The 57,671-nt window shown below is 71.9% G+C and carries 39 protein-coding genes and 1 pseudogene (2 of these 40 running past the window's edge); 31 read left to right on the forward strand and 9 right to left on the reverse strand.

Features of this window, described 5'->3' with window-relative positions; translation table 11 throughout:
- Together QWJ13_RS13395 and QWJ13_RS13400 are read left to right on the forward strand one after the other, a co-directional pair.
- Positions 1-1,841 carry the 3' end of a polyketide synthase gene (locus tag QWJ13_RS13395; protein WP_316524162.1) on the forward strand. Its footprint begins 3,361 nt before the window's first position, so the window shows 1,841 of its 5,202 coding nt (coding positions 3,362-5,202); its start codon lies off the left edge, out of view; its stop codon occupies positions 1,839-1,841.
- Positions 1,838-4,468, forward strand: coding sequence for an AAA family ATPase (locus QWJ13_RS13400; protein ID WP_316524164.1), 2,631 nt, complete (start codon positions 1,838-1,840; stop codon positions 4,466-4,468). Before QWJ13_RS13395 ends, QWJ13_RS13400 begins: the two co-directional genes overlap by 4 nt.
- Before the next feature lie 15 nt (positions 4,469-4,483).
- Here QWJ13_RS13400 and QWJ13_RS13405 read toward each other — a convergent pair whose 3' ends face one another.
- The 4 genes from QWJ13_RS13405 to QWJ13_RS13420 all read right to left on the reverse strand — a co-directional run bounded on the left by QWJ13_RS13405 (position 4,484) and on the right by QWJ13_RS13420 (position 7,055).
- Positions 4,484-4,957 carry a MarR family winged helix-turn-helix transcriptional regulator gene (locus QWJ13_RS13405; protein ID WP_316524166.1) on the reverse strand — a complete coding sequence of 158 codons (474 nt, stop codon included), beginning with the start codon at positions 4,955-4,957 and terminating at the stop codon, positions 4,484-4,486.
- Between the two features lie 219 nt (positions 4,958-5,176).
- The gene (locus QWJ13_RS13410; RefSeq protein WP_316524168.1) at positions 5,177-5,392 is read right to left on the reverse strand and encodes a ferredoxin; all 216 of its coding nucleotides are present in this window, start codon (positions 5,390-5,392) and stop codon (positions 5,177-5,179) included.
- Positions 5,389-6,600, reverse strand: a complete 1,212-nt coding sequence (locus tag QWJ13_RS13415; protein WP_316524170.1) for a cytochrome P450 — start codon at positions 6,598-6,600, stop codon at positions 5,389-5,391. Before QWJ13_RS13415 ends, QWJ13_RS13410 begins: the two co-directional genes overlap by 4 nt.
- An 80-nt stretch (positions 6,601-6,680) precedes the next feature.
- Positions 6,681-7,055, reverse strand: coding sequence for a cupin domain-containing protein (locus QWJ13_RS13420; RefSeq protein ID WP_316524171.1), 375 nt, complete (start codon positions 7,053-7,055; stop codon positions 6,681-6,683).
- A gap of 192 nt (positions 7,056-7,247) precedes the next feature.
- Here QWJ13_RS13420 and QWJ13_RS13425 point away from each other — a divergent pair, with 192 nt between their 5' ends.
- The 13 genes and pseudogenes from QWJ13_RS13425 to QWJ13_RS13485 all read left to right on the forward strand — a co-directional run.
- Entirely contained in the window at positions 7,248-8,840 is a 1,593-nt protein-coding gene (locus tag QWJ13_RS13425; RefSeq protein WP_316524173.1) for an MFS transporter, read from the forward strand.
- A gap of 408 nt (positions 8,841-9,248) precedes the next feature.
- Positions 9,249-12,512 carry a type I polyketide synthase gene (locus QWJ13_RS13430; RefSeq protein WP_316524175.1) on the forward strand — a complete coding sequence of 1,088 codons (3,264 nt, stop codon included), beginning with the start codon at positions 9,249-9,251 and terminating at the stop codon, positions 12,510-12,512.
- Positions 12,513-12,547: 35 nt separating this feature from the next.
- The gene (locus QWJ13_RS13435; protein WP_316524177.1) at positions 12,548-20,581 is read left to right on the forward strand and encodes a hybrid non-ribosomal peptide synthetase/type I polyketide synthase; all 8,034 of its coding nucleotides are present in this window, start codon (positions 12,548-12,550) and stop codon (positions 20,579-20,581) included.
- A gap of 75 nt (positions 20,582-20,656) precedes the next feature.
- On the forward strand, positions 20,657-21,796 hold the full coding sequence (locus QWJ13_RS13440; protein ID WP_316524179.1) for an LLM class flavin-dependent oxidoreductase: 1,140 nt from the start codon (positions 20,657-20,659) through the stop codon (positions 21,794-21,796).
- Positions 21,797-21,881: 85 nt separating this feature from the next.
- The gene (locus tag QWJ13_RS13445) at positions 21,882-22,439 is read left to right on the forward strand and encodes a flavin reductase family protein (RefSeq protein ID WP_316524180.1); all 558 of its coding nucleotides are present in this window, start codon (positions 21,882-21,884) and stop codon (positions 22,437-22,439) included.
- Positions 22,439-23,767, forward strand: a complete 1,329-nt coding sequence (ccrA, locus tag QWJ13_RS13450) for a crotonyl-CoA carboxylase/reductase (RefSeq protein ID WP_316524181.1) — start codon at positions 22,439-22,441, stop codon at positions 23,765-23,767. The genes QWJ13_RS13445 and ccrA overlap by 1 nt, the downstream gene beginning before the upstream one ends.
- 1 nt (position 23,768) lies before the next feature.
- Positions 23,769-24,767, forward strand: a complete 999-nt coding sequence (locus tag QWJ13_RS13455) for a 3-oxoacyl-ACP synthase III family protein (RefSeq protein WP_316524183.1) — start codon at positions 23,769-23,771, stop codon at positions 24,765-24,767.
- The gene (locus QWJ13_RS13460) at positions 24,764-25,642 is read left to right on the forward strand and encodes a 3-hydroxybutyryl-CoA dehydrogenase (protein ID WP_316524184.1); all 879 of its coding nucleotides are present in this window, start codon (positions 24,764-24,766) and stop codon (positions 25,640-25,642) included. The genes QWJ13_RS13455 and QWJ13_RS13460 overlap by 4 nt, the downstream gene beginning before the upstream one ends.
- Positions 25,643-26,339: 697 nt before the next feature.
- Positions 26,340-29,393, forward strand: a complete 3,054-nt coding sequence (locus QWJ13_RS13465; protein WP_316524187.1) for a DUF7507 domain-containing protein — start codon at positions 26,340-26,342, stop codon at positions 29,391-29,393.
- A gap of 692 nt (positions 29,394-30,085) precedes the next feature.
- Complete coding sequence (locus QWJ13_RS13470; RefSeq protein ID WP_316524189.1) at positions 30,086-30,688, forward strand: HD domain-containing protein; 603 nt, start codon at positions 30,086-30,088, stop codon at positions 30,686-30,688.
- A gap of 455 nt (positions 30,689-31,143) precedes the next feature.
- Positions 31,144-31,347: a CsbD family protein gene (locus QWJ13_RS13475; RefSeq protein WP_316524190.1), complete on the forward strand. Its 204-nt coding sequence runs from the start codon at positions 31,144-31,146 to the stop codon at positions 31,345-31,347.
- Positions 31,348-31,376: 29 nt separating this feature from the next.
- A complete protein-coding gene (locus QWJ13_RS13480) occupies positions 31,377-31,541 on the forward strand; it encodes a hypothetical protein (protein WP_316524193.1) in 165 nt (54 codons plus the stop codon).
- A gap of 91 nt (positions 31,542-31,632) precedes the next feature.
- Positions 31,633-31,941, forward strand: a pseudogene (locus QWJ13_RS13485) (L-threonylcarbamoyladenylate synthase); the annotation flags it as partial.
- Between the two features lie 76 nt (positions 31,942-32,017).
- On the opposite strand, the gene QWJ13_RS13490 reads toward QWJ13_RS13485, so the two are convergent.
- On the reverse strand, positions 32,018-32,395 hold the full coding sequence (locus tag QWJ13_RS13490) for a GvpU-like protein (RefSeq protein WP_316524194.1): 378 nt from the start codon (positions 32,393-32,395) through the stop codon (positions 32,018-32,020).
- A 257-nt stretch (positions 32,396-32,652) separates the two neighbouring features.
- Here QWJ13_RS13490 and QWJ13_RS13495 point away from each other — a divergent pair, with 257 nt between their 5' ends.
- Positions 32,653-32,832, forward strand: coding sequence for a hypothetical protein (locus QWJ13_RS13495; RefSeq protein WP_316524196.1), 180 nt, complete (start codon positions 32,653-32,655; stop codon positions 32,830-32,832).
- A 758-nt stretch (positions 32,833-33,590) separates the two neighbouring features.
- Complete coding sequence (locus QWJ13_RS13500) at positions 33,591-33,896, forward strand: MerR family transcriptional regulator (RefSeq protein WP_316525146.1); 306 nt, start codon at positions 33,591-33,593, stop codon at positions 33,894-33,896.
- Positions 33,897-34,129: 233 nt separating this feature from the next.
- Here the strand turns inward: QWJ13_RS13500 and QWJ13_RS13505 are convergent, their stop codons facing one another.
- On the reverse strand, positions 34,130-34,351 hold the full coding sequence (locus tag QWJ13_RS13505; protein WP_316524198.1) for a hypothetical protein: 222 nt from the start codon (positions 34,349-34,351) through the stop codon (positions 34,130-34,132).
- A 506-nt stretch (positions 34,352-34,857) separates the two neighbouring features.
- Between QWJ13_RS13505 and QWJ13_RS13510 the strand changes: the two genes are divergently transcribed.
- Both QWJ13_RS13510 and QWJ13_RS13515 read left to right on the forward strand, forming a co-directional pair.
- A complete protein-coding gene (locus QWJ13_RS13510) occupies positions 34,858-35,061 on the forward strand; it encodes a cold-shock protein (protein ID WP_030918248.1) in 204 nt (67 codons plus the stop codon).
- Positions 35,062-35,432: 371 nt separating this feature from the next.
- Positions 35,433-36,956 carry a DEAD/DEAH box helicase gene (locus tag QWJ13_RS13515; protein ID WP_316524200.1) on the forward strand — a complete coding sequence of 508 codons (1,524 nt, stop codon included), beginning with the start codon at positions 35,433-35,435 and terminating at the stop codon, positions 36,954-36,956.
- Between the two features lie 347 nt (positions 36,957-37,303).
- On the opposite strand, the gene QWJ13_RS13520 is transcribed toward QWJ13_RS13515, so the two are convergent.
- Positions 37,304-38,281 carry a helix-turn-helix transcriptional regulator gene (locus QWJ13_RS13520; protein WP_316524202.1) on the reverse strand — a complete coding sequence of 326 codons (978 nt, stop codon included), beginning with the start codon at positions 38,279-38,281 and terminating at the stop codon, positions 37,304-37,306.
- Positions 38,282-38,890: 609 nt separating this feature from the next.
- Here QWJ13_RS13520 and QWJ13_RS13525 point away from each other — a divergent pair.
- From QWJ13_RS13525 to QWJ13_RS13570, 10 genes are all read left to right on the forward strand, one after another.
- Entirely contained in the window at positions 38,891-39,076 is a 186-nt protein-coding gene (locus QWJ13_RS13525) for a hypothetical protein (RefSeq protein WP_316524203.1), read from the forward strand.
- 27 nt (positions 39,077-39,103) lie between these two features.
- Positions 39,104-39,397, forward strand: a complete 294-nt coding sequence (locus QWJ13_RS13530; protein WP_316524205.1) for a hypothetical protein — start codon at positions 39,104-39,106, stop codon at positions 39,395-39,397.
- Between the two features lie 71 nt (positions 39,398-39,468).
- Positions 39,469-40,482, forward strand: coding sequence for a winged helix-turn-helix transcriptional regulator (locus QWJ13_RS13535; protein WP_316524207.1), 1,014 nt, complete (start codon positions 39,469-39,471; stop codon positions 40,480-40,482).
- A 104-nt stretch (positions 40,483-40,586) separates the two neighbouring features.
- Positions 40,587-41,690: a DUF6421 family protein gene (locus QWJ13_RS13540; protein WP_316524208.1), complete on the forward strand. Its 1,104-nt coding sequence runs from the start codon at positions 40,587-40,589 to the stop codon at positions 41,688-41,690.
- A 120-nt stretch (positions 41,691-41,810) separates the two neighbouring features.
- Positions 41,811-43,901 (forward strand): SidA/IucD/PvdA family monooxygenase, encoded by a 2,091-nt coding sequence (locus tag QWJ13_RS13545; protein WP_316524209.1) that lies wholly within the window; start codon positions 41,811-41,813, stop codon positions 43,899-43,901.
- Position 43,902: 1 nt separating this feature from the next.
- Complete coding sequence (locus tag QWJ13_RS13550; protein WP_316524210.1) at positions 43,903-44,109, forward strand: MbtH family protein; 207 nt, start codon at positions 43,903-43,905, stop codon at positions 44,107-44,109.
- Positions 44,102-44,920 carry a 2OG-Fe(II)-dependent halogenase WelO5 family protein gene (locus QWJ13_RS13555; protein ID WP_316524212.1) on the forward strand — a complete coding sequence of 273 codons (819 nt, stop codon included), beginning with the start codon at positions 44,102-44,104 and terminating at the stop codon, positions 44,918-44,920. Before QWJ13_RS13550 ends, QWJ13_RS13555 begins: the two co-directional genes overlap by 8 nt.
- Positions 44,921-44,948: 28 nt before the next feature.
- Positions 44,949-45,758, forward strand: coding sequence for a phytanoyl-CoA dioxygenase family protein (locus QWJ13_RS13560; protein WP_316524213.1), 810 nt, complete (start codon positions 44,949-44,951; stop codon positions 45,756-45,758).
- Positions 45,755-46,855 carry a zinc-binding dehydrogenase gene (locus tag QWJ13_RS13565; protein WP_316524215.1) on the forward strand — a complete coding sequence of 367 codons (1,101 nt, stop codon included), beginning with the start codon at positions 45,755-45,757 and terminating at the stop codon, positions 46,853-46,855. Before QWJ13_RS13560 ends, QWJ13_RS13565 begins: the two co-directional genes overlap by 4 nt.
- Positions 46,856-46,944: 89 nt before the next feature.
- Complete coding sequence (locus QWJ13_RS13570) at positions 46,945-50,817, forward strand: amino acid adenylation domain-containing protein (protein ID WP_316524217.1); 3,873 nt, start codon at positions 46,945-46,947, stop codon at positions 50,815-50,817.
- Between the two features lie 269 nt (positions 50,818-51,086).
- On the opposite strand, the gene QWJ13_RS13575 is transcribed toward QWJ13_RS13570, so the two are convergent.
- Together QWJ13_RS13575 and QWJ13_RS13580 are read right to left on the reverse strand one after the other, a co-directional pair.
- The gene (locus QWJ13_RS13575; protein WP_316524220.1) at positions 51,087-52,016 is read right to left on the reverse strand and encodes a thioesterase II family protein; all 930 of its coding nucleotides are present in this window, start codon (positions 52,014-52,016) and stop codon (positions 51,087-51,089) included.
- A gap of 46 nt (positions 52,017-52,062) precedes the next feature.
- The gene (locus QWJ13_RS13580; protein ID WP_316524223.1) at positions 52,063-53,316 is read right to left on the reverse strand and encodes an MFS transporter; all 1,254 of its coding nucleotides are present in this window, start codon (positions 53,314-53,316) and stop codon (positions 52,063-52,065) included.
- Positions 53,317-53,506: 190 nt separating this feature from the next.
- Here QWJ13_RS13580 and QWJ13_RS13585 point away from each other — a divergent pair, with 190 nt between their 5' ends.
- Positions 53,507-54,700 carry a cytochrome P450 gene (locus QWJ13_RS13585; RefSeq protein WP_316524225.1) on the forward strand — a complete coding sequence of 398 codons (1,194 nt, stop codon included), beginning with the start codon at positions 53,507-53,509 and terminating at the stop codon, positions 54,698-54,700.
- A 31-nt stretch (positions 54,701-54,731) separates the two neighbouring features.
- A protein-coding gene (locus QWJ13_RS13590) for a non-ribosomal peptide synthetase (protein WP_316524227.1) crosses the window boundary here: on the forward strand, positions 54,732-57,671 show its 5' end (the start). 3,585 nt of this gene lie beyond the right edge of the window; 2,940 of the gene's 6,525 nt are visible here — the first part of the coding sequence; its start codon is at positions 54,732-54,734; its stop codon lies off the right edge, out of view.

Genomic DNA, 57,671 nt, shown 5'->3' on the forward strand with positions numbered 1-57,671 from the left:
AGGCCGGCACCTTCTGCCGCTGGGTGAAGGTGGACGTCGCCTCGCACAGTCCGCAGATGGACTCCCTGCGGGACGACCTGCTCGACGCGCTCGCGCCCGTCACGCCGCGTGCCGCCGCCGTCCCGATCTGGTCGACCGTCACCGGCCGGGTCAGCGACGGCACCGACATGACGGGCGAGTACTGGGTCGACAACCTGCGCAAGCCGGTGCTCTTCGGCATGCAGATCGACCGGCTGATCGAATCCGGCACCCGGGTGTTCGCGGAGATGAGCCCGCACCCGATCCTGCTGCCCGCCGTGGAGCAGGTGGCGATGGACCGGACCGTGCAGGTCGCCGTGGTGCCCTCGCTGCGGCGCAACGAGGGCGAGCGGGAGAGCCTGCTCGGCTCGGTCGGCCGCCTCTACACCACCGGTCTGCCGCTCGACCTCGCCCTGGTGGGCGGCGCCTCCCTGCGCGGCGCCCGCCTGCCCTCCTACCCGTGGCAGCGCCGGCGGCTCTGGTACGAGGAGGTCGCCGGCGCCGGCGCGGCGCGCTCCGCCACCCTGGGCGGTCTGCTCGGCGAGCGGCTGGACTCGGCCGTCGAGCCGGGCACCCACTATTGGCAGACCACCTACGACCGGACCACCGTCGCCGCGCACGACCACGTCATCGGCGGCGAGGCCGTGCTGCCCGGTGCCGCGATGGTCGAACTGGCGCTCGCGGTGGCGGAGCAGGTGCGTCCCGGCCGGGAGCCCGCCGTCACCGGGCTGCGCTTCGTGGAGCCACTGCGGCTCGACGAGGAGGGCGGCCGCCAGGTGCAGGCGGTGCTGGTCGAGCACGAGAGCAGCGACGACCTGCGGATCTTCGCGCGGTTCGGCACCGAGCAGGTGTGCGTCGCCGCCGCCCTGATGGAGCCGGCCGGCGCGGCCGAGGTGGCGCCGCTCGACCTGGCCGCCGTCCGCGATCGGCTGCCGGAGACGGTGGACGGCTCCACGTTCTACGCCGCTCTCGCCGAGCGCGGGCTGGCCTACGGCCCGGCCTACCAGGCCGTGACCGAGGTCGGCGTCGGGGCGGACGAGGCCCTGGCCCGGCTGGCGGTGCCGGCCGAGTCGCCGGCGGCCGCGCAGTTCCGGGTGGCGCCCGCGCTGCTCGACGGCGCCGTTCAGGCCGCCCTCGCACCGGTCCTCGGTACCGACGGCGGGTTCGTCAGCACCGGCATCGACCGGGTCGTGGTGCACGGGCGGCCGGACGACGAGTGCTGGGCCTACGCCACGGTCCGGCCCGCGCGGGCCACGCCGGACGGACTGCGGGCCGACGTGTGGATCGTCGGCGCGGACGGCCGGGTGTTCGTCCAGGTGTCGGGCGTCGCGATCAGCCGGGTGCGGCTGCGCGGCGCAGAGGGGGCAGGTGAGCAGGCCGCTGCCGAGGACCTGCGCTCCGAGCTGGACGCGCTGCTGGCCGTCGAGGACGAGACGAAGCGCCGGAAGCTTCTGGCGGAGCTGGTCACCGACTGCGTCGCCGGGGTCACCCGGGTGCCGGTGGCCTCCGTCGCGCCCGACAGCCCGATGCGGGCGATGGGCGTCGACTCCGTGATGTCGCTGGAGCTGCGCAACCGGCTGGAGCGCCGGTTCGGGCTGCGGCTCGCGGCGACGGTGATCTGGAACTACCCGACCGTCCAGGATCTCTCCGCCTTCCTGGACGAGCGGTTGGCGCCCGAGCGGCCCGCCGAGGCGCCGGCCGGGTCGGCCGCCGCGCCGGCCGAACCGGCTCCGGTGCCCGGGGCCGGCGCGAGCGACGACACCCCCGAGAACGCGCTCCAGCTCGAACTGGCCGAACTGGCGAAGATGCTGGAGGAGCTGTGAAATTCGCCGTCGACAACTGCGACACAACGGGCTGTCTGGGCGAAAGAGAGCTCTCCGTCGAACAGTTCGCCGCCGTCTACGACTCGACGGCGCAGGGCCACAGCCGGGCGGTGCTGGTCACCGGCCCGGTCGCCAGCGGCAAGACCGAGCTGGTGCAGGACCTGCTCCGCAGGGCCCGGGACGCCGGCGCGCTGGTCCTGGAGGCGGTCGGCCTGCCCGTCACCCGCACCTACCAGCTGGGCGTGCTCCGGCAGTTGATGCAGGCGCTGCCGGCCCAGCAGACCGGCCCGCTGCAGGCGGTGCTGACCTCGGTGCCCGGCTCGGCCGTGGGGCCGCTGCCGCAGCCGGAATTCGCGCGGGTCGCGCTCGCCTTCCGGGACGCCGTTCAGGCGGTGGCCGGGCGGACCCCGGTGGTGCTGTGCATCGACGACATCCAGTATGCCGACACCGCCTCGCTGGAGGTCGTCACCGCCCTGCGCGGCTGGGGCCTGGCGCGGGTGTTGTCGGTGCTGGTCGAGCGGACCGGCTCCGGCGCGGGGATCGCCGCCGTCCACCGGTGCCTGGCGCGCGAGCAGGACGTGCTGCGCCTGCCGCTCTGCATGCTGTCGGAGCGTGGCACGGCCGCACTGATCGCCCGCCACCTGGGCGGGCCGGCCGGCGAGCGGCTGGCCCGTCGCTGGCACCCGGCCACCGGCGGCAACCCGGTGCTGATCAACGCCCTGCTGGACGAGGCCGGTTGGACCGAGCCGAGCTCCGCGGAGCCGCCGACCGGGGTGGTGTTCGCGCGGAGCGTCATGCACTGCCTCTTCCGGGCCGAGCCCGCGGTGCTCCGGGTCGCGCAGGCCCTGGCGGTGCTGGGCGGCCGTCCGACAGCCGCTCTGGTGGGCCGGCTGCTCAGCGTCTCGGTGGAGCACGCCGAGCACGGGATCGGCACCCTGACCGCGATGGGACTGGTCGCCGACGGCAGGCTGCGGCACCCCGCGATCGGCGCGGCGGTCCGGGGCAGCCTGCCGCTTGAGTCGCTCGCCGAACTGCGGCTGCGCGCCGCCCGGATGCGCTACAACGACGGGGCACACGGCACCGAGGTCGCGGAGCTGATCGAGGCCGCGGGCGGCGCCCGCGGCGAGTGGGCCGTGCACGTGCTGCGCGAAGCGGCGACGAAGTGCCTGGACACCGACGACTGCGAGCAGGCGGTGCGCTACCTCCGCCTGGCTGAGCAGGCGTGCGAGAACCGGCAGCAGCGGACGGAGGTGACCGCGGCGCTCGCCCGGGCGACCTGGCGGCTGGACCCGCAGTGGGCCGTGCGGTACGTCCCGGAGCTCGTCGCCATGGCGCAGCAGGGGCTGCTGCGCCCGGCGGACTCGCTCGCCCTGGCCGAGTACCTGCTGTGGTGGGGGCGGCCGGAGGAGGCGCTCGACGTCCTGGCGGACGCCGTCGGCGGGCCGCTCCCAGCCGACGACGAGGGCGGGGGCCGGCCTCAGGCGGCCTGTCCCTGGCTGCGCCGCCTCTACCCGCTGCTGCCGCCCGCGGACCCGCGGCCCGGCGGCGCGGCGCCGCTGCCCTGGGACGGGCCCGAGTCGCTGCTGCTGGCCCGCGCGGAGGGCGTGCTTCAGCCCGGCCTGTGGGACGACGAGTCGGCGATCTGCGTCGTGGCCGCGGTGGTCACGTCGACCTACGCGGGTCGGCCGGACGACGCCGAGCGGCTGCTGGCCCGGCTGGTCGGGCGCCCGACCAGCCGGGGCGGGCCGACCTGGCAGGCGGTGGCCTCGGCGGGCGCCGCGGAGATCGCCCTGCGCCGGGGCCGCCCGGAGGCTGCCGAGCGACTCGCCCGGGAGGCGTTCCACGGGATCTCGTACGAGGGCTGGGGGGTCATGCTGGGCGGTCCGCTCTCCACGCTGATCGCCGCACTGACCGCGCAGCGGAAGCTGGAGCAAGCCCGGGTGTTCCTGGACGTCCCGCTGCCGCAGCGGACCCTGTGCAGTCTGGCGGGCCCGCACGTTTTGCTCGCGCGTGCCCAGTACCACCTCGCGGCGGGCCAGGCGAAGGTCGCGCTGGCGGACTTCACGCGCTGCGGCAAGCTGTTGGAGAACTGGAAGTCGGCGGCCAGGCCGTCGCTGCCGTGGCGCGACGGTGCCGCGGACGCGCTGCTGCGGCTGGGGCGGACGGCGGAGGCGGGCCGGCTGCTGGAGGCTCAGTCGGCCGCGGCGCCGAACGGCGGCGTGCCGACGCAGCGGGCGCTCGGCTCGCCGCGTCCGATGCCGGGCCGGCGGAGCGTGCCGGCGCAGCGGATGGCGTGGGAGGCCGCGGGGGAGCCGGAGCGGTCGGCGTCGCGTTCGTCGGCGTCGCGTTCGTCGGCGTCGCGTCCGGTGCCGGTGGGCGACCTGGAACGTCCGGGTGTTCGGGACGGCGTCGTCGAGTCGGCCGGTCGGTTGAGCCGGGCCGAGCTGCGGGTGGCCGCGCTGGCGCAGGCCGGGCGGAGCAACCGGGAGATCTCCCAGGAGTTGCACGTCACGGTGAGCACGGTGGAGCAGCATCTGACCCGGATCTACCGAAAGTTGGAGATCCCCGGTCGGGCGCGGCTGATCCGGATGGCCACGGCGACGACGGTGACGGTGGCGCGCCCGTGAGCGGGCGCGCCACCGTCACCAGAGCGGGCGCAGGGGCGGGATCTCGTTGCCGGCGAAGTACCTGATCAGCCGGGCGAGTTGACGCCGGAGTTCGGCCATGTCCGTGGCCCCGAGATCAGCGGAGAGCTGGCCTTCGAGTTCGGCCAGGACATGGCCGGCCACCGAGAGGTGGAGCCGGGCGGAGTCCGTCATGACCACCAGCTTGCGGCGGCCGCCGTCGGGGTGCGGCAGGCGTTCCACGTAGCCGCGTTCCTCAAGGAAGTCGATGATCTGACCGGTGGCCTGCTTGGTCACGCCCAGTTTGGTGGCGAGCTCGGTGTTGGTCGCCCCGTCCTGGCCGAGGATCTGGAACAGCATGCCGTGCACCGGCCGGAGTTCGGTGGCGGCGAGCGCGTTGACGCGGCCCACGAACTCGGCGTGCAACAGCTGGAAAGCCATGCCGAGCAGAAAGGTCAGCTCGACACGGGCCAGCGGATCCTCCGTCTGCATGTGTTCGTCCTCTTACGCAGTCCCCACGGATGCCATGGGGAGGCATCCCGATCCGAATCCTCGCACGTGACGATGCCCATGACGTTCCAGGTGCCGGTGCCGCGTCATCGATACGGACCGGCAGGTCTGCGGTGGTGCCACTTGCGGTCCGGCGGGCCGCCGCCGTCTGCCGTGCCCCACGGCGCGGAGGGTGGCGGCGGCCCGCCGGACTTGGGCAGTCTACGCACCGTCGAGTGTGACGACCGCCCCCGGGCAGAGCTGGGCGGCGGTGCGGGCAGCGACCACGAGGTCCGGACCGGGCTCGGGGTCGAGCACGACGATCAGGCCGTCGTCGTCCTGGTCGAACAGCTCGGGCGCGGCCATGACGCACTGGCCCGAGCCGACGCAGCGGGTGCGGTCGATGCTGATCCGGACGCTCCCGGCGGGTGTGGTCACCAGGTCACCGGGAGGGCGCTGATGCCGTACAGGGCGGTCTTGTCACGGAACGGCAGATCGTCGACCGCGACGGCGAGCTTGATGCCGGGGATGCGCTCGAAGACGGTCTTGTAGACGATCTCCAGCTCCAGGCGGGCCAGGTTCGCGCCGAGGCAGGCGTGGGCGCCGTGGCCGAAGGCCAGGTGCTGGCGGGCCTCGGGGCGCTCCAGATCGAGGGTGTCCGGCTCCGGGAAGACCTCGGGGTCGCGGTTGGCCGCGCCCAGCAGCGCGAACACGCCGGTGCCCTCGGGCAGCACGGTGCCGTCCAGGTCGACCTCGTCGGTCAGCGAGCGCGCGGGGATCATGTCCGCGATGGACAGGTAGCGCAGCAGTTCCTCGACGGCCTTCGGCGCGAGGGACGGATCGGCGGTGAGCTTGGCCAGCTGCTCCGGGTTGTCGAACAGGGCCGCGAAACCGAGCGCGATCATGCTGGTGGTGGTCTCGTGGCCGGCGATGAGGAGGCCCAGCGCGCTGCTGATGACCCGCTCGCGGTCGTAGATGCCCTCGTCGCGGTAGCGGTTGACCAGGCGGCTGAGCAGGTCGTCGCCCGGGTCGGCCTCCTTGGCGGCGATCTTCGCATTGAGGAACACCCGCAGGTCGTTGATGGCCATGCCGATGTCCATCGGGGTGCTCTCCTCCGCGAACACCCGGTTGCTGGCGTCGTAGAAGATGTCGCGCTCCTCGTAGGAGACGCCGAGCAGCTCGCAGATGACCAGGGTCGGCACCGGCCGGGCGAGCAGGTCCACCAGGTCGACCGGGCCCTGGCTCTCCAGCATGCGGTCGACGCAGTCGTCGACGATCCGCTGGATGTCCGGGCGCATCGCCTGGACGCGCCGCACGGTGAACTCGTTGATGATCAGGCGGCGGTGGAGCGCGTGCTCCTCGCCGTCCTGGACGATCAGCGGGCGGGAGGACGGCTGGAGGAACGCCGGCGGGATCGGGACCAGGCTGGGGTTGCCGGGCAGGGTGCGGTCGGAGCTGATCCGCGGGTCGGCGAGGGCCTTGCGGACCAGGTCGTACCTGGTGATGATCCACGGGGTCGAGCCGTCCGCCCGGGTGACCTGGGAGACCGGCTTGGTCTCGCGCAGGTCCGCGTACTCGGTGGGGGGCTGGAACGGGCACTTGCGGACCATCGGGAACGTCGGGTGCTGACCGACGGCTTCAGTCATGATCAAGATCCTCTGCTGGTCTGTCTTCGGGATCACGGGGCCGGGGGCCGGGAGCCCCCGGCCCCGTGCGCTCTGGCGCCTTACTCGGCCCAGGGCAGCGGCAGGCGGGCGTCGTTGCCCGGCAGGGCGGCGGTGCCGCCCGGGGCCATCGCGACGAGCGCCTGGGCCTGGCCGTCGATGGCGCGGAAGGTACGGGTCACGTCGGCCGGAACGACGATCGCCTGACCGGTCTTGACCAGGGAGGTCTCGTCGCCGACGACGAACTCGAAGGTGCCGGCGATCGGCATCCAGATCTGGTCGCGGTCGATCAGGTGGACCGGGGCGTCGGTGCCGGTCTCCATGACGACGCGCCAGGTGCTGACCTGCTCACTGCCCTGGCTCGGACCGGCGAGGCCGGCCGCGAGGCCGGCGGGGTTGCGGGTGGTGCGCTCTTCGGTTTCCGAGATGACGAGCATGGTTCCTCTTCCAATCAAGCGTTGTGGCCAAGAGAACGCCCGGACGGGCGTTCGTGTCTACCCCAGAAAATCCGTCGGATGTGGAGTCGCGATGGGTTGACGCTTGCAAGCAAAGCAGCTTTACTCGCCGGAGTAAAGCCCCTTTACTACCCCCGGTGAATATCACCCCTCAGGCCAACCCGAGGACGGACCATGAACAATGAGACAAGCCCGGGCCGCCGCCGGGCGATCCTGCTTGTGCTGGCGCTCAGCGTCCTGGTGGTGGTCATGGACATGACCATCCTCAACGTCGCGCTGAGCACCATCCAGCGCGACTTCGGCGCCTCGACCGCCGACCTGCAGTGGTCGATGGACTCCTACCTGATCACCTTCGCGGCGTTCATCTTCACCGGCGGCGTCCTGGCCGACCGCTTCGGCCGGCGCCGTATCGTCATCGCCAGCCTGACGCTGTTCGGGGCCGCCTCCCTGCTCGCCGCCCTGGCCGGCTCGATCGGCGCACTGGTGGCCTGGCGGGCCCTGATGGGCATCGGTGCGGCCGCCGTCCCCACCGTGTCGCTGGCCATCCTGATGGTGCTCTTCCCGCCCGCCGAGCGCCCCAAGGCGATCGCCGCCTGGGCCGCCTCGGCCGGCGTCGGCACCATGATCGGCCCCATCGTCGGCGGCCTGCTGCTGCAGCAGTTCTACTGGGGCTCGGTGCTGCTGATCAACGTGCCGCTGTCCATCGCGGCCGTCATCGCCGTCGCCGCCCTGGTGCCGGAGTCCCGCAACCCCAACCCCGGCAGCTTCGACCCGATCGGCGTGCTGGTCTCCATCGCGGCCGTCGGCACCCTGGTGTACGGCATCGTCCAGGGCAGCGAGCACTCCTGGCTGTCCTTCGGCACCCTCGGCCCGATTGTGGGCGGCCTGCTGCTGGTCGGCCTGCTGGTGGTCGTGGAGCGCCGGGTCTCGACCCCCGCCCTCGACGTCAGCCTGCTCAAGCTCGGCCGGTACTCCTCCGGCACCAGCGCCATCGCGCTCGCCTTCTTCGCGCTGCTGGGCGGCATCTTCGTGATGTCGATCTACCTGCAGGCGGTGCTCGGACTCTCCCCCGCCAAGGCCGGCCTGATGATGGTGCCGATGGGCCTGGCGGCGTTCCTGATCTCCTTCCGCCTGCCCAAGCTGGCCATGAAGTTCGGCCCGCGCAACGTGGTGGCCGGCGGGACCACGCTGATGGCCGTGGCGATGCTGATCTTCGCCACGCTCGGCACCGACAGCTCCCTCTGGCTGGTCGCGATCGGCCAGGTCGCGCTGGGCCTTGGCTGGGGCTGCGTGATGGCGCCGGCCACCGGCGCCCTGATGTCGGTCGTGCCGCCGGTCAAGATGGGCGCGGGCCAGGCCGTGTCCAACACCGTCCGCCAGGTCGCCGGCGCGCTCGGCGTCGCCGTGATCGGCTCCGTGGTCAGCGCCGTCTACCACTCGGAGATCGGTGACAAGGCCGCCGGGCTGCCCGCCAACCTGGCCGACAAGGCCCGCGAGTCGGTCGGCGGCGCACTGGAGGCGCTGCGCGCCGGCGGGAACGCGCTCGGCGGAGGCGAGGCGCAGCGGGTCAAGGACGCGGCCTTCCAGGCCCACGTCGCCGGCATGCACGCCGCCCTGCTGGTCTGCGCCGGGTTCGCGGTGCTCGCCTGCATCGTGGCCCTGCGCGGCCTGCCGGCCGCCGTCCCGCCGCCGCCCGGCGCGCCCACCCCGCCGCCCGCCCCGGAGCCGGCCAAGCCGACCGAGAGCGAGGGGGTCGCCACCGCTTAGGCGGTGCCCACCCGATGACCGGGCTGCTTCGCGCAGCCATCCGCGCCCGGACCCCTGCCGGGCAACCAGGCGACCGCCGCGGCCCTTCCCGGGCCGCGGCGGTCGCTTTTCCGCGTTCTCCCCTTGCCGTCGCGCACGGTCGGTTGCTCGATCACCTCGGTCCCCGCAATTTCCGGAGAAGTTCCGTCCGATTGTGGCGAAATTCCGCCGACCCCGACCCGGAAATTTGTCTTAGGGGTCCCCTGAAAACGGTCGATTAGGGGTGGCCCCCATAATTCCGGACTGGGGTTGACCGGCCGCTGCGGCGACGGGTTAGCCTTTCGAGGAATTCACGGTTTCGCAGCCGTTCCGACACGTCTGATGTCCGGCTGCCGATCTCCCCGTCCATTCGGACCGACAGGTGGCCAGATGACGACTGAGGCGCTGACGACTGCCCTGACCGCGGTGCGGGACCTTCGCGCCAAGGTCGTGGCCCTGGAGCAGGCAAGACGAGAGCCGATCGCGATCACCGGGATCGGCTGCCGACTGCCCGGCGAGGTGTACGGCCCGACGGACCTGTGGCGGCTCCTCGTCGACGGTGTGGACGCGATCACCGAGATCCCGGCGTCCCGTTGGGACAACTCCCGGTACTACCACGAGGATCGCGGGGTTCCGGGCCGGATGGTCGCCCGGCACGGCGGCTTCCTTTCCACCGCCGAGGAATTCGACCCCTACTTCTTCGGCATTTCGCCGCGCGAGGCCCAGGACATGGACCCGCAGCAGCGGCTGTTCCTGGAAGTCGCCTGGGAGGCCATCGAGGACGCCGGCCTGACCCTGCCCGCGCTCCAGGGCACCGACGCCGGCGTGTTCGTCGCCGCGAACGCCTGCGACTTCCTGCAGATGCAGCTGCGCCGGCGCGACCGGATCGGCACCTACACCTCGATCGGCGCCGCCAACTCGCTGATCCCCAACCGGCTTTCCTACCTGCTGGACTTGCACGGCCCCAGCCTGACGGTCGACTCGGCCTGCTCGGCGTCGCTGGTGGCCGTCCACCTCGCGGCGCAGAGCCTGCGCGCGGGGGAGTGCCCGGTGGCCGTGGTCGGCGGCATGAACCTGATGCTGTCGCCGGCCACCACCATGGGCTTCTCGAAGATCGGCGCACTGGCCGAGGACGGCCGCTGCAAGACCTTCGACTCCCGCGCCGATGGCTACGTCCGGGGCGAGGGCGTGGTCGCGATCGTCCTCAAGCGGCTGTCGGACGCCGTCGCCGACGGCGACCGGATCTGGGCGGTGCTGGCCGGGTCGGCGGTGAACCAGGACGGCCTCACCAACGGGGTGACCGCGCCGAACGGGCCCTCGCAGCGCGCGGTGATCCGCCGGGCGCTGGCCAGTGCCAGGATCGAACCGCACCAGGTCACCCTGGTCGAGGCCCACGGCACCGGCACCGCGCTCGGCGACCCGATCGAGGTGGAGGCGCTGAGCGAGGTGTACGGCCGGCCCGGCGCCGACGGGGATCCCGGGTGCGCGATCGGCTCGATCAAGACCAACATCGGCCACCTGGAGGCCGGCTCCGGCCTGGCCGGCCTGGTCAAGGCGGCGCTGAGTGTCCACCACGGGATGATCACCCCGAACCTGCACTTCACCTCGCTGAATCCGCACATCGAACTCGACGGCACCCGGCTGTTCGTCCCCACCGCCACCGCGGCCTGGGACGTGCCGGACGACCGGCGCTACGCGGCCGTCAGCGCGTTCGGCGCGGGCGGCACCAACGCGCACGTGATCCTCGGCCCGGCCCCGGCGCCCGCCGAGGCGGCCCCGCCGGTCCCCGGTCCGGTCGCGATCTCCGTCACCGCCCGCACCTCCGACGAGGTCGGCCGGATGGCCGCGGCCTACCGCGACCACCTGATCTCCCCCGCCGGGCGGTCCGCCGCCCTGCGCGACATCGCCGCCACCGCGGCGCTGCGCCGCACCCCGCACCCGCACCGGCTGGCCGTGGTCGCCGACTCGCACGCCCAGGCCGCCGAGCGGCTGACCGCCTGGCTGGCCGGTGACCACCCGTCCGGCGTGGTCACCGGTCGAGTCGCGAGCCCCGCTGTCAAGCGCCGCACCGCGTTCCTGTTCGCCGGGCACGGCACCCAGCGCCTGGGCATGGGTCGGCAGCTGATGGACGAGTGCGAGGTGTTCCGCTCCACCATGCAGGCCTGCGACGAGGCCATCCGGCACTGGCAGGGCGAGTCGGTGATCGAACGGATCCACCGCACCGACCTGGACGCCCTGCCGGACGACCTGACGCTCATTCAGCCCGCGCTGTTCGCGCTCGGGGTCAGCCTCGCCGCCCGCTGGCGCTCCCTCGGCATCGAGCCCGACGTCGTCGCCGGGCACAGCATGGGCGAGATCACCGCGGCCTGCGTCGCCGGCGCGCTCTCGCTTGAGGACGCCGCCCAGATCATCTGCCTGCGCTCGCGGCTGCTCACCAGGCTGCGGGGGGTCGGCTCGCTGATGGTGGTGGGTCTGCCGCTGGACGAGGCGGACGCGCTGCTGGACGGCTTTCGGGACGAGGTCTCGGTCGCGGTCAGCAACAGCCCGACCTCCACCGTCCTGTCGGGCGACACCGCGGTGCTCACCGCGCTGGGCGAGCGGCTGGCCGAGCGCCGGATCTTCCAGCGCCTGATGAAGAGCTCGGTGCCCGGCCACGGACCCAACGTCGACCGGCTGCGCGAGGACCTGCTCGACGGCCTGGCCGACCTCGTCCCGCGGTCGGCGAGCGTCCCGATCTTCTCCACCACCACCGGCGCGTACGTCGACGGCTCCTGCCTGGACGCGAAGTACTGGTACGAGAACCTGCGCCGGCCGGTGCTCTTCTGGCCCACCGTCCGCTCGCTGGTGGAGCACGGCCACGACACCTTCGTCGAGGTCAGCCCACACCCGCTGCTGCTCTCCGCGGTCGAGCAAGCCTTCGAGGAGGCCGGACGGGAGGGTCTCGGCCTGGCCTCGATGCGCCGGGAGGAGCCCGAGTCGGAAGCGATGCTCACCGGGCTCGCCGCGCTGCACGCGCACGGCCACCCGGTCGCGCCGGAGCTGCTGGCCGGCCCGGTCGGAACGCCGGTCCCGCTGCCCTCCTACACCTGGCACCACGAGTTCTTCCCGCTGCCGCCGGTGCTGGACGCGGACGATGACCCGGCCGCGCCGGACCGCCCGGCCGCCGAGCACCGGGCGGACGCGCCGACCCTGACCCCGACCCCGGCGCCGGCCGCCGAGTCGGCCGAGGCGGCCGCGCTGCCGGCCGACGCCAATGAGCTCGCCGAGCTGGTCCGCACCACCGTCGCCGAGGCGATCGCCCGCGAACTCGGCTTCGACATCGCGCAATTGGACCCCACCGCCGGGTTCTTTCAGCTCGGCATGGACTCGATCATGGCGGTGCGGATCAAACGGCGGCTGGAGGACACCCTGCACTGTCGGCTGGCGACCCCGGCGATGTTCGAGCACCCGACCGTCGACGCGCTCACCGTCCACCTGCTCGACCTGATCGGCCGACCCGCGAACAGCGCCGGCGACGACCGCCCGGCCGAGGACCCGAGCGCGCCCGCCGCGCAGCCGGACCCGTCTCTGGACGAGGCCTCGGAGAGCGAACTGCTCGCGATCCTGGCCGGCGAGCTCGGCTCCTCGTCCCGGACCACGGACAGCGGCAAGTGACCAGTACCGAACCGACCCACCCGAGGAGTGCCCCCGTGACCGACACCGTCGGCAAGGACGTGCTCGTCCAGAGCGTCCGGGAGATCCGCCGACTGCGCGGCGAACTGGAGGCGGCCCAGCACGCCAGGACCGAACCGATCGCCGTCGTCGGCCTCGGCTGCCGGCTGCCCGGCGGCGCCGACCCGGAGGAGTTCTGGGAGTTTCTGCGCCGCGGCGGCGACGGCGTCATCGACTTCCCCGCCGAGCGCGGTTCGATGGACCACCTCTACGACCCGACCGGCACCCGCCCGGACGCCAGCTACACCCGCCGAGCCGCCTTCCTGCGCGACGTCGACCAGTACGACGCCGCCTTCTTCGGGGTGTCCCCTCGCGAGGCGGCCGCCCTCGACCCGCAGCAGCGGCTGCTGCACGAGGTCACCTGGGAGGCGCTGGAGAACGCGGGCATCGCCCCCGACGGGCTGAGCGGCTCGGCCACCGGCGTCTACCTCGGCATCGCCAACCACGACTACAGCCACACCCAGCTCCAGCAGGTCGCCCCCGCCGACCTGGAGGCCTACTGGGCGACCAGCAACGCCTCGACCTTCGGCGCCGGCCGGCTCTCGTACCAGCTCGGCCTGACCGGCCCCAGCATGTCGGTCGACAGCTCCTGCTCGTCCTCCCTGGTGGCCGTGCACCTCGCCGCGCAGAGCCTGCGCTCGGGCGAGTGCCGGACGGCGCTGGCGGGCGGCGTGAACGTGCTCCTGGTGCCCGAGATCTTCGTGGTCCTCAGCAAGACCCGGGCGCTGTCCCCCGACTCCGCCTGCAAGACCTTCGACAAGGGCGCCAACGGCTACGTGCGCGGCGAGGGCTGCGCCGTGCTGGTGCTCAAGCGCCTCTCCGACGCGCGGGCCGACGGCGACCGGATCCTCGGCCTCATCCGCGGTACGGCCGTCAACCAGGACGGCCGCAGCAGCGGCGTCACCGTCCCCAACCCCCGGGCGCAGCAGGACGTGCTGCGCGGCGCCCTGCGCGCCGGCGGCGTCGAGCCGCACCAGGTGGGCTACGTCGAGGCGCACGGCACCGGAACCCCGCTCGGCGACCCGATCGAACTGCGGGCGCTGGCCGCCGTGTTCGGCGAGCGCGGCGAGGCCGGACCGCTGCGGGTCGGCTCGGTGAAGACCAACATCGGCCACCTGGAGTCGGCGGCCGGCGTGGCCGGCCTGGTCAAGGTGCTGATGGCACTGCGGCACGGGGAGATCCCGCCGCACCGCAACCTGACCGAGCTCAACCCGGAGATCGGCATCGACGAGCTCGCCATCGAGATCCCCACCGAGCTGACCGCCTGGCCGCGGGGCGCCAGCCCACGGATCGCCGGTGTCAGCTCGTTCGGCGCCAGCGGCACCAACGCCCACGTCCTGGTCGAGGAGGCACCGGCGCCGGCTGCCCCCGCCGAGCCGGCGGCCGACGCGGGCACCCACGTGCTGACGCTCTCCGCCCGGACCCCGAAGGCGCTGGCCCAGCTGGTCGGCCGGTACTCCGACCGGCTCGCCGCCGAGGACGGCGACCTGGCCGACATCTGCTTCACCACCAACACCGGCCGCGCCCACCTGCCGCACCGCCTCGCGGTGGCCGGCTCGTCCCACGCGCAGCTGCGGGCCCGCCTCGCCGACGCCACTGCCGGGCAGGCCCGCACCGGCGCCCGCCCCACCGCGGCCTTCCTCTTCACCGGCCAGGGATCCCAGTACGCCGGCATGGCCGGGGGCCTGTACGCCTCCCAGCCGCTGTTCCGCGAGCTGATCGACGAGGCCGACGCCGTCCTCGCACCGCTGCTGGACCGGCCGCTGCGCGAGATCATCGCCGACGGCGCGCTGCTCGCCGACACTCGCCGGACCCAGCCCGCGCTGGTCGCCGTCGAGTACGCGGTGGCGCGGCTGTGGATGTCGTGGGGCGTGCGGCCCGCGGCGCTGGTCGGCCACAGCGTCGGCGAGATCGCCGCCGCCTGCGTGGCCGGGGTGATGTCCTTCGCGGACGGCCTGCGGCTCGCCGCGGTGCGGGGCGCGCTGATGAGCGAGGGCACCGAGCCCGGCTCGATGGCCGCCGTCTTCGCCTCCGCCGACCGGGTCACCGAGCTGCTGCGCCCGTTCGCCGAGCGAGTGTCGGTCTCGGCCGTCAACGGCCCCGACAGCGTGGTGGTCTCCGGCGGCGCGGACGCCGTCGCCGAGGTGCTGCGGGCCGCCTCGGCCGCGGGCCTGAAGACCAAGGCGCTGGAGGCCGGCTGGGCCTTCCACTCCCCGCTGATGGACCCGGTGCTGGAGCGCTTCGAGGCGGAGGCCGCGAAGATCGCCTACCAGCCTCCGCGGATCCCGGTCGTCTCCGGCGTGGACGGGCGGCCGGTGACCGAGTTCACCGCGCGCTACTGGCGCGACCAGCTGCGGCAGCCGGTGCGGTTCGACGCGGCCATGGCCGAGCTGCTCGGCCGCGGCTGCCGGGCCCTGGTGGAGGTCGGCCCCGCGCCGACCCTGCTCGGCCTGGTCCGTCGTCTGCCGGCCGACGAGCGGGCGGGCGACCTGGTGCTCGCCCCCTCGCTGCGCGCGCGGCAGGCCGATGCGGACGTCCTGCTCGGCAGCCTGGCCGAGCTGTACACGGTGGGCTTCGACCTCGATTGGGCGGCGCTGCACGCCGGCTTCGAGCGGCGGCGGGTCGCCCTGCCCACGTACCCGTTCCAGCGCGAGCGGCACTGGTTCGAGCCGACCGCGCCGACCCGCACCGCGGCGGCCGCGGTGAGCGCCGCCGACCCCGGCCGGGCCGAGCCGCTGCTGGGCCACCGCCTGCCGTCCCCGTTGGAGACCGCGCAGTTCACCACCCGGCTCAGCGCTCGGCACCACCCCTGTCTGGGCGACTGTGTGATCGACGGGCTGCCGGTGGTCAACATCGGCGTCTACCTGGAGTCCGCGTTCGAGGCGGCCCGCCGGCTGAACCTCGGCCCGGCGACCGGGACGCTGGTGGCCGAGGCCACCCTGGTCCTGCAGGGCCTGATCCTCGACCCGGAGACCCCCACCGACGTCCAGCTGCACGTCGACCCCGACGGCGGCTACCGGTATTACGCGCAGCACCCCGAGCACGGCTGGCTGCTGCACGCCCAGGGCGCCGTGCGGTCCGAGGCCGACCCGGCCCCCGCGGCCGATGGCGTCGCCCACCGCCAGGACGTCCGCGCCGCCCTCGGCGCGGAGCTGAGCGGCCAGGAGTTCTACGCCCGGCTCTGGCGGCGCAAGCTGTACCTCGGCCCGGAGGCCAGGTGGATCGACCGCGTCTGGCATGGCGGCGGCGAGGCGATCGCGCTGATGCGCGAGCCGGCGCCCGGCGAGGCGAACGGCTACCTGCTGCACCCCGGCTTCACCGACGCGATGTTCCAGCTGCTGTTCATCTGCCTGCCCGAGGACGCGCCGAAGGACGCGACCTACATGCTGGTCGGCATCGACCGCTTCCAGCTGCACGGCTCGCCGGGCAACGGGCCGCTGTACTGCCACGCGGTCCTGTCGCCGGAGTCCAACCCGGAGTCGACGTTGATCGCCGAGGTTCGGGTGGAGGACGCCGAGGGCCGCACCGTGGCCCTCGCCACCGGCGTGTACGCCAAGCGGGCCGGCCGTACGGCGGTGCTCCGCGAGGGCGCGACCGATGGCGCCGCGCACCACCAGCCCGTCCGGCAGCGCCCCGCCGCCCGCACCGCCGCCCAGGCGCCCACCGACGGCTTCGCGGCGCTGGCCGCGGCGCCCGCGGCCGACCGCCTCGGCACGCTGCGCGACCTGCTGCTCGGCACGGTCGCCCGGGTGCTGCGCGCGGACGCGGCCACCCTCGACCCGGTGGAGTCGCTGCAGAACCTGGGCCTGGACTCGCTGATGGCGCTGGAGGCCCGCGACGCGCTCTCCGCGCAGTTCGGCCTCCAGCTGCCACTGGTCGCCTTCCTGGAGGACGGCAGCGTCGACCGGCTCGCCGAGCACATCCTGCCGCTGCTCGACCTCGGCCGGGACGGGTCGGAGTCCGCGGCGCTGGTGCCGAGGGACGGCGCGCCCCGACAGCTGGTCCACGACGAGGCGAACCGCTACGAGCCGTTCGGCCTGACGGACCTCCAGCAGGCGTACCTGGTGGGCCGGTCCGGCGCCTACGCGCTCGGGAACATCTCCACCTACTTCTTCCTGGAAGTCGACCTCGACAACGTCGACCCGGAGCGGCTGACCGACGCCTGGAACCACGTGGTCTCCCGGCACGACATGCTGCGCGCGGTGGTCGACCCGGACGGCACCCAGCGGGTGCTGCCGGACGTGCCGCGCTACCGGATCGACGTCGCCGACCTGCGCGCGCTCGACGAGGCGGGGCGGGCCGGGCGGCTGGCCGCCGTCCACGACGAGATGAAGAACCAGGTGCTGGACGCCTCGGTCTGGCCGGTCTTCGACATCCGGGCCAGCCGGCTGGACGACACCACCACCCGGCTGCACGTGGGCGCCGACGCGCTCACCATGGACGCCTGGTCCACCTCGGTGGTCTTCGCCGAGTGGGCCGCGGCCTACCAGGGCGACCACGACCGGCTGCCGGACGTTGCGATCACCTTCCGGGACTACGTGCTGGCGCTGCGTGCGCTGGAGGACACCCCCGAGCACGCGGCGTCGCTGAAGTACTGGCGGGAGCGGATCAAGACCCTGCCGGCCGGCCCCGAGCTGCCGCAGGGCACCGACCCGGCGCTGATCGAGCGGCCCGAGTTCACGCACCGCTCGGTCACCCTCGACGCCGAGCAGTGGGCGCGGTTCAAGGAGCGCGCCGCCGCGATCGGCGTCACCCCGTCAGCCGCCGTCTGCACCGCCTACGCGCAGGTGCTCGGCGCCTGGAGCAAGTCGTCCTCGTTCACCCTGAACGTGCTGTTCTTCAACCGGCTGCCGCTGCACCCGGACGTCGGCAAGGTGGTCGGCAACTTCACCGCGACCACGCTGCTGGAGGTCCGCGGCACCGCCTCCGAGAGCTTCGACGTGCGAGCCTCCCGGCTGCAGCACCGGCTCTGGAGCGACCTGGAGCACAGCCGGGTGAGCGGCGTCGAGGTTCTGCGCGAGCTGAGCCGCACCCAGGCCGGCTCCGGCCCGGTCACCATGCCGGTGGTCTTCGCCAGCACGGTGAACTTCGGCGCCGCCGAGAACCCCGGCGCGGCGACCGGCCTGGCCAAGCCGCTGATCGGGATGGCCGACAACGGCCGCGAGCAGTGGAGCTCGGTGCGCACCCCGCAGGTCTGGCTGGACCACCAGATCCTCGACGAGGCCGGCGGAGTGGTGCTGAACTGGGACTCCGTCGACGCGGTCTTCCCGCCCGGCCTGGTGGACGAGATGTTCCGGGCCTACACCGGCATCCTCACCGACCTCTGCGCGGACGAGCAACTCTGGCACCGGCCCGGCGCCCTGCTCACCCCCGCCGCCGAACTGGACGTCCGCCAGGCGGCCAACGCCACCGCCGGACCGCTGCCCGCCGGGCTCCTGCACGAGGGCTTCACCGCCCGGGCCGCTGAGCGGCCCGAGCGGGTCGCGGTGATCGCCGCCGACCGGACCCTCAAGTACGGCGAGCTCGACGCGCTCTCCAACCGGCTCGCCAACCTGCTGCGCGTCGAGGGCGTCACCCCCGGCGCCCTGGTGGGCGTCGTGATGCACAAGGGCTGGGAGCAGGTCGCGGCCGTCCTCGGCATCCTGAAGGCGGGAGGGGTCTACGTCCCGATCGACGCCGCCGTGCCGGCCGAACGGCTCGCCGTGCTGCTGGACAGCGCCGGCATCGGCCACGTCCTGACCCAGGACCGGGTGCTCACCACCACCGCGTGGCCCGCGGGCGTGCGCGTGCTGGCGGTGGACGGGCCGCAGGCCCGGGCGGCCGATCCGGCAGCGCCCGCGCCGGCCGGCACCGCGCCGGACGACCTCGCCTACGTCATCTTCACGTCCGGATCCACCGGCCTGCCCAAGGGCGTGATGATCGAGCACGGCGCGGCACTGAACACCGTCCACGACGTGAACGAGCAGTACGGCGTCACCGAGTCCGACCGGGTGCTCGCCCTGTCCGCGCTCAACTTCGACCTCTCGGTTTACGACGTGTTCGGCCTGCTGAGCGTCGGCGGCGCCGTCGTGATCCCGCCGCCGCAGGCGCACCGGGAGCCGGCCCGCTGGCTGGAGCTGGTCGAGCGGCACCGGGTCACGATCTGGAACAGCGTCCCGATGCTGATGGAGATGTTCACCGAGCACGCCCTCGCCACCGGCGCCCGGGACCTGCCGGTGCGGGTGGTGATGATGAGCGGCGACTGGGTGCCGGTCACGCTGCCCGACCGGATCCGGCGGATCGCGGCTGACGCGCAGGTGTGGAGCCTCGGCGGGGCCACCGAGGCGTCGATCTGGTCGATCTGGTACCCGATCGGGGAGGTGGACCCGGCCTGGCCGAGCGTCCCGTACGGCAAGCCGATGCGCAACCAGCGCTTCCACGTGCTGAACGAGTCGATGCAGCCCTGCCCGGTCTGGGTGCCCGGCCAGCTCTACATCGCCGGGGCCGGCCTGGCCCGCGGCTACCTGGGCGACGAGGCCCGCACCCGGGCCGCCTTCCTGCGCCATCCCGTCACCGGCGAGCGGCTCTACCGCACCGGCGACCTCGGCCGCTATCTGCCCTCGGGCGACATCGAGTTCCTCGGCCGCGAGGACCACCAGGTCAAGGTGCAGGGCTACCGCATCGAGCTGGGCGAGATCGAGGCCGCGATGCTGCGGATCCCCGGGGTGCGCAGCGCCGCCGCGCACGTCGTCGGCGGCCGCCACGAGGCCAAGTCCCTGGTCGGCTACGCCGTCCTGGACGGCGGCCACGAGGCCACCGAGCAGGACCTGCTGGACGCCCTGCAGACCATGCTGCCGAGCTACCTCGTCCCGCTGCGGGTGCTGCTCCTGGACGCACTACCGCTCAGCGCCAACGGCAAGCTGGACCGCTCCGTCCTGCCCGTGCCGGGCCGCGCCACTGGCGACGCCACGGCCCAGGTCGCCCCGCGCGACGAGCTCGAACAGCAACTCGTCGACATCTGGGCGGGGTTCTTCGGCGAGCGGCTCGCCGAACGGCCGCTGAGCATCCACGACAACTTCTTCGAACTGGGGGGCAACTCGCTGCTCGCCGTCCGCGTGATGGCCCGGATCGCCGCCCACCTCGGCTCGACGGTGCCGGTCTCCGCGCTCTTCGGCCACCCGACCGTGGAGCGGCTCGCCTCCCTGCTGCGGGAGAGCGGCCGCCACACCGGCCGGCCGGCGCTGGTGCCGGTCCGGACCGAGGGCGACCGGACGCCGCTGTTCTTCGTCCACCCCGTCGGCGGCGACGTGCTCTGCTACGCCGACCTGGTCCGGCTGCTGCCGCAGGGCCAGCCGTTCTACGCCCTCCAGGTGCCCGACGGTCCGGAGCTCGCCACCGTCGCCGAGCTCGCCGCGCACTACGCGGCGGCGCTCACCGAGGCCGTCCCGAGCGGCCCGTACCGGCTCGGCGGCTGGTCGATGGGCGGCGTCATCGCCCTGGAGACGGCCGCCCTGCTGGAGGAGGCCGGCCACCGGGTCGAACTGGTCACCGCGATCGACCTGCTGGAGCCGCCCGGCCCGGCCGAGACCGTCGAGGTCTCCGACGCCGACCTGCTGAGCTGGCTGGCAGGCGACCTCGCGGGCCTGACCGAGACCGACTGGAAACTGCCCGCCGAGGACCTGCACGACGGCAGCGGCCGCCCGCTGCCGGAGGTCTTCCACGCGCTTGCCTGCGCCGCCGGCGTGCTGCCCGCGGACCTCGACGCCGCCACGCTGGGGCAGATCGTCACCCGATTCATGCGCAACGCCCGCGCCCTGCTGCTGCACCGCCCCCGCCCGTACGGCGGGAAGGTGCGCCTTTTCCGGGCCGTGAACGGCGGGGCGAGCGCCGAGACCACCGAGCGGTGGCTGGCGCTGCTGCCCGGCGACGCCGAGGCCGTCGAGGTGCCTGGCGGGCACTACTCGGTGATGCGCGCACCGCACCTGAAGGTCCTGGCCGAGCGGCTCAGCCGGGAACTCGGCCCGCTCTCCTGACGCACTGCCCCTGACCGGAACAACCCCACCACTCCCGGCCCGCACCGACGGGCCGGACAACGGACGGAGTCTACTGTGAGCCTCAAGTTCGGTGCGTTCATGGCACCTTTCCACGAGCTCGGCGAGGACCCGACGGCCGCGCTGCGCTTCGACCTCGATCTGATCGAGCACCTGGACGAGCTCGGCTACGACGAGGCCTGGATCGGCGAGCACCACTCGGGCGGCTGGTCGCTGATCGCCTCCCCCGAGCTGTTCCTCGCGGCGGCCTCCCAGCGCACCCGGCGGATCAAGCTGGGCACCGGCGTGGTCAGCCTCCCGTACCACAACCCGCTCTCCGTGGCCGAGCGGATGGTGCTGCTCGACCACCTCAGCCAGGGCCGCGCCATGTTCGGCATGGGCGCCGGGATCTCCCCCGCCGACGCCCACATGATGGGCATCGCGCCGAGCGACCAGCGCCGGATGATGGCCGAGTCGGCGGAGGCCGTGGTCGCCCTCCTGCGCGGCCAGGAGCGCGTGAGCATGAAGACCGACTGGTTCGAGCTGCGCGACGCGCGGGTTCAGCTGCGGCCGTACACCCAGCCGTGCTTCGACATGGTGGTCGCCAGCGCGGGCTCGGAGCGCGGCATGCGGCTGGCCGGCCAGTATGGGCTGGGCACCCTGTCCTTCGCCGGCCGTCCGGGCATGCCCGACGCGCCCCTCGACCGGATGTGGGCCGCGGCGGAGGACGAGGCGGCCCGCAACGGCCGGACCGTCGACCGGGCGAACTGGCGGATCGCCATCTGCGTGCACGTCGCCGACACCCGCGAGGAGGCGCTCGAACAGGTCCGCCCCGGCATGCGCAAGTGGTTCCGCGAGTACGTCGTCGACACCTTCGGCGCGCCGGCGAACCTCACCGAGGGCCGCGAGGTCGACGAGGCCGTCGAGTGCGGGGCCGTCATCATCGGCTCGGTCGAGGACGCGATCGAGGGTATCCAGCGGCTGATCGACCAGAGCGGCGGCTTCGGCACGCTGCTGGTCAACACGCACGACTGGGCCACCCGCGGCCAGGTGAAGCGGAGCTTCGAGCTGATCCGCCGGCACGTCGTGCCGCACTTCACCGGCTCGACGGACGGTCTGCGTGAGTCCCAGAAGTGGGTCTCCGAGCGCCGCGGAGACCTCTCGGCCCAGGCGCGCGAGGCCTCCCTCGCGGCGAAGTCCGCGCCGGACGCGAAGTAGTGCCCATCCGCGGGGCGTGCTCCGGCACGCCCCGACCCGGGTCGGCGTCCGCGCTGCCCCGGACACTCACGACGCAGGAGGGGACATGACGCCAGGCCAGCGGACCCGGCCATCGACGCAGGAGCTGCTGGGCGGTCAGGAGTTCCGGGACACCATGTCGCAGCTCGCGGCGCACGTCACGGTGGTGACGCTCCAGGACGCCGTCGGCCGGCCGTACGGGTTCACCGCCAGTTCGGTCGTCTCCGCCTCGCTCGACCCGCCGCTGCTGCTGCTCGGCGTCAGCCGCGGGTCCAGCTGCATCGAGGCGATCAGCGAGGCGTCCGAGTTCACGGTGAACCTGCTGGGCGAGGGCGACCGCGAGGTCGCCCGGCGATTCGCCACGTCCGGCATCGACCGCTTCGCCCACGGCGACTGCGCCCCGTGGCCCGGGCACGGGGCGCCCTACCTCCCCGCGGCCATGCTCTCGGCGCGCTGCGTGAAGCGGGAGGTCATCCAGGTCGGCGACCACGACCTGCTGGTCGCCGGCCTGCTGGAAGTCCGCACGGGCGCGCCCACCCGGCCGCTCATCTGGTTCCGGCGCGACTTCCACACCGCCGCTTCGGCCGACGCAGTCCCCAACTCTTCTGGAAGGAACGGAACGTGATGAGCACCATGATCGAAGCGGTGCGCCGAGGGGCCGGCCCGGAGGCCCTGACCGCCGCCGAGGTGCCGAGCCGGTACCGGGCCGCGTACATCCGTGCCGAGGACGTCGACATGTTCGGCGTGACGTCCGACCGGGACGTGCGCAAGTCGATCCGGGTCGGCGACGTGCCGATGCCCGAACTGGCGCCGGACGAGGTCCTGGTGGCGGTGATGGCGAGTTCGGTGAACTACAACACGGTGTGGTCCGCCACCTTCTCGCCAGTGCCGACCTTCGAGTTCCTGAAGCGCTTCGGCGCCCAGGGCCACTGGGAGAAGAGGCACGACCTGCCGCACCACGTGCTCGGTTCGGACGCCTCCGGTGTGATCGTCCGGGTCGGCTCCGGCGTGCGGCGCTGGGCGCCCGGCGACCACGTCGTGGCCAGCCCGGTGCAGGCCGACGAGCAGGAGGCCGCCTCGCATGCCGACGGCATGCTCGGCGATCAGCAGCGCGCCTGGGGCTACGAGACCAACTTCGGCGGCCTCGCGGACTTCGCCGTGGTCCGCGCGACCCAGCTGATCCCCAAGCCGCCCCACCTGACCTGGGAGGAAGCGGCCACCACGGCCGGCTGCGCGGGTACCGCCTACCGCATGCTGATCAGCGACCGCGGCGCCCGGATGAAGCAGGGCGACGTCGTCCTGGTCTGGGGCGCGGCCGGCGGCCTCGGCATGTACGCGGTGCAGCTGATCCGCAATGGCGGCGGGATCGCCGTCGGCGTGGTCAGCTCGGAGCGCAAGCGCGAGGCGCTGCTGCGCCTGGGCTGCGACGTGGTGGTCAACCGCAACGACATCGGCATCGGCGACGACCTCAGCGACCCGGCCCAGGTGATCGAGGCCGGCAAACGCCTCGGCCGGATCATCCGCCGCGAGATCGGCGAGGACCCGCACATCGTCTTCGAGCACGTCGGCAAGGCCACCTTCGGCATCTCGATGTACGTGGTCCGCCGCGGCGGCGCCGTGGTGACCTGCGGCTCCAGCACCGGGTACGACCACCAGTACGACAACCGGTACCTGTGGATGAAGCTGAAGCGCCTGATCGGCAGCCACGGCGCCAACCTGCAGGAGCAGTGGGAGTGCCACCGGCTGCTCGGCCTGGGCAAGCTCATGCCCGCGCTCTCCTGCACCTACCCGCTGGAGGAGATCGGCGAGGCCGCCCGGCTGCTCCAGGTGAACGACCACATCGGCAAGATCGGCGTGCTCTGCCTCGCCGACCGGCCCGGCCTGGGCGTCACCGACCCCGGGCTGCGCGAGCGGGTCGGCGAGGACCGGATCAACTTCCTGCAGGGGGTCTGACATGACGAAACCCGGAATCGGCATCCTCGGCACCGGGTCGTACCTGCCCGGCCGGGAGGTCGGCAACACCGAGATCGCGGCGCGGTTCGGCGTGGACGAGGACTGGATCGAGCGCAAGACGCTGATCCGCACCCGTCGCTTCGCCGAGGACCACGAGGCGGTCTCGGACCTCGCCGTGCCCGCGGCCAGGGCCGCGCTGGAGCGGGCCGGGATACCGGCCGAGCGGATCTCGTACCTGATCGTCTCCACCGGCACTGGCGATTTCCCCGCGCCGCCGACCTCGTACCTGGTGCAGAACGCGCTGGGGGCCTTCGGCGCGAGCTGCTTCGACCTCAACGCCACCTGCGCGGGCTTCGTCTACGCGCTCGCGGTCGCCCGCAGCCTGGTCGCCACCACCCCCGGCGCCTATGCCCTGGTGGTCGCCTCGGAGATCTACTCCCGGTTCACCGACCCCAAGGACCGGGCCACCGCGGTCCTGCTCGCCGACGGCGCCGGCGCCGCGGTGGTGGGCCCGACCGACGGACCGGGCATCCTCGACGTCGAGCTGCGCAGCTACGGCGACAAGAACGAGCTGATCGTCATCCCGGCCGGCGGCAGCCGAAACCCGGCCTCGGCGGAGACCGTCGGCCGCCGCGACCACGCGGTGCGCATGCAGGGCCGGGCGGTCACCGAGTTCGTGCTCGACAACGTGCCCGGGGTGCTCGACAAGTTCCTCTCCCGCAACGGGCTGGAGCCGGGCGACGTCGACCACTTCGTGCCGCACCAGGCCAACGGCGCCATGGTCGGCCGGCTGGCCGAGGTGGCCGGCCTGACCAGGGCCACCACCCACCTCACCGCGCCGATGTACGGCAACTCCGGCAGCGCCTCGGTGCCGGTGACCCTGGACCACGCCGCCCGCAGCGGGAGGCTGAAGGACGGTCACCTCGTCCTGCTCACCGCGTTCGGCTCCGGCATGACCCTCGGCGCCTGCCTGCTGACCTGGGCCGGGGGCGCGCGATGACCGGGGCGGTGGGCGGCGGGCTGCGCCGACTCGGCGTGATCGGGTGCGGTCTGATGGGCGCCGGACTGGCCGAGCTCGGCGCCCGCTCCGGCTTCGACGTCGTGGTCGCGGTCTCGTCGGACCGCTCGCTGCGGGCCGGCCGGGAGCGGGTCCTCGCCTCCCTGGACCGGTCCGTGGCCAAGGGCCGGATCGGCGCCGAGGACCGGGACGCGGCGGTCGGCCGCCTGTCGTTCACGGACACCCTCGGCGAACTCGCCGACCGCGAGCTGATCATCGAGTCGGTGACCGAGTCCCACCCGGTCAAGGCCAAGGTCTTCGCCGCGCTGGACGCGGTGCTTCCCAAGGACCACGACGTCGTGCTGGCCACCAACACCTCTTCGCTGGCCGTGGCCGGCCTGGCGGCCTCGGTCCGGCGGGAGGACCTGGTCGTCGGCACACACTTCTTCAACCCGGTCGGCACGATGCCGCTGGTCGAGCTGATCTCCTCGCCGCGGACCGCGCCGGAGGCCGCGGCGCGGGCCGAGCGGTTCCTCGCCGAGGGGCTGGGCAAACGGGTGGTCCACGCCCCCGACCGGCCCGGCTTCGTGGTGAACGCGCTGCTGGTGCCGTTCATGATGTCGGCGATCACCATGCTGGAGTCCGGTCACGCCACGGCGGAGGACATCGACGCCGGGATGACCCAGGGCTGCGGCCACCCGATGGGCCCGCTCGCCCTGTCGGACTTCACCGGCCTGGACACCCTCGCCGCCGTCGCCCAGGGCTTGTTCGAGCAGTCGGACGACGCCCGCTACCGGCCGCCGAGGCTGCTGCTCGACCTGGTGACCGCCGGTCATCTCGGGCGGAAGTCGGGGCGCGGGTTCTACGAGTACGCCTAGGAGACCACGGAAGACCTTTCAGGTTCCGGCGCCGTGTGTCGTCGCGTGGGACCGGACCGTCGCGGGTGCGGGGGACCGGGCTGGTGAGCTGGTCGGACCGGATGTCCGGGAGACGTGCCGGGAGTTGATCCCGGCAAACGACACCGCGTTCGACCCGTCACTGCTCACCTGCTCCGGGCCGACGCGCCGCTCAGCTCCTGCCACTCGGCCGGGCGCGGATTCCGGTCCTGCTCGCCGGCGGCCGGGGGGCGTTCCCGGGTGACGGCAAGGGGGGCTGTCGCGGCGGCCGTTCGAGGGACCTGCCGGACTGTCGTCCGGGGCGGCCGTCCGATGGCTGTTACTGATGCGAAATATGAAAAGACGACCATCTTCTCCGTCATGCGGGTGGCGCGGGCGGGGCGGGCGGGGCTCCAGTCTCGCCTCGGCCGCACTGGCCCTCGCCGTCGGCGCCACGCTGCCCCTGTCGTTGAGCGGCAGCGCCGTCGCCCAGGCCCACCCACGGGCGGCAACCGCAGCGGTCGCTCAGGCACAGCCGCTGGCCCTGGGGACCCCCCTGCTCACCGAGACGTTCAAGCAGGCCACCGCTCCGGAGTTCTCCGCCGTGGGGTCGGCGTGTCTGAGCGGTGCGACGCCCGTGGCCTCGCCTCCCGGGAGCGGAAACCATCCGCTGCTCGGCTGCCCGCCGTCCATCGGGCCGGTGCCTCCGAACAACGCGGCGCCGGACGGCTTCCTCCGCCTGACCGATGCCGGGTTCTTCCGGACCGCGGCCGTGATGTACAACCACGCCCTCCCCGCGGGGCAGGGCCTTGACGTCACGTTCGACCAGTACCAGTACGGCAGCACCACCCCGGCGAGCCCCGCGGACGGGATCTCCTTCTTCCTGGTGGACGGCGCCGCCTCGCTCACCCATCCCGGCGCCTACGGCGGCAGTCTCGGGTACGCCCAGATCCGCCAGGCCGACATCCCGACGAACCCCCTGCAGCCCGGTGTCGACCACGGGTATCTCGGAGTCGGTCTGGACGTGTACGGCAACTTCTTCGGCGACGGGGAAGAGCGCGGCAACGGCTGTCCCCAGCGTGCGCCGTCCAGGTCCCCCTGGCCGCCGCCGGGACCGAACATGGTCACCCTGCGCGGGCCGGGCGACGATGTGGTCGGGTACTGCTTCCTGACCGCCACGACCAACAACTTCACCACCACCGGACCGTGGCAGTCGACCCTTCCGGGATTGCTGCACGGCCCGTCGACCGTGATGCCTCCGGAGGCCACCCCGGTGGAGGCCGAGGAGATCCTCGAACCGTCCCGGCGCCAGGTGAACGTGCACATCACGGCCGGGGCCAACCCGATGGTCACCGTGGCGATCGACTTCAACGACGGCACCGGCCCGCACCAGGTGCTGTCCACCCCGGCGCCCCAACCCGTGCCGTCCACCTACAAGTTCGGCTTCGCCTCGTCGACCGGCTCGTCCACCGACGTCCACCTGATCCGCAATGTGGTCGTCACCAGCGCGGTGCCGCTTCCCCAGCTGAACCTGGTGAAGCAGGTCAGGCTGCCGCTGCCCGGCGACCTGGCTCCGGGGTCGCAGGTGCCGTACGACTTCGTGGTGACCAACGCGGGCACCACGGACATCACCGACCTGGTCGTCGACGACCCGAAGGTCGGTCCTGTGTCGTGCCCCGTGACCACGCTCGCGCCCGGTCGGACGATCACCTGCACCGCCACCTACACCGTGACCGCGGCCGATGCGGCCAACGGGTCGATCGACAACACCGCCATCGCGAGGGGTACGTCCGGCGGCGAGACGGTCACCTCGCCGCCGTCCTCGCAGCACGTGCCGCTGGAGAAGCCGCCCGCTCTTGAGATCGTGAAGAACGTGGTCACGCCCGGCCCCTACTCCGTCGGGCAGACGGTCACGTACTCCTACACCGTGCGCAACACCGGCGGGGTGCAGCTGAACAACATCCAGGTGCACGACGACCACGTCACCGGCATCACCTGCCTGTCCACCACGCTGGCGCCGGCGGGCAGCCCCGGGGACAGCACCACCTGCACCGGCAGCTACACCATCACCGCGGGCGACGGAACGACCGGTTCGGTCACCAACACCGCCACGGCGACGGGCACGACGAACGGACAGACGGTCACCTCGCCGGAGACCGACCTGACCGTTCCGGTCGGAACGCCCCACGTCACCCTGGCGAAGCAGGTGGTTTCGAGCGGCCCGTACCACGTGGGGTCGACGGTCAGCTACTCCTACACCGTCACCAACACCGGCACCACCGACCTGCACAACGTGATGGTCAAGGACTCCAGGATCGCCACCGTCACCTGTGATGCCACCACCCTCGCTCCCGGCGCCGGCACCACCTGCCACGGGACGTACACGATCACCCAGGCCGACATCGACGACTGCAAGGACGTCGATGCCAACGCCACCCAGTGCGTCGTCACCAACACGGCGCAGGCCGGGGGTACGGACCCGCAGGGCAAGGAGATCGTCAGCGATCCCGCCGAGGCCAGCGTCACCGTCGCCGTCCCGGCGCCCCAGCTGTCCCTGGTGAAGCAGGTGGTTTCGAGCGGCCCGTTCGAGGTCGGCTCGACGGTCGCCTACTCCTACCGCGTCACCAACACCGGTAACACCGCCCTGGACAACCTGACCGTCACCGATGACCACATCACCGGCATCGTCTGCGACGCGACCACCCTCGCCCCCGGCGCCACCACCACCTGCCACGGGACATACACCGTCACCCGGCAGGACCTGGTCTGTGACCAGGGCGATTCGAACGTCTGCCACGTCATCAACGTCGCCGTGGCCTACGCGGCGGACCCGGCCGGCAACCAGGTGGCCAGCGAGGAGACCACGGCCGTCATCACGGTGAACCTGAGCGCGCCGGCGCTGAACCTGACCAAGCGGGCGGACCTGCCCGGCCCGTTCTTCCCCGGCGACACCGTCACCTACACCTACACCGTCACCAACTCCGGCAACACCCGCCTGACCGGCCTGACCGTCACCGACGACCTGATCCACAACGTCAGCTGCACCGTGACCGACCTCCAGCCGGGCGAGAGCACCACCTGCCACGGCAGCTACGTCGTCACGCCCGCTGACGCGGCAGCGGGACACGTGACCAACACCGCTCACGCGGACGCCACCGACCCGCAGGGCCGGCCGGTGGAGAGTGCGCCGGCCGAGGCGACGGTCCCGGTGGCGGGCCAGGCCCAGCTGTCCATCGTGAAACAGGCCGATGTGAAGGGCTCCGCGCGGCCCGGTGACACGGTGACGTACACGTACACGGTGACCAACACCGGATCGACCGCGCTGACCGACGTCGCCGTCAGCGACGACCGGGTCGCGCCGGTGGTGTGCGAAGCGACGACGCTGCGGCCCGGCGAGAGCACGACGTGCCGCGGCACCTACCTGGTCACACAGGACGACGCGAAAGCCGGTCACGTGACCAACACCGCGACGGCCTCGGCCCGCGACCCGCAGGGCCGGCCGGTGGAGAGTCCGCCCGTAGAGCTGTGCGTCACCGTGTCCGAATGCCCCGAGAAGAAAGACTGCGTCAAGCCTCCTCACCCGGGCCGTCCAGCGGGTCCCCCGCACGGCAAGGGGAGCGGCCACCTGCCCGACACCGGTTCACCCGCGACGCTCGCGGCGGCCGGCCTCGCCGGCGGCCCGCTACTGACAGTGGGCGGCGTACTTCTCTACCGCGTACGGCGCCGAGCCGAGACCGACCGATTCGTCGGGTAGCACCCGCGGAGTCGCCGCTCGGCCGGTGAAACGGACCGCCTCCGAAGCCTTCGGGCCCCGGAGGCGGTCCCCTGTCGTGCGGGCAGCCCGACGACTCGCCGACGGCCAGGCCCTCGCCAGGGGAGTCGGTACATGGCGATGCCGGGGCCAGGCCGCTGTAGCCATGGGCGCGAGGGCGCTGGTCAGCGAATCCGCAGCTCACACCGCCACTGTCGTGGGCGTCGAGCGGCCGCTGGCGTCGGTTGACCCCCGTGCGCTGCAGTGGCGGCGAGCCCTGCTTCGCCCCCGAATTCTTCACGGCGAGCACCGGGAACTTCCGTACGTCCACGCGGAAATGGGGCGTCAGGATTTCGGAGGGGTATTTTCCTGTCGGCCTTCGGCTTGGTCGATCGATTTCACTTGGCGATGTCGATCCTATTTCCCGGCAACTCTCCGGATGAGTCGCCGGACTCGCTGGATCGACGCCGGGAGGGGGGCTAGGCTGGAGGCGTGAACGCCACTCGGACCGTCCGTCAAGCCCATGGCCTGGGGACTGGCTGGGGGCCGCGCATGATGCGCGCTGCCGCACGAGGTGCGCGAAACATGCTCATCTGTACACGCACGACATGTGTGTGGGCGCATTTTGGGCAGAAATAGGAGAACCCCTCCAGCCGTGTTCAGCATCGAGCCGATCCTTTGGAGAACGAATAAGAATGAACTGGCTCCTTCCTGGCATTCCCCTCATTCGCATCGTGCATGATTTCGTCTCGGCCCGGGTTTCCGTGCCCGTCCTGAACCACTCCGTGCGGGTCGGCTTTCTTTCGCGGCTCATTGCCGAGCGGGAGCAAATAGAGATACCTGAGGACATCATATGGGCCGCCGCACTCCTTCACGATGTCGGAACCGCCGTCGGGCAAAGCTCGCCACAGCGATTCGAGGTGGTCGGCGCCAATGCGGCAACCGAACTCCTGGCAGCTCGATCCGAGCTCTCGGGCGCGCAGTTGCAGGAAGTATGGGACGCCATCGCTCTGCACACCTCACCTCACATCGCCGAAGCGCGTGGCGGTCTGACTCGACTTATCCGACTTGGCGTGTTGATGGACTTCGGGAAAGACGTCCTGCCGGATGCTGCCGAGGTTCGAACAGGGCTGGAACGCGCGTGGCCGCGCGCGGATATCGAACGAACCTTGGCTCATGCGGTGGTACAGCAGGCGCTGCAAGTGCCGGAGAAAGCTCCGGTCGCGAGCTGGCCCAACAATCTCTATGTGGCCCACCTGCGGAATCCACATCATACGGGCATCAACCCCGCATTCTAGGCCTGTGGTAGGACCAGCTGCCGGCGGTGACTGCCGGAGGGAAAGGGCCGAAGTTGATGCATCTTCATCCGGACGTGGTGCCGACCATATGTGAGCCGCAATTGCCGGGTTGCCTGCTCGTTGATCGGGTGTGATCGAGGGCGCGGATATGCGGGTCCATCGCCCGCCGCGCAGGAGGATCCGCGGTGGCGGGTGGTGAGCGCGCGGGAGTCGGGGCGAGTCCGGACGTGTGGCCGGGCGGCGGAAGGGTTCGGCGGTGATCCCGCCCCCGTCTCCGCGGCCCGCCGGGACACCTTCTGGGTCCTGGCCGCCCTCGCCGACCTCACCCCCGCCGCCTGACCTCGCACCGCATGGGCGGCCGCCCGCGCCGAAGGAGGAATGAAAGCCGCGATAACGGGCAAAGAGTGACGAACAGGCGGTATCGCCGCACCGCCGACGGACCATGGGAGGAATCGATGGGTGACCTGTCGAACAAGGCGCAGGAACTGGCCGGCAAGGCGAAGGAGAAGGCCGGAGACCTGACCGGAGACCAGGAGCTCAAGGGCGAGGGCCAGGCCGACCAGGCGGAGGCGAAGATCAGGCAAGCCGCCGACGACGTCAAGGACGCCGTACAGGGCGCCGCCGACCGGGTGAAGGGCGCGCTCAAGCGCAAGGACTGACGTCCGGGCCGAAGGAGGAGGACAACGGCATGGCACTGTTCCTGTTCATCCTGCTGATCGCGGTGGTGTTCGGCTTCGTCGGCGCCCTGGTGAAGGGCCTGCTGTGGCTGCTCGTCATCGGCGCCGTGCTGTTCGTCGCCGCCCTGGTGTTCGGAGGTGCGCGCCTGGGCCGCGGGAGAGGCACGCGCAGGTAGGAGCGACGCGCCGCCGCCGGTCCGGTCCCGTGGGGCGGGACGGCTTCCCCGGCTTTCCCGCCCCACAGGCGCCCTTGGGCGGCCGGTAACCGAGATCGTGGTGCTGCCCACCGGCACCGTCCATGGCCCGGGTGCCGACGCCTTCAGCCCCAGGGCCGGACGACCTGCCGCAGCGGGCTCGGGACCTCGTGCAGGCGTTCCGGCCGGGCGGGCTGACGCCCGTCGCCCGCCACAAGCCCGCGCTCCGGTGGGACCTCGGGGAAACGCACGGCACCGTGGCGGTCAGGATGCCGGCGCACCCGGTCGCCCTCGAACTGCTCGTGGCCACCGGGCCGCCGGCCGCCTCCAGCGCCGACCTGCCGGCAAGCCGTCCCCGCGGGACTGCGACGCCGCACAAGCGGTCGTGCTGCCCTCGCCGGTGAGATCGACCATGACCGCGGTGCCGCAGTGCCGGCGAACCCGTCCTGGAGGGGGCGTCACTGGTCGGAGTAGCTGAGGTCCCCCACCGTCCAGCTGCTGATGTCGGCGATGGCGATGCGGTACATGCCCCCGGTGTGGGGCAGGCCGTAGCTGCCCTGCAGGATGCGGGCGACATGCAGATGCAGATGCGTCGGCCGCGCGACAGGCGGCGCCACGCCGTCGCCGGTGGCGGGTGCCGAGAACAGCGCGGCGAAGGGCTTCAAGTGCTCGGAGGCGGCGAGGACCTCGGCCACCCGTTCGTTCCACAGACTCTCCGGCGCCAGGCGGCCGGTGATGACCGCCCCCGGGACGACCACGGTCAAAGGCATCTGGTTACTGCGCTCGGACTCCACCATTGCGGCGATGTCGACGAGCAGCCCATCAGGGTTCGACATGAATCAGAGGATAGTGCCCGCCGCAAGCCGCCCGCACGGACGCCCTGACCCGCGACGCGGCCGGACACGGGCGATTCCACTAGCTGTGATCGCCGCATGAAAAAATGTGGAACAGCTGGGAGGGATATCGGGCGCGGTTCGGCCGCAGCCCGCCGGATCGCGGGACCAGGGCGCCGCAGAGCGCGGACACGGCACACGCACCGCCTCCGCCGGGGCGCGAAGGGGAGTGGGCGGCAGTCCGCCCCGATCTCCGATGCGTGCTCAGCGGCATCGCGGAGGCGGTCCGCGACGGCGATGACAGAGTCCTGCGCCGGCTCGTCGCGCGCCTGGCCGAGCGGGCGACCGTCGCCGACCTCCACGCCCTGCGCGACGCCCGCACCCCGTACGTCGGCGTCAACGATCCCGCCGGCACCGGCCGGCCGGTGCCGCCTCGATAAAGCCCCGCACCCGGACATGAAAACCTGCGCTGGCGAGAGTAGACATTGAGCCGCGGTCTGGGTAGTCTTCCTCGTGTTGGAAGAGAAGGACCGCAGGGCAGGCAGACATGAACTGCCTGGGCAGTGCCGCAGTTGGCAGTACCAGCAGTGATGCAGGAGGCGTGCAGGTCGTCAGTACGCGGGACCCGGTCATGGCAAGGGGTTCCCGGTGGAAGGCGGGTGACCTGTCAGGCGCCCAGGGCCCGGGTTGTGCCTGGGGCTCGGGGCGGTGGCGGTCGCGCACGCGCAGGATCGCAGTACCGGCAACACCCTGGCAGTTCGCAAGACCGGCAGTACCTGAAGTTCGCACCACGCAGTACCGGCAGGACGGGTGTTGCCAGCAGTTCGCAGTACCGCAGTACGCACGACGCAGAACGAAGAACGAGGAGAAGGGAAGGGTTCACCCCGTCGGATCGCCCGCCACGGCACGCAGTACCAGCCGGGCGGTCACCGCAGTAGCCATCAACATGGAACGTCATGGAAGAGGTGGTCCTCGGTCACGCATACGCGATCCCCGCATCCTGCCCCTCCCTCGGGCAGTGCGGACACCGCAGGCCGGCGAATCAGCCGGCAGCAGTAGTGCAGTAGATGGTGCAGTGAATCCACATACCCCTGGGCCCCGGCGCGCAACAGCGCCGGGGCCCTCGACCCGTTTCCCGAGAAAGAAGGTGCTGGTGGAACAGGCCACCCTCGCCACCGACCACGACACGGCGGATCACATGAGCGCAGAGACCAAGTTCGACGACGACGACTACCCCGCCTACACCATGGGCCGGGCCGCAGAGATCCTGGGCACCACGCCGGGCTTCCTGCGCAGCCTCGACGAGGCCAAACTCATCGCCCCCCAGCGGTCAGCCGGCGGCCACCGCCGCTACTCCCGCTACCAGCTGCGCATCGCCGCCCGCGCCCGCGAAATCGTCGACCAGGGCACCCCCCTCGACGCCGCCTGCCGCATCATCATCCTCGAAGACCAACTCGAAGAGGCCCTGCGGATCAACGCCGAGCTCCGCGGCGACCACACCTGAGGACGACCGGACTGCCGGCCCGCGATCCCACGACGCGCGCCGCGGTCCCCCCTCCGGCCGTGGCCACCACACAAGACACGATGAGATGGAAGTCCGACGGGCCTGGCCGTGTGGCGTGGAGTGCCGTGTTCGGCTCGGACGGCACGCGCGGAGCGATGTGACAGCCGTCCCGGGCGGCGTGCCCTGCCCACGAGGTGCGCGGGACGGCCGGCCGGGACGGGTGGCACCCGGGGTCAGAGTTGGAACATCGCGGTGTATGGCTGAGTGACGCGTTCCTGCCGTGATCCGAAGTCGACGAGCACGGCGATGTCGCCTTCGGCGCCGATGACCCGGCCGAGACCGTACACGTCATGAGTGACGCGGTCGCCGACGGCGAAGTGCTTGCGCGGGGCCTCCACCCGGGCCTTGAACGGGCTGGTGGGCAGGTGGCGGGGGACTGCTGCGTATTTCGTCATTGCTGCCAGTATGCGCCCGGAAAGCGCGAGGTCGGGCGTTCTCGGCGCCATCGATTTTCGGGGGATCTTGAACGACGCGTGCGCTTGCCCCGGTTCGTCCCCTCGGCGGCGCCGGTAGGCGTGATCCGTCCTCCTGGCGGCTGCCGCCGTGAGGAGGGACACGCCGCACCTGCGATCCTCGCAGCATGGGGCGGTCGACCCGGGGAGTGATCCACTCGGTCAACCGGCTTGCCCTCCAGGCGTGTTGACGGTCCTGTCGGCGCCGGTCCGGCAGGCCCAGGCGAGGGGCCCCGAAGATTCGAGGCGGAAACATCCCGCCGCGAAGGGCCGCGGCCTGCTACTGTCGTCTTAGTTGCAGTAGTGGTTCCCATGAACTTTGTGTGCGCCTGCTGATGTTTCGCGGGCGCATTCTTCTTTCCCGGCTCTTCCCCGGGTGGGTGCTCATCGCGGCGACTCGAAGTCCGCGCTGTGCGGGCTTCGGACAGCCCCTTGAAGGAGATTTTTTTATGGCTAATGGCACTGTGAAGTGGTTCAACGCGGAAAAGGGCTTCGGCTTCATTGAGCAGGAGGGTGGCGGCCCCGACGTCTTCGCCCACTACTCGAACATCAACGCCAACGGCTTCCGTGAGCTGCTCGAGGGCCAGAAGGTCGAGTTCGACGTCACGCAGGGCCAGAAGGGCCCGCAGGCCGAGAACATTCGTCCGCTGTAGTTCTTCTGCCACGGCACCCGCCTAGCAGCGAGGGGCCCGCACCACGCACACATGCCTGGTGCGGGCCCCTCGGCATTGCGCCACGGCGCATCTCCCGGCCGTTTCCGGCCCCTGGCTTCGCCACCGGCGGCCATCCCCACGCGAGACGCACAGCGCCGCGTCCGGATCGGCGCCCTGCCGTGACATCGCACGGCTTCGAGGTTCCTCGCTCCCGCTCCGCGCGGTGAGCGCCGACCGTAGGTGACGTGCCGCACGGTTTCACCGTCCACGCCCCACCCGTCACACTTTCGGCCCGTTCCTTTGTGGTCCCCGCGCTGCCCTGTGCCGCGGAGCCTTCCTCGTGACGTGCCGCCCCGAGGAAGGTCTCCCGCATGAACCACTCCAGTCGCTCCTCCCACCACAACGCCGGCTCCCGCTCTTCCGCCGGCTCCCGCTCCGGTGGTGGCTCCTTCTACGGCGGCCGGCCCGCCGGTGGCCGGCGCTCCTCCGGACGGAGCGCCCGTTCGGGATCGTCCCCGGCGGGAGAGTTCGCGATGCCGGTGAGCACCACCGCGGCGTTGCCGGCCGTCGAGTCCTTCGACGAACTGGACATGCCCAAGGCGCTGCTGTCGGTGCTGACCCGCCAGGGCGTCACCACGCCGTTCCCCATCCAGGCCGCGACACTGCCCAACTCGCTCGCCGGTCGCGACGTCCTGGGACGAGGCCGCACCGGCTCGGGCAAGACCATCGCCTTCGGCCTCGCCGTGCTGGCCCGCACCACCGGGCGCAGGGCCGAGCCGCACCGCCCGCTCGCCCTGGTGCTGGTCCCCACCCGTGAACTCGCACAGCAGGTCACCGACGCCCTCACCCCCTTCGCCCACGCGGTGCGCCTGCGCCTGGCGACCGTGGTGGGCGGGACGTCGATGAGCCGCCAGGCCTGGATGCTGAACCGCGGGGCGGAGGTCGTGATCGCCACCCCGGGCCGCCTCAAGGACCTGATCCAGCGCGGTGACTGCCGACTGGACGAGGTCGCCGTCACCGTCCTCGACGAGGCCGACCAGATGGCCGACATGGGCTTCCTGCCCCAGGTCACCGAACTCCTCGACCAGGTCGCCGAAGGCTGCCAGACGATGCTGTTCTCCGCCACCCTGGACCGCAATGTCGACCGCCTGGTCCGCCGCTTCCTCAAGGACCCGGTCACCCACTCGGTGGACCCCTCCGCCGGGGCGGTCAGCACCATGGAGCACCACGTCCTGCACGTGCAGAACTTCGACAAGAACGCCACCATCGCCCACATCGCGTCCCGCGACGGCGGGGTGATCATGTTCACCGACACCAAGGACGGCGCGGACCGCCTGGTGCGGGACCTGCTCGCCAGCGGGGTGAAGGCCGCCGCCCTGCACGGCGGCAAGTCCCAGCCCCAGCGCACCCGCACCCTGGAACAGTTCCGCACGGGCCAGGTCACCGCGCTGATCGCCACGAACGTCGCCGCCCGGGGCATCCACGTCGACGGGCTCGACCTGGTCGTCAACCTGGACCCGCCGGCCGACCACAAGGACTACCTGCACCGCGGCGGCCGCACCGCCCGGGCCGGCGAGTCCGGCACCGTCGTCACCCTGGTGCTGCCCAACCAGCGCCGCGCGATGGCCCGCATGATGGCCACGGCCGCCATCACTCCGGTCACCACCAAGGTCAGCGCCGGTGACGAGGAACTGGCCCGGATCACCGGCGCCCGCGTGCCCACCGGAATCCCCACCGTGATCCCCGACCCCGTCGTCGAACGGCCGCGCCGCAACCCCGCCGCGAACCGCGGCCGGCGCGGCCGTCCCACCCGCACCGTCGGCGACACGCGCGCCACCTCCAACCGGGAGAACCAGGGCTCCGCCCGCCGCCGGGCCCCCAAGCGCGTCGCGTAGCACCCCGGACCCGGCTCCCGGCGGAGCCAGAGGTCCAGGCCGGCGAGGTCGACCACGCGGTCACCCATTCAAGACGACACACCGTGCGGAAGATCGCCATCCGTATCCGGGGGGGTAGTCGGCCTTGATCCGTCCGGGCCACCCCGTCCGGTCAGCGGCAACGCGGGACGGACCGCGGCGGCCGGCGGAGGCCGGGTGGGAGCCCTGGGGGCCATGGCTGGTCGCGACGGAGCCTTTGAACGGGTGTCGGGTGGCCGACGTTGTCCTTGAGGGGCGGGCGAAACGGCCCGCTGCCGCCAGGGCCGCAGGTCGAGGGGGCCTGCGGCAGCGGCCGGCCGTCGGCGGCCTCAGGACAACCAGCCCGCACGGGCCGCCAGCACGCCTGCCTCGAAGCGGCTGCGGGCGTCGAGACGCACCATCAGACTGGAGACCGTGCGCCGAACCGTACGGAGCGACACTCCGAGCTTCTTGCCGATGGCCTCGTCCGTGTTGCCGCTCGCCAAGAGGTACAGGAGCTCGCGGTCGCGGCGCGAGAGTCCGACCGCGTCGGGTCCGTCGTGCTCGTGCCAGGGCATGCCGCTGTCCCAGTACTGGGAGAAGAGCGCGTGCAGGGCTTCCACCACGCCTCGGCTGCGAACCTCCAGAGCTCCCTGCTGTCCGTCCGCAGGGTCGATCGGAACCAGCGCGACCTCACGGTCGACGATGACCATCAGCATGGGAAGGCTCGGCGCGGTCCTGGACTCTCCGCCCAGCGTCGCGAGCCAGCGGACGTACTCGTGGGTCGCCGGGTCGTTCCGGAAGCTGTCCTGGTACATGGTGCGCAGGGTGACGCCGCGTTCCAGCGCCAGCTGGTCGAGGGGCTTGCTCGATTCCAGGGCTTCGGGGCGCTGGGCGCCGCCGGGGAAGAAGGACAGGCATTCCGTGTGCGCGGTCTCGGCGAGTTGCTGGAGCCGGAGGCGTACGGCGTCCAGGCCGAACAATTGCTGCACGACCTCGGGGGCGTGGCTCTGACGGCCGAACTGGCTGATCAGCGCGGTCACGGAGGATCGCGCGGTGTCGAGCTGGCGCTGCTTGGCGCCGACGTCCAGGGCCATCTTGTTCAACAGCAGGCCGAGCCCGATCTCGGGACTCACCGTGAGGAACTGCCCCTCGCCGGAGGCGGGATGGAGGAGGCGGAGGTCGGAAAGGTCGTCGAGGGCGTCGCGCACCGCTCGTTCCGGCAGGTTCAGGTGTTCCGCGATCTGTGACAACCCCCAGGCCGGCTGGGCGAGCAGCAGTCGGTAGACCGCTTCGACGTTCGATTCCAGCCCTAGCGCCGTCAGCACCAGTAATTCCTTCCGCGGAGGTTGTGCGTGCCGCCCTGTGCCGTGCGCATGGTTGTGGAGATGGAGCGCCGAGATCTCGGCCAGGGCGGGGTCTGCGAGGGAATAGTAGCTGCTACCTGCGGAAACGCACCTGGATGGGACCTTCGTCACGCTGTCCCGCCCAGCGGCCCGGGCCGGGACGGGGCGATCACCGGCCATGGGGGTATGTGGTCGGCGGGAATGGTGGAGGCAGGGGGGGAGGCCCGGAAACGGTCCTGATGCTCGGCGATGGGCTTCAGTGCCGTCGCCGGTCGGGCCGAGCTCCTGGGTGGCAAAGCCAGGGCGGCCGGCTCGGCCGTCCCTTCGCGGGGCTCGGCCGGGTCGTGGTGCGGACCCGGTGGCACGATGCTGCCTGCCCGGGGGTGGTCACAACCTGCCAAACCAGAGATCAGCGGGGTGGACCGGCCGCGCCTGCCGAGGTCACATCCGGCCTGGCCGGTTCATGCAAGTCCGAAGGTACTGACAGCGGCGCGATCCGGAAGCCAGTATTCCTTCCGGCGGCATCAGGACGGCGCATCGAACCTCCGGCCGGCCGCGCAAACCCCGATCCCGTTCTCGGAAGGAACACCTGTGAGAATCGCCCGATTCGTTGCCGCCCCCATGTTCGTCGCCGCTCTCCTGGGGACCCTGCTGAGCCTTCCGGCCACGGTCGGAACCGGTGACGACACCCGCGCCGCCGCCGTTGCCACGACCGAGCCGTCGGCGCAGCTCGTCGCGGGTGCGCCGAGCACGCTCGACGGCTTCGGCTGGGCCTGACAGCCGGCTGATACGCCGAGCGCCTTCATGTACGCGGTCGTCGTTGCCGTCAAGGCTCCGGCCGGCAAGGCGGAGACCTGGATCAACAGCCAGTCGTTAGCCGACGCCTTCTGGGCGCACGCGGAGAAGGACGACGGCCTGGAACACGTGCGGATCGCCTGCACCGCCGGTCGGTTCTCCGCGGTTCTGTTCACCTGTGGCGAGGACGAGACCAAGGCGGCCGCGTCGGCCCTGGCCCTTTGTTGGCGCTTGCTGATGGTCGTGCCCTTCCTGGCCGGTTGGTCCATCGATTCCTGCGCCGTGCCCGCCGCCGCCCGCTGACCGCCGCGGACGGACGGCTCCCCCTCCCGCGCAGGCCTCGGCACCGCAGTGGGACTCGACCGGAGGAAAACGTGAACTCCCTCAATTCGCTGAACTCGCTGACCGTTTGCGCCCCGGACCCGGGCGACGCGCCGACGGTCTCCGTCCCCGTCGACCTGCTGCGCCTCGGAGAGTCGCCGCGTCAGGGCCAGCTGGACGACTCGTACTGCCGGGTGCTCGCGGCTGCCGGGGACGCCCTGCCTCCGGTCGTCGTGCACAGCCGGACGATGCGGATCGTCGACGGGCACCACCGTGTGCGCGCCGCCGTCCTCGGTGGTCGGCGGGAAATCACCGCCACGATGTTCGAGGGCACGGCCGACGAGGCCTTCGTGCTGGCCGTGCGGCTGAACACCGTGCAGGGCCGCGGGCTGCTCCTCTCGCGGAGCGACCGCACGGCCGCCGCGGCGCGGCTCGTGGCGTCGCATCCCCACTGGTCGAACCGGATGATCGCGTCCCTGACCGGCCTGTCGGCCGGAACGATCGGACGCATCCGGGGGCAGCTGCACTCCGAGGTCGGCGCTGCGGGAGTGCGCGTCGGGAAGGACGGGCGTGCGCGGCCGATCGACGGTTCGAGCGGCCGGATGAAGGCGTACGAGTTGCTCATGACCGATCCGACGGCGTCCATCCGTGACATAGCCCAGCGGGTCGGAGTCTCCCCGTCGACCGTCCACGACGTGCGCAAGCGCGTCCAGGCAGGCGAGGAGCCGGTGCCGCGGCGGCGGTGCAGCCAGGCGGCGGAGGCCGTCGAGCCCGAGCGGGTGGTCCCCGCGCGGCCGCGGCCCGAACCGGAGCGAGACGTACCCGCCGACCCCGCGGCGATCATCGAGACCCTCACCAGGGATCCGTCGCTGCGCTACAACAGCATCGGCCGCCGGCTGATCCGCTGGCTGGACGGGTGCCGCCGCGGAGTGGCCGAGTGCCCCGACATCGCCGACCGGATCCCCTCCCACAACATCGACCCGGTGGCGACGCTCGCCCGCGAATACGCCTATGCCTGGCTCGACTTCGCCACCGCCCTGGAGGACCGGACGCGCGCCGACGTCTGAAGACGGCTCCGCACACTCATTGTCCGTGGTGCCGTTGCCAATCTCCCCGCGGTCATTTCCGCAGTCCGCCGGGTCCACTACCGGAAGGGTTTTCAGTGGCTGACATGAACGACGTTTTCGCCGAGGTGGAGGAAATTCGGGCCACCCTCCCCGAACGTCACCTCCTGCGCGACGAGATCGAACTGAAGGAGCTTTCCCGAAAGCTCGGGTCCTCGCGCTCGCTGCGCCGGGTGCCGGCGGTCCAGGCATTCCTGGAGGACCTGGACGTATTCAAGCCGGGAGCTCGGCTGGAGGCCACCAAGGCGCACATCAACAACCAGCGGGACAACCATATATTCTCGCTCTTCGACGCGTCCTACTTCCCGCGGCTGAACCTCGACCTCCTCACCTACGAGACGCTGCCGACGGATCCCTACCTGGCCGAGCGGTACGCGAGCAACACGATGCCGGTCAACATCACCGGAAAGACCTCCGGGTTCGATTCCCGGGTCGTGGTGGCGCTCTTTCCGGAGAACCACATCGACGGCATCCAGCAGCCGGACGACCTGATCTTCTACTTCATCGACAAGTTCCTTGAGCGCCACAACCGCGTCACCCGGCTCCTCATCGACGAGGTGATGGCCCCGGGGAGTTTCCCGATGATCCAGGGCGCTCCGGACCGGAAGATCGAGCAGGCCTCGTCGTGGTGGGTGCGGCTGCACGAGTACCACCACCGCCACGGCGACATGCCCATCCCCGACTTCCTCCCGACGAAGAAGGCGAAGCCGCTGGCCGGACTGGAGGAGCTGCGGGTCGACGTGTCCGGCATGCTCGCCTGTCTGCACGACACCCAACTGCCGCGCCAGGAGGCCATGGCCGCGTACGAGTTCATCCTCGCGGAGCGCCTGCTGCGCTACGCGGTGGAGGGGATCCCGCGGCCGAACTACGACGCGGTCGCCTCCCAGCTGCTCTTCAACTACCTGGAGGGCAATGGCGGGATCGGTCTCGCCGGCGGGCGCATCGAGCTCTCGTCGAAACTGCCGGAAGTGCTCCGTGAATTCCTCTCGGAGATCGAGGGGATCGAATCGGGGATTCACACGGATCCGGTGGAGGACGTGAAGCAGCGCCTGCTGGACTTCACCAACCGGTACACCGACTACGATCCGGAGTCCCGTGACTACCGGCACATTCCGTATTTCGCCGAGATCAAGAGCCGGCTCGGTGTCTGAACGTCCCACCAGTGCCCGCGGCGTTCGACCGTGCAGTGCAGTCGATCACGCGGCCGTGTCGGTGCTGGCATCATCGGGAAAACGTCCCGTGTGCGAGCGTAATATTCTGGAGGAGAAGTCGTGAGTAGCGAAGCCACGGCACCGCGTCGAGGTGCGGACACGGTGGGGAGCAGTGCGGAGAACCCGTACGACTTCCTCGGTATCGGGTTCGGCCCCTCGAACCTGGCTCTCGCGGTCTGCGTGCGCGAAGAGAAGATTCCGCTTTCCGGTCTCTTCGTCGAGCGCCGTGACGGCGTCGCCTGGCATCCCGGAATGCTCATCGACGGGGCGCGGATGCAGATCTCATTCCTGAAGGACCTGGTGTCCCTGCGGAACCCGGCCAGTGCCTACTCGTTCCTCCAGTACACCAAGGAAAAGGGTCGCCTGGAGCGGTTCGTCAACCTCAACGAGTTCCGCCCCACGCGGATCGAGTACGACGACTACCTGAAGTGGGTCGCCGGCGACTTCACCGACCAGGTCCGGTTCGGCACGCAGGTGAACCGGGTGACGCCGGTGACGGCGCCGGGCGACGACACCCTCTCGCTCTTCCGGGTCGAGACCGAGGACGTCGCCACCGGGCGGCGTACGGAGTTCTATGCGAGGAACGTCGTCCACGCGGGCGGCGGCCGGCCGAGCGGGCCGCAGGGTGTCGCCGGGCTGCGGTCCGTGGTGCACTCCAGCGAGTTCCTGACCCGCTTCCCGTCGCAGTTCCCGGACCGCGACGCCCCGCACCGCTTCGTGGTGGTGGGCGGCGGCCAGAGCGCGGGAGAGATCGCCGAGTACCTCCTCGGGCACTATGACCGGGCCGAGGTCCACATCGTCGTCTCCGGCTACACGCTCCAGCCGACGGACAACAGCCCCTTCGTGAACGAGCAGTTCTACGCCGGCAGCTCCGACGCGTTCTACCACCTGGCGCCGGAGCACCGGACGGTCGTCGCGGCCCAGCTGCGCGACGCCAACTACGGGGTGGTCCGCGAGGACCTCCTCGACCGGCTCTTCAACACCGACTACCTCGATCAGGTCAAGGGGCGCCGTCGGCTGCACATCCACGGCTTCGGCCGGCTCTCCGACGTCCGCCAGGACGGGGACGCTCTGGTCGCGACGGTCGACGGCCTGGAGCACCAGGCGGACGTGGTCCTGCCGTGCGACGGGGTCGTGCTGGCCACCGGCTACGACCGGTCGCTCGACCCTGAGATGTTCGCGGACGTCCTGCCCCTGCTCGTCGACGAGCAGGGGACCGGCGGGGTCTCGCTCCAGCGCAGCTACCGGGCCCGCACGGCCCCCGAGCTGCGGGCCGGGCTCTACCTCCAGGGCTTCGGGGAGGGGCAGTTCGGCTTCGGCGACACGCTGCTGTCGCTGCTCCCGTTCCGCTCCAAGGAGATCGCGGACGACCTTGCCGCGGGGAGCCCCGCCGCCCGGATCGGCGGATGCCCGGTGATGTCGTCGTCCGCCGAGGCGGCCGCCACCACCGGTGCCGCCTTCACTTCCGCGGCGCACTACCCGCCGGCCTGGTACCTGGAGCACGACTCCGACAAGCTCTACGCCCTGATGGAGCGCTTCCGCTTCGCCACGCTCGTCTCGGCGCGCTCGGCGGACGAGCCGCTCGTCACCCATCTCCCGTTGATCCTCGACCGCTCCCGCGGCGACAAGGGCGTGCTCTTCGGTCATCTGGACCGGGCGAACGCGCACGCGGACCTCGTCGACGGGCGGCGCATGCTCGCGGTCTTCCACGGCCCGAACTCCTACATGCCGCCGTCGGTCTTCGAGAGCGACCCGCTGCCGACCTGGAACTCCATGTCCGTCCACGTCCGCGGCCGGGTGCGGATGATCGAGGACCGGGACGCACTGATCCGCGGCCTGATCGGGATCGCGGAACACTCCGAGTCCGACAACAGGCTGCGTGCCGACGACCCCCGCATCGACCGGATCATCGGCGGCATCATCGGCTTCGAGATCGAGATCGACGAACTCGTGGGCCGGTTCAAGCTCTCCCAGGACCGCGACGAGACCGACCGCAGGCACGCGGCGGTGGCCCTGGCCCGCGCGAGCGAGAGCGGCGAGCGGGACTTCATCGAGTACGCGGTCGGGATCAGCCTGATCACCGAGGACGACCCGCGCGACCTGACGGCGCGCTCCCTCTCCCCCCTTTCCCTTGGAGGCACCCATGAGTGACATGACAGCAAACGCGGAGCGGTACCTCGTGGTGCGCAATGACGAGGAGCAGTACTCGATCTGGCGCGCCGACCGGGAGCTGCCGAACGGCTGGCAGGCCGTCGGCGATGCCGCCGCGAAGGACGTGTGCCTGAACCGGATCGAGGAGCTGTGGACGGACATGCGTCCGTTGAGCCTGCGGACCTTCATGCAGGTGAACCATGGCTGAACTGCTGGACGTCAGCACGAACGCGTCTCCGATCTTCACGCTCTTCGACACCGAGACCGTGGACGAACTGACCCGGGACCACATCCTGCGGCTGGCGGTCGGAGTCCTCGGCGCGGTGCGGGTGCGCGGATTCGGTTCGCCGGAGGAGTGCGCCGAGATCATGGAGGGGCTGGACCACCGTGAGTTCGGCGCCTACGACGAGAACCTGATCTTCCCGCCCATCGCCAAGATCGGCCCTGCCGCTTACGACTTCTACGGCGCCCACACGCTGACCGACGACTACTGGGACGTCGCCGCCGACGCCCGCCGCCTGCGCGGCAAGCTGTACCGGGGAACCGATCCGATGGACCTGGCGGTCGAGCGGATCGGCCGGGCGTGGGGCGACGGCGTCGAGCCGGCGCGGTCCAAGGGCCGTGAGCTGTTCTCCGGGATGATCCGAGAGATCCACAACGGCGCGAAGCTGCACTTCGACGAGATCGTGCGGGAGTTCCCGGGCGTCCTCGACGAGACCCCGGCCAGTTTCCTGACGCTCAACTGGTACCTCTCCATGCCCGAGCAGGGCGGCGAGACCCGGGTGTACCGCCGCCGGTGGAAGCCCACCGACGAGCCGTACCGGGACGGCTACGGGTACGACGAGCAGGTTGTCGCGGAGGAGCCGGTGGCGGTCGTGCGCCCGGAGGCCGGCGATGTGGTGATCTTCGATTCCCGCAACCTCCACGCGGTCAACGGGATCTCCGGTGAGGGCCGTCGGGTCAGCCTCTCGTTCTTCCTGGGCGTGACCGGACGCGGCCCGCTCCAGGTCTGGTCCTGACACCACCACCCGTGAGCGGAGTGATCACATGCAACTGAGCCAAGAGCAGGTGCGGCAGTTCCGCACCCAGGGCTTCCTGATTCTCGACCAGCTGTTCAGCGCCGAGGAGACGGAAGCCCTCCAGGAGGCGTTCCGCCGGGACGCCCTGGTACCCGGAGAGCAGCGCGTCCTCGAAAGCGACGGGGGTGAGGTCAGGGCCGTCTACGCCTCGCACGTGCGCCAGCCCGAGTTCGCCGGCCTGATCCGCTCGCCGAGAGTCCTCGACCCGGTGCGCCAGCTCCTCGGCGGCGAGGCGTACATCTACCAGTTCAAGATCAACGCCAAGCCGCCGTTCTCCGGAGCGGGCTGGTCGTGGCACCAGGACTTCGCGGCCTGGCAGATGGCCGACGGGCTGGAGCAGCCGAAGCTCGTCAACGTGGGCGTCTTCCTCGACGAGGTCAACGAGTTCAACGGGCCGGTGATCTTCTGCCCGGGGTCGCACCGCGACGGACTCGTCAAGAAGACCCCGGCCGGGGGCCCGGCCGCCTCCGAGCAGCACGTCGACCCGGAGGACATCGCCCTCACCCCGGCCGACATGACCGGTCTCGTCGACCGCCACGGCCTGGTGAGCGCGAAGGGGGCCGCGGGCACGGTCGTCCTTTTCGACCCCGAGATCGTGCACGGCTCGGCGCCGAACATGGCGCCCTACCCGCGGCGCCTGCTGATCGTGACGTACAACGACGTCACCAACGTGCCCCACCCGGCCGTGCCCCGCCCCGAGTACGTCGTCGGACGCGACACCGCCCCGTTGCGGACGACCGATCAGGAGATCCTTCCGGTCATGGAGGTCATGGCATGAGCATCGGACGCGCCGTCGTGCTGACGGAGTTCGGCCGGCCGCTGGAGCTGCGGGAATTCCCGGTCCCGCCGGCACCGGAGGGCGGGATGATCGTCGCGAGCCGCTACGGCGGCGTGTGCGGCACGGACCTCCACCTCCAGCAGGGGCACCTCGATGTGCCCACGCCCCTCGTCCTGGGGCACGAGGGGCTCGGAACGGTGCACGAGCTCGGCACCGGGGCCACGGAGGACGTCAACGGCACGCCCCTGCGGGTCGGCGACACGGTGATGTGGGCCTCCTCGATCGCCTGCGGGGTCTGCGTGCCGTGCCGCATCCACCGCGAACCCACGCTGTGCGAGAACCGCCGCACCTACGGCGTCAACCGGCCGACGGACCAGGAACCGGGCCTGTCCGGATCGTGGGCGCAGTACATCTGCCTGCGGCCCGGCACCACGGTCGTGAAGGTCCCCGACGGGGTCGACCCGGTGGCCGCGATGGCCTTCGCCTGTGCCGGTCCGACCATGGTGCACGCCTTGTTCGAGCGTCGCCCGGTCAGGGTCGGGGAGACCGTCGTGGTCCAGGGCAGCGGCCCGGTCGGCCTGGCCGCGGCGGCGCTCGCCCAGCTCTCCGGGGCCGGGCGGGTGATCCTCGCCGGCGGGCCCGAGCAGCGGCTGGCCGCGGCCGCCGCGGCCGGCATCGGCGACCACCACGTCAACGTGGTGGAGCGGGAGGACCGCGCCGCCGCCCTCGCCGAGGTCGTCGAGCTGACCGGCGGCCGCGGTGCGGACCTGGTCATCGAGGCCACCGGCGTTCCGGGCGCGATCGACCAGGGACTGCGGCTGGCCCGGCGCGGTGGCTCCTACCTGGTGGTCGGCCAGTACACCGACAGCGGGGACGCGACCATCAACCCGCACCAGATCGTCCTGCGTCAGCTCGACGTGGTGGGGTCCTGGGCGTTCACCGGGGCCCACCTGGTGGAGTACGTCGCGCTGCTGCCCGCACTGGTGCGGCGGTTCGACCTGGCGCGGCTGGTCACCAGTTACGCCCTTGAGGAGCACGGTCGAGCCCTGGAGGACATGGCCGCGGGCACCGTCATGAAGGCCGTGCTCGTCAGCTGAGCCGGTCCCCCCGCCGGACCGCAGCCACCCTTTCGCAGCCCAATCACGGCCGCGGCGCGGTGCCGCGGCCCGGAACGAGGGAAGACCCCATGGCGACCCCGCCGAGTCAATTGCAGTACTGGTGTGACGTGTTGGCCGACCTCCCGGAAGGGATCGAGATTCCGGGTCTGCGCCGGGCCGGTGACCCCGGCCCGGCGCAGACGGCCACGGCCGAGCGCCCGCTGGACGCCGCCCTCGGCGAGGCCCTGTCCCGCCTCGCCGAGGACACGGACACCGGCGTGTCGACAGTGCTGACGGCCGGTGTCGCCGCACTGCTCGTCCTGATGCGGGCCGGAGGGGACCTTCCGCTCGGGGCCGCGTCGCCGGACACGGCGCCGGGAGCCCGGGTGCTGCGCATCGCGGGCTCCGCCGGGACGGACTTCCGATCGCTCGTGGCGGCGGTCCGATCGCAGGAGCGGAACGCCGCCGGACAGGACGGCATCCCGTTCGAGGACCTCACGGAAGCCGTCAATGCCGCCCGGGACGCTCCCGGCGTGCCGCTGTTCCAGGTCGGTGTGGCGGTGGACTGCGCTCCTCCCGTGCACATCCCCGGAACGGCGGCGCTGTGGTTCTCCTTCGAGACCGAAGGCCGGGAGCCGGGTGAGGGCCCGCTCGTGCGGCTCACCCGGCCCGTCGCCGCCCTCGACGAGGACGACGCCCAGCTCCTGTGCGACCGCTTCGTGTCGGTGCTCGCCCAGGCCGTGCGCGAACCCGCCGCCACGCTCGACACGATCGACTGCCTGCTGCCCGGCGAGGTCGCCGCACTGATCGGCACCGGGCCCCGCGGCGTTCCTCCGCAGGGCCCGCTGGCGAGGTGGTTCGAGCGGCAGGCGGCTCTCCACGCGGAGGCCGTCGCCGTGGTCGACGGCCCCAGGCGGTTGACCTACGGCGAGATCAACACGCGGGCGAATCGCCTCGCGCGGGCACTCGTGTCGGCGGGAGCGGGCCCCGAGCGCGTGGTGGCCGTCGTGCTGCCGCGCTCGGAGCTGTCGGTGACGGCCTTCCTCGCGGTGCTGAAGACCGGAGCCACCTACCTGCCCGTCGACCCCGAACTGCCCCCCGAGCGGGTGGCCCTGATGCTGGAGGACGCGGCCCCGGTCGTGGCGGTCGTGGACGCGGCCGGCGCCGAACTCGTACCGGCCGCGGGCCCGGCGGTCCTGGTGCTCGACCCGGACCTCTCCGCCTGCGCCGCACAGTCCCCGGCCGATCTGTCCGACCCGGAGCTGACCGCGCCGGTGGGGCCGGGGACGCCGGTCTACCTGCTCTACACCTCCGGTTCGACGGGCCGGCCCAAGGGCGTCCTGATGACCCAGGAGGCCGTCCTCAATCTGATGGCCTGGCACCTCGACGAGCTGCCCAGCGGACCCGGCCGGGTCACCGTCCAGTTCACCTCCGTGAGCTTCGACATCTCCGTCCAGGAGATGCTGTCCGCCCTGCTGTCGGGCGCGACGCTCGCGATCGTCCCGGAAGAGGTGCGGCGCAGCCCGCAGGACTTCGCGCCCTGGTTGGAGGAGCACGGCGTCACCGACCTGTTCGCCCCCAACGTGGTGATCGAACTGCTCCTCCAAGCGGCGTCGGAGCAGGGGCGGGCCCTGCCCGCCCTGGCCCATGTGGCGCAGGCCGGTGAGGCGCTCGTCCTCAGCGAGACGCTCAGGGGGTTCTTCCGCGCCGTGCCCGGCCGGCGCCTCCACAACCACTACGGTCCCACCGAGACGCACGCCGTCACTTCGTACGTGCTGCCCGCGGACGTGGACGCCTGGCCCGCGTCGGCCCCGGTCGGCGCGCCGGTCTGGAACACCTCGGTCTATGTGCTGGACGATGCCCTCCGGCTCGTTCCCCCGGGCGCCGCGGGGGAGTTGTACGCTTCCGGGGTCTGCCTGGCCCGCGGCTACTCCGGCCGTCCGGCCCTGACCGCGGAGCGCTTCCTGCCCGACCCGTACGGTCCGCCCGGGTCCCGGATGTACCGGACCGGCGACCTGGTGCGCCGACGGGCGGACGGCCTCCTCGAATACCTCGGCCGGACCGACAACCAGATCAAGATCCGTGGCATGCGCATCGAACTCGGAGAGGTCGAGGCGGCTCTTCGCGCGGCCCCCGGAGTGCGGGACGTCGTCCTGGTCACCGCGGGGGAGGGCGTCGACCGGCGGATCGACGCCTACCTCCTGCCCGCACCGGGGGTCGACCCCGGCAGCCTCGGGGCCGCGACCCGTGCGGAGCTGCGCCGCTCGCTGCCGCCCGCGATGGTTCCGGCCTCCTTCACCGTGGTCCCGGCGTTCCCGCTCAACTCCAACGGCAAGGTGGACCGGCGGGCCCTGCCCGCTCCCGCCCCAGCCGGTACGGCGGACACGGACCCGCCCCGCACCGAGGTCGAACGCCGGCTCGCACGGATCTTCGCCGACGTGCTCGGCACGCCGTCGGTCGGAATCCGGGACAGCCTCTACGACCTCGGCGGCCACTCCCTGACGGCGGCCGAGCTCGCCGTACGCGTCCGCAAGGAGTTCCAGGTCGAACTCGGCCTCGGCGACGTCCTGGGCAACCCGTCGGTGGTCGAACTGGCAGCCCTGCTCTCGCTGGTGGAACCGGCCCGGCCGCCAGTGGTCCCGCGCGGCGACGACGGTCCGGCGCCGGCCTCCTTCGCCCAGCAGAGCCTGTGGGTCCTGGACCAGTTGGAAGGTCCCGGCCCCCGCTACAACGAGCCGCTGGCCCTGCGTCTGACCGGAAGCCTCGACGTGCCGGCGCTGCGCTCGGCGATGGCCGACGTGGTCGAGCGGCACCACGTCCTGCGCACGGTGCTGACGATGGCGGACGCCGGGATCGAACAGCGGGTGCTGACCGGGCCGGACGCCGTCCCGCCGTTCGCGGACGTGACGGTGACACCGGCCGAGCTCGAAGCCGCGGTGCTGGCCGCGGCCCGCGAGCCGTTCGACCTCGTCGCCGACCTGCCGGTCCGCAGCACCCTGTTCCGCCTCGGCGGGGACGAGTACGTCCTGCTCGTCGTCATGCACCACATCGCCTGTGACGGTGTCTCGCTCCAGCCGTTCCTGCGTGACCTCGCCGCCGCGTACGGCGCCCGCGCCGGCGGTGGTGCGCCCGGCTGGGAGCCGCTGCCCGTGCAGTACGCGGACTACGCGGTCTGGCAGCGCGACCTCTTCGCGGACTCCGGGAACGGCATGCCCGACGTGCTGCGCAAGCAGTACCGGTACTGGGAGGCGCGGCTGGCGGCTCTGCCGCCCGCGATCCCGCTGCCGCTGGACCGCGAGCGGCCCGCGCTCCGTACGGGCGCCGGAGCCGCGGTGTCCCTCGCCGTGGGGCCGGACGCGCACCGCGGGATCCGCGCCCTCGCCCGGAGCCGGCGGGCCACGACCTTCGCGGTCGTCCACGCGGCCCTGGCCGCGGTGTTGGCGGACCGGGGCGCGGGCGACGACATCGTGGTCGCCGCGGTGGTGTCCGACCGCGGCGCCCCCGTCCTGGACGACCTGGTGGGCTTCTTCGTCAGGACGCTGGTCCTGCGTGTCGATGCTTCGGGGGAGCCCGACTTCGCCGCCCTGCTGGACCGGGTGCGGGACTGCGACATCGCGGCGTTCGCGCACCAGGACGTGCCCTTCGAGCACGTCGTCGAACTGGTCAACCCGGCCCGCTCGCTGTCCTGCCACCCGCTGGCCCAGGTGATGCTGGCGTTCCAGGTCGAGGAGACCGAGCCGCCTCGGTTGACGGGGCTGACGGCCGCGTTCGAGCCGGTGGAGCTCGGCGTGGCCAAGTTCGACCTCTGCTTCAAGATGGTCGAGCGGTTCACGCCCGCCGGGGAGCCCGCGGGTGTCGTGGGAACGCTCGAATACGCCACGGACGTCTTCGACCCGGGGACGGCTGAGGCCCTGGCCGCCGACCTGGTCCGGGCCCTGGAAGCCGCGGCGGGTCCGCGGTAGGCGACGACCGGGCCTTCCCCCGCGCACGGAGCCCGCGTCGGCGTGATCCACACCGGGTGATCCGCACCGGCATCGCGAACAGCCCGGCGAGCGGGGGCCCAGCGCCGTTCGGCCGTCAGCGGCCGGGTCGGCGTCCACCCGCCGGTGGTGTCCGGGCCGGCGCCGGGCACGGGCTTGGGGCGCTCGGCACGACCCCCACGCGCAAGGGCCGGGGGCCACGGCGTCCAGCCGTGGCCCCCGGCCCTTTCCGTACCGTGTGCCGAACCCCGTCAGGTCCGGGTCGGCTCCGCCCGCCGGTGGCCGAGCTCGCGAACGACCTCGTCGAGCACCTCGCGGGCGGCGGTGACGGGGAAGAAGTGGCCGCCTTCCACCATGCGGGTGCGGAACGCCCCCGCGGCCCACGGGTGCCACGCCTCGCAGTGCCCCTCGGGTGCCGTCTCGTCGTGGAGCCCGCCGAGTGCCGTCACCGGCACGTCGACGCGCTCGGCCGGGGAGACCTCGCGGTGGCACGAGGCGAACAGCCGCAGGTCCGCGCGCAGGGTGGGCAGGAACGTCCGCAGGAACTCGGTGTCCGCCAGGAGTTCGGCCGGCGTGCCCTGCCACGCGTTCAGGTGGGCGAGCAGCTCGTCGTCCGTCGGTTCGTGCGACGGCCCGCTCACCAGGTGGGGCGGGAGCGCCCCGGCGACGAACAGCGCCAGCTGGTCGGAGGTCGAGCCGGACAGGCGCCGGGTGACCTCGCGGGCGACCAGGGCGCCGGTGCTGTGCCCGAAGATCCCGAAGGGGCGGTCGGCGTGCCGCAGGATCTGTTCGGCGATCCGGTCGGCCAGCGCGGCGACGTCGGTGAACGGGGCCTCGCCGAAGCGTTCTTCACGCCCGGGGGTGAGCACCGCCTCGATGCGCAGGCCCGCCGGAGCGGCGGAGGTCCAGGCCCGGTAGGCCCCCGGTCCGGCCCCGGCGGCCGGGATCAGGTAGAGCAGGAGATCGCCGTCGCCCTCGGTGAGGGGCTTCAGCCAGCGGTCCGGGGCGTCCTGGCCGATCTTGGCGGTGATCGGTCCCGCCTGTGCGCGCAGCAGCGCGACGAACCGTTCGTCCAGGGTCGCCGCCGGTCCCGCGAACCGGAGCTCGCCGGTGGAGTCCACCCAGAGCCGCACCTGGCGGCGCCGGGCCTCACCGATCAACTGGTGGGCGAGGAATGACATGAGGTCCCATCCGTCGTTCGTTGGTCCTGGGGTCAGGAGCGGTCGGTCACTCGGCCTGGTCGGGCAGCGTGCGCATCCGGGCCACGGGCACCCACAGCAGCGGCAGGACGCTCAGCACGCCGCCGATGACTGCCAGCCAGAGCGCCGGGCGCAGGCCGATCCAGGTGCCGAGCGCACCGGCGACGAGCGCGCCGGCGGTGCGCACGCCGTTGATGAGGCTGAGGTAGGCGCCCTGCACCCGGGACCGGTAGCGGTCCGGGGTGAGCGCCTGCTGGATCGAGGAGCCGGCGATGTCGCAGAGCATCAGTCCCATGCCGGACAGGAGCTCGGCCACCACGACCAGGCCGAAGGCGATCCACTTGTCCTCGGTCCCGAACGGGACCAGGGCGAGCGCACCGGGGAAGACGACCGAGCCGACGATGAACGTCAGGCCGATGCCGATGCGCTTGCTGAACCAGCCGGTGACGAACGAACCGAGCAGCGCGCCGATGGCGCCCAGCCCGAGGGCGACCCCGATCATCCCGGGCGTCAGGGCGAGCTCACGCGAGATGAAGAGCAGGAACAGCGTGAAGTAGACGGTGTAGAAGAGGTTGAGGAGGCCGCCCGAGAGGAACTTGGCCCTCAGCACGGACGTCCGGAGCACGAAGCGCAGGCCGTCCTTGATGTGCGAGTCCGAGGTCTTCTTCGTGGGCTCCGGTTCCCGCACCGATATGGACCGCAGCAGCAGCGCCGAGCCGAGGAAGGACACCGTGTCGGCGACCAGGGCGGCGGGCGCGGAGACGAGCTGGACGAGCATGCCGCCCAGTCCGGGGCCGGCGACCCAGGAGAAGGAGAAGCTGCCGCGGGTGAGGGAGGTGCCCTGGACGTAGTCCGCGCGGTCCACCAGCGCGGCGAACAGGCTGTTGCTCGCGACGTTGAACAGCATGCCCAGCGTGCCCGTCACGAAGGCGACCAGCCACAGCTGGGGGAGCGTCAGGGAGCCCAGCGCGTAGGCGACCGGCACCGACAGCAGGGCGACGGCCCGTCCGACGTCGCAGAGGATCATCAGCTTCCTGAGCCGGCCGTACCGGTCGACGAACCCCCCGGTGTGCAGGGCGAAGAGCAGATTGGGCAGTGAGGCCAGCGCTCCGAGGAAGCCCATCTGGGCGGGGGACGCGTCCAGGGCGAGGACGGCTGTCAGGGGGAGGGCGATGGTGGAGACCTGATCGCCCAGGAAGGAGATCGTCTGGGCGGTCCAGAACCGCCGGAACGCGATCTGGTGCAGCAGTTTGGGTAGGCGGTCCATCAGCAGAGCGGCCATCGATACCCATTTCAGTTGTGATGTGACGACTGCCGGCGCTATTGCGTCCGGCCGTGCGGGGGCCTCGGACACTCTAGCGGCCGCATACCAACGGATCGCCCCGGTGTTCGACTGAACAGATTGCTCCATCGAACACCGGATATTCTCTCGCTGGCGGCAGAAGAAAAAACGACGAAGAATTCGAGGGGCTGTGCTGCAGGAGATTTCCGCTCTTACCGATCCGCTTCTCTACTCCCACGGCGACCCGCACGCGGTGTGGCGCAGGCTGCGGCAGGAAAGTCCCGTCTCCTGGCACGAGTACGGTGAACACGGCGGCTACTGGGCCGTCACGACCCACGCCGAGGGCCTCGAAGTCCTCACCGACTGGGAGCGCTTCACCTCGACCAAGGGGATTTTCCTCCGACCCAATTTCCGGGACCCGTACCCGGGCGCCGGAAAGATGATGGCCCTCAGCGACCCGCCGCGACACGACCAGTTGCGCCGGGCGATCATGGGGCTGTTCACCGTCAGGGCCATCGCCGTGATGGAGGAACGCACCCGGGACGTCGTCCGGTCCGCACTGCGGGGCGTCGTCGAGGCGGGCCGCTGCGACTTCGTCAAGGACATTGCGGCACGAATACCGCTCGCCGTTTCCGCGGAACTCCTCAGCATTTCCATGGATGACGTGGAGATGCTGGCCAAGGTGACCACCGAAGCGGCCGAGAATTCCACCGACCTCGGCGGTGTGGAGGCTCAGCTGGCGCATTTCGAGATCCTCCGCCACTATTCCGAGATCATCGAGGAGAAGCGCCGCAACCCCGGCCGGGACCTGGTGTCGGCACTGACCCGGGCCCAGGCCGAAGGCCTCGACATCACGGACGACGAGGTCATTCTGACCTGCGACAACGTCATCGTCGCGGCCAACGAGACCACCCGGCAGGCCGTGGGCGCGGGCATGCTGGCGCTCCTGGAGAGCCCGGAGCAGTGGCGGGCGCTGCGCGCCGGCGAACTGCGCCTCAAGACCGCCGCGGAGGAGTTCCTGCGGTGGACCGCCCCGGTGACCCACATCCTGCGCACCGCGCAGCGGGACACCGAACTGAACGGCGTGCGGATCCGCGAGGGCGACGCCGTGACGGTCTGGCTCCCCTCCCTCAACCGGGACGAGAAGGTCTTCGACCAGCCCGACTCGTTCCTGCTGGACCGCAAGTCCAACCACCACGTCGCCTTCGGCGGCGGAGGCCACTTCTGCATCGGCGCGAACCTGGCGCGGCTGACCATCCGGGTCATGTTGGAGGAACTGGCCCAGCTACCGGCGGACATCGAGGTGTGCGGAGAACCACGACGCATCGCCTCCTACATCCTCGGGGGACTCACCTCCCTTCCGCTCGAATTCCGTCCGCACTGACCACTGACAACAAGGGGAGACTGGGCCGACTATGACCGCAGCGCGCGAACTGCTGGAACGGCTGACCGCGGACGGCATCCAACTCTGGGTCCAGGACGGGCGCCTGCGCTTCCGTCCGACCGGCGCCCTCACGCCCGAGGGGATCGCCGAACTGCGCACGCACAAGGACGAGGTCGTCCGACTGCTGTCGCAACCGGCCGAGGAGGCCGGACTGTTCGACGGGCCGAGGCCGGACGACCTGCCGCTGTCGTACGGGCAGGAGAGCCTCTGGTTCCTCGACCGCCTCGGTCTGCAGTCCAGTTACAACGTGGGCAGCGTCCTGCGGATCGAGGGGGACCTGAACGTCCCCGCCCTGGTGAAGGCCCTCGACGAGGTCGTGCGCCGGCACGAGGTGCTCCGCACCCGCTTCCACGAGGCCGATGAGAGCGTGGTCCAGGTGGTGCTCCCCGAGGAGCGGATCCAGCTGGAGCGGGTGGACCTCGGCGACACGTCGGCCGAGGAGCGGGAGACCGCCGTCCAACGGCACCTCGACCGGCACTTCGCGACGCACTTCGACCTCGCGCGGGACCGCCTGTTCGCCGCGCAGCTCCTGCGCCTGGACGACACCACCCACGTGCTCGCCGTCAACGCCCAGCACATCATCGTCGACGGTCCCTCGATCGGCACGATCTTCACCGAGATCAAGGACCTCTACGAGGCCTTCCGCCTCGGCCGGCCCTCGCCGCTGCCGGAGCCGCCCGCGCACTACGCCGACTACGCCGTGTGGCAGCGCGGCCCGGCGGTCGCCGAGGAGCACGCCCGGCAACTGGAGTACTGGCGCGAGCGGCTGGAAGGCGCCCCGGAGGGCCTGGACCTGCCGCTCGACCACCCCCGCGGCGAGGTCACCGACTTCGCCGGAGCGTCGGTCGGCTTCGCGCTGTCCCCCGAGCTCTTCGCCGGCCTGCGCGAGGTGGCCGCACGCCACTCCGTGACCCCGTTCATGGTCCTGCTCGGCGCCTTCCACACCCTGATGGCCCGCTGGTGCCGCCAGGACGACGTCTGCGTGGGTACGCCCGTCGACTGCCGCGCCCACCCCGAGACGGCCGACATGGTCGGCTACTTCGCCAACACCGTGGTGATCCGCGCGGACCTGGCCGGCAACCCGCCCTTCAGCCGGCTGCTGACCGGGCTGCGGGAGAGCGTCGTCGGCGCCTACGACCACCGCCAGCTGCCCTTCGACCGCCTGGTGGCCGCGCTCAAGCCGGGCCGCAGCCAGGCCCGCCATCCGCTCTTCGACGTGATGTTCTCCTACCAGGGCCGACAGGACTTCGACCTGGCGGACCTGGACGTGACCTTCGTCGACCAGCCGAGCACCACCGCGAAGTTCGACCTGTCCCTCTTCATGGCCGAGACCGGGGACGGGCTGTTCGGCAGCTTCGAGTACGCCACCGCGCTCTTCGAGCGGGCGACCGTCGCGGAGCTGTCCCGACTGTTCCTGCGCCTGCTCGAAGGCATCGTGGCCGACCCGGACGTCCGGATCCTCGACCTGCCGCTGCTCACCGCCGCCGAGCGGCCGGAACTGGTGTCCGGCGGGGTGGCCGGAGCCCTGCGGGGCGGGTCCCTGGCCGACTGGTTCGAGGAGCGGGCCCGTTCGGCCGGCTCCGCGGTCGCCGTCGCCGACGGCGGGCGGAGCCGGACCTACGGAGAACTGAACGCCAGGGCCAACCAGTTGGCCCGCGCCCTGACCGAGGCGGGGGTCGCCCCCGAGCGCGTCGCCGCGGTCCTGCTGCCGCGGGGAGAGGAGGCCGTGACGGCCTTCCTGGCGGTGCTGAAGACCGGCGGGGTGTACCTGCCGATGGATCCCGCGCTGCCGTCCGAGCGCCTCTCCCTCCTCCTGGCCGACGCGCGGCCCACCGTCGTGGTCACCGATGCCGCGGGGGCGGAGCTGCTGGCGGGGCACGACGTCCAGGTGATCGTCCTCGACCCCGAGCTGTCGGTCTGCCGGGAGCGGAGCACGGCGAATCCGCCCGCCGCCGCCGTCACCGACGCCACCCCGGCGTACCTGCTCTACACCTCGGGTTCGACGGGGCTCCCCAAGGGCGTCGTCATGACCACGGGCGCCATGCTCAACATGATGGAGTGGCACTTCACCACCCTTCCGACCGGCCCCGGTCGGACCACCGCCCAGTTCACCGCCCTCAGCTTCGACGTCTCCGTCCAGGAGATGCTCTTCACCCTGCTCGCGGGCGCCACCCTCGCGATCGTCCCGGAGGACCTGCGGCGCGACCCCGAGCGCTTCGCGCTCTGGCTGGACGAGCAGCGGGTCACGGACCTGTTCGCGCCGAACGTGGTGCTCGAACTGGCGGCCCGCGCGGCCCTCGCCGACGGACGCACCCTGCCCGCCCTCAAGCACGTCGTGCAGGTCGGGGAGGCCCTCGCTCTGAGCGACACCCTGCGGCGCTTCGTCGACGCCGTGCCCGGTCGCCGGCTGTACAACCACTACGGCTCGACCGAGGTCCAGGTCGTCACCTCCTACGAGATGCCGCCCGGCATCAGCGGCTGGCCCGAGGTCGCACCGCTCGGACAGCCCGTGCGCAACACGGTCGGGTACGTTCTCGACGAGGCGCTGAACCTCGTTCCGTCCGGCACGGTCGGCGAGCTGTACGTCGCCGGTGCCTGCCTCGCCCGCGGCTACTTCGCCCGGCCCGCTCTGACCGCGGAGCGGTTCCTGCCCGACCCCTTCGGCCCGGCCGGTTCGCGCATGTACCGCACCGGCGACCTGGTCCGCCGACGCCCCGACGCGGGCCTGGAGTACCTCGGCCGGACCGACCACCTGGTCAAGATCCGCGGCATGCGGGTCGAACTCGGCGAGACCGAGGCGGCCCTGCGGCTGCACGAGGCGATCCACGACGCCGTCGTGCTCGCCCACGCGGACGCGCTGGGCTCCCAGCGGCTCACCGCGTACATCGTCCCGGTCGACCCCGACCGGGCT

The sequence above is a fragment of the Kitasatospora brasiliensis genome, from assembly GCF_032654805.1.
Classification (GTDB): domain Bacteria; phylum Actinomycetota; class Actinomycetes; order Streptomycetales; family Streptomycetaceae; genus Kitasatospora; species Kitasatospora brasiliensis.

Coding starts and splice junctions, on each gene's coding strand:
- QWJ13_RS13530 (WP_316524205.1), top strand. CDS start 39,104: ATGTACGCGGTCGTCGTTGCCGTCAAGGCTCCGGCCGGCAAGGCGGAG.
- QWJ13_RS13580 (WP_316524223.1), bottom strand. CDS start 53,316: ATGGCCGCTCTGCTGATGGACCGCCTACCCAAACTGCTGCACCAGATC.
- QWJ13_RS13405 (WP_316524166.1), bottom strand. CDS start 4,957: ATGCAGACGGAGGATCCGCTGGCCCGTGTCGAGCTGACCTTTCTGCTC.
- QWJ13_RS13470 (WP_316524189.1), top strand. CDS start 30,086: ATGAACTGGCTCCTTCCTGGCATTCCCCTCATTCGCATCGTGCATGAT.
- QWJ13_RS13555 (WP_316524212.1), top strand. CDS start 44,102: ATGGCTGAACTGCTGGACGTCAGCACGAACGCGTCTCCGATCTTCACG.
- QWJ13_RS13445 (WP_316524180.1), top strand. CDS start 21,882: ATGACGCCAGGCCAGCGGACCCGGCCATCGACGCAGGAGCTGCTGGGC.
- QWJ13_RS13575 (WP_316524220.1), bottom strand. CDS start 52,016: ATGTCATTCCTCGCCCACCAGTTGATCGGTGAGGCCCGGCGCCGCCAG.
- QWJ13_RS13570 (WP_316524217.1), top strand. CDS start 46,945: ATGGCGACCCCGCCGAGTCAATTGCAGTACTGGTGTGACGTGTTGGCC.
- ccrA (WP_316524181.1), top strand. CDS start 22,439: ATGAGCACCATGATCGAAGCGGTGCGCCGAGGGGCCGGCCCGGAGGCC.
- QWJ13_RS13565 (WP_316524215.1), top strand. CDS start 45,755: ATGAGCATCGGACGCGCCGTCGTGCTGACGGAGTTCGGCCGGCCGCTG.
- QWJ13_RS13430 (WP_316524175.1), top strand. CDS start 9,249: ATGACGACTGAGGCGCTGACGACTGCCCTGACCGCGGTGCGGGACCTT.
- QWJ13_RS13505 (WP_316524198.1), bottom strand. CDS start 34,351: ATGACGAAATACGCAGCAGTCCCCCGCCACCTGCCCACCAGCCCGTTC.
- QWJ13_RS13540 (WP_316524208.1), top strand. CDS start 40,587: ATGAACGACGTTTTCGCCGAGGTGGAGGAAATTCGGGCCACCCTCCCC.
- QWJ13_RS13475 (WP_316524190.1), top strand. CDS start 31,144: ATGGGTGACCTGTCGAACAAGGCGCAGGAACTGGCCGGCAAGGCGAAG.
- QWJ13_RS13500 (WP_316525146.1), top strand. CDS start 33,591: ATGAGCGCAGAGACCAAGTTCGACGACGACGACTACCCCGCCTACACC.
- QWJ13_RS13415 (WP_316524170.1), bottom strand. CDS start 6,600: ATGACTGAAGCCGTCGGTCAGCACCCGACGTTCCCGATGGTCCGCAAG.
- QWJ13_RS13480 (WP_316524193.1), top strand. CDS start 31,377: ATGGCACTGTTCCTGTTCATCCTGCTGATCGCGGTGGTGTTCGGCTTC.
- QWJ13_RS13420 (WP_316524171.1), bottom strand. CDS start 7,055: ATGCTCGTCATCTCGGAAACCGAAGAGCGCACCACCCGCAACCCCGCC.
- QWJ13_RS13560 (WP_316524213.1), top strand. CDS start 44,949: ATGCAACTGAGCCAAGAGCAGGTGCGGCAGTTCCGCACCCAGGGCTTC.
- QWJ13_RS13490 (WP_316524194.1), bottom strand. CDS start 32,395: ATGTCGAACCCTGATGGGCTGCTCGTCGACATCGCCGCAATGGTGGAG.
- QWJ13_RS13425 (WP_316524173.1), top strand. CDS start 7,248: ATGAACAATGAGACAAGCCCGGGCCGCCGCCGGGCGATCCTGCTTGTG.
- QWJ13_RS13510 (WP_030918248.1), top strand. CDS start 34,858: ATGGCTAATGGCACTGTGAAGTGGTTCAACGCGGAAAAGGGCTTCGGC.
- QWJ13_RS13455 (WP_316524183.1), top strand. CDS start 23,769: ATGACGAAACCCGGAATCGGCATCCTCGGCACCGGGTCGTACCTGCCC.
- QWJ13_RS13460 (WP_316524184.1), top strand. CDS start 24,764: ATGACCGGGGCGGTGGGCGGCGGGCTGCGCCGACTCGGCGTGATCGGG.
- QWJ13_RS13550 (WP_316524210.1), top strand. CDS start 43,903: ATGACAGCAAACGCGGAGCGGTACCTCGTGGTGCGCAATGACGAGGAG.
- QWJ13_RS13515 (WP_316524200.1), top strand. CDS start 35,433: ATGAACCACTCCAGTCGCTCCTCCCACCACAACGCCGGCTCCCGCTCT.